General features: G+C 64.3%; 49 protein-coding genes, 1 tRNA gene and 1 pseudogene (1 of these 51 running past the window's edge). 28 read left to right on the forward strand and 23 right to left on the reverse strand.

Features of this window, described 5'->3' with window-relative positions; genetic code table 11:
- The first annotated feature begins 607 nt into the window (after nucleotides 1–607).
- Nucleotides 608–979: a DUF2794 domain-containing protein gene (locus tag Q2941_RS27060; protein WP_027523537.1), complete on the forward strand. Its 372-nt coding sequence runs from the start codon at nucleotides 608–610 to the stop codon at nucleotides 977–979.
- A 149-nt stretch (nucleotides 980–1128) separates the two neighbouring features.
- On the opposite strand, the gene Q2941_RS27065 is transcribed toward Q2941_RS27060, so the two are convergent.
- The 4 genes from Q2941_RS27065 to Q2941_RS27080 form a co-directional block, all read right to left on the reverse strand.
- On the reverse strand, nucleotides 1129–1662 hold the full coding sequence (locus tag Q2941_RS27065) for a GNAT family N-acetyltransferase (RefSeq protein ID WP_458194273.1): 534 nt from the start codon (nucleotides 1660–1662) through the stop codon (nucleotides 1129–1131).
- 224 nt (nucleotides 1663–1886) lie between these two features.
- Nucleotides 1887–2678 (reverse strand): Bax inhibitor-1/YccA family protein, encoded by a 792-nt coding sequence (locus Q2941_RS27070; RefSeq protein WP_027523539.1) that lies wholly within the window; start codon nucleotides 2676–2678, stop codon nucleotides 1887–1889.
- Between the two features lie 271 nt (nucleotides 2679–2949).
- The gene (locus Q2941_RS27075; protein ID WP_254109487.1) at nucleotides 2950–5520 is read right to left on the reverse strand and encodes an ABC transporter permease; all 2571 of its coding nucleotides are present in this window, start codon (nucleotides 5518–5520) and stop codon (nucleotides 2950–2952) included.
- Nucleotides 5517–6239, reverse strand: coding sequence for an ABC transporter ATP-binding protein (locus Q2941_RS27080; RefSeq protein WP_027523541.1), 723 nt, complete (start codon nucleotides 6237–6239; stop codon nucleotides 5517–5519). The genes Q2941_RS27075 and Q2941_RS27080 overlap by 4 nt, the downstream gene beginning before the upstream one ends.
- Nucleotides 6240–6294: 55 nt before the next feature.
- On the opposite strand from Q2941_RS27080, the gene Q2941_RS27085 reads away from it, so the two are divergent.
- The 12 genes from Q2941_RS27085 to Q2941_RS27140 all read left to right on the forward strand — a co-directional run bounded on the left by Q2941_RS27085 (nucleotide 6295) and on the right by Q2941_RS27140 (nucleotide 20262).
- The gene (locus Q2941_RS27085) at nucleotides 6295–6930 is read left to right on the forward strand and encodes an arylesterase (protein WP_254113526.1); all 636 of its coding nucleotides are present in this window, start codon (nucleotides 6295–6297) and stop codon (nucleotides 6928–6930) included.
- A 172-nt stretch (nucleotides 6931–7102) separates the two neighbouring features.
- Nucleotides 7103–7639: an RNA 2',3'-cyclic phosphodiesterase gene (gene thpR / locus Q2941_RS27090; RefSeq protein WP_027523543.1), complete on the forward strand. Its 537-nt coding sequence runs from the start codon at nucleotides 7103–7105 to the stop codon at nucleotides 7637–7639.
- 129 nt (nucleotides 7640–7768) lie between these two features.
- Nucleotides 7769–8956, forward strand: a complete 1188-nt coding sequence (gene zapE, locus Q2941_RS27095) for a cell division protein ZapE (RefSeq protein WP_027523544.1) — start codon at nucleotides 7769–7771, stop codon at nucleotides 8954–8956.
- Between the two features lie 252 nt (nucleotides 8957–9208).
- The gene (gene mdh / locus Q2941_RS27100) at nucleotides 9209–10177 is read left to right on the forward strand and encodes a malate dehydrogenase (protein ID WP_254109485.1); all 969 of its coding nucleotides are present in this window, start codon (nucleotides 9209–9211) and stop codon (nucleotides 10175–10177) included.
- A 197-nt stretch (nucleotides 10178–10374) separates the two neighbouring features.
- Complete coding sequence (gene sucC, locus Q2941_RS27105; protein ID WP_458194256.1) at nucleotides 10375–11571, forward strand: ADP-forming succinate--CoA ligase subunit beta; 1197 nt, start codon at nucleotides 10375–10377, stop codon at nucleotides 11569–11571.
- 3 nt (nucleotides 11572–11574) lie between these two features.
- On the forward strand, nucleotides 11575–12054 hold the full coding sequence (locus Q2941_RS27110) for a DUF1579 family protein (RefSeq protein WP_027523547.1): 480 nt from the start codon (nucleotides 11575–11577) through the stop codon (nucleotides 12052–12054).
- A gap of 24 nt (nucleotides 12055–12078) precedes the next feature.
- Nucleotides 12079–12963 (forward strand): succinate--CoA ligase subunit alpha, encoded by an 885-nt coding sequence (gene sucD, locus Q2941_RS27115; protein WP_458194257.1) that lies wholly within the window; start codon nucleotides 12079–12081, stop codon nucleotides 12961–12963.
- 137 nt (nucleotides 12964–13100) lie between these two features.
- Nucleotides 13101–16058, forward strand: a complete 2958-nt coding sequence (locus Q2941_RS27120) for a 2-oxoglutarate dehydrogenase E1 component (RefSeq protein WP_458194258.1) — start codon at nucleotides 13101–13103, stop codon at nucleotides 16056–16058.
- A 155-nt stretch (nucleotides 16059–16213) separates the two neighbouring features.
- Nucleotides 16214–17443 carry a 2-oxoglutarate dehydrogenase complex dihydrolipoyllysine-residue succinyltransferase gene (gene odhB / locus Q2941_RS27125; RefSeq protein WP_027523550.1) on the forward strand — a complete coding sequence of 410 codons (1230 nt, stop codon included), beginning with the start codon at nucleotides 16214–16216 and terminating at the stop codon, nucleotides 17441–17443.
- A gap of 67 nt (nucleotides 17444–17510) precedes the next feature.
- The gene (locus tag Q2941_RS27130; RefSeq protein ID WP_458194259.1) at nucleotides 17511–18260 is read left to right on the forward strand and encodes an SDR family oxidoreductase; all 750 of its coding nucleotides are present in this window, start codon (nucleotides 17511–17513) and stop codon (nucleotides 18258–18260) included.
- Between the two features lie 37 nt (nucleotides 18261–18297).
- A complete protein-coding gene (lpdA, locus tag Q2941_RS27135; protein WP_027523552.1) occupies nucleotides 18298–19698 on the forward strand; it encodes a dihydrolipoyl dehydrogenase in 1401 nt (466 codons plus the stop codon).
- 33 nt (nucleotides 19699–19731) lie between these two features.
- Nucleotides 19732–20262, forward strand: a complete 531-nt coding sequence (locus tag Q2941_RS27140) for a hypothetical protein (protein ID WP_027523553.1) — start codon at nucleotides 19732–19734, stop codon at nucleotides 20260–20262.
- 248 nt (nucleotides 20263–20510) lie between these two features.
- Here the strand turns inward: Q2941_RS27140 and Q2941_RS27145 are convergent, their stop codons facing one another.
- Both Q2941_RS27145 and Q2941_RS27150 read right to left on the reverse strand, forming a co-directional pair.
- Nucleotides 20511–21104, reverse strand: a complete 594-nt coding sequence (locus Q2941_RS27145) for a DUF4337 domain-containing protein (protein ID WP_027523554.1) — start codon at nucleotides 21102–21104, stop codon at nucleotides 20511–20513.
- An 83-nt stretch (nucleotides 21105–21187) separates the two neighbouring features.
- Nucleotides 21188–22153 carry a tyrosine recombinase XerC gene (locus Q2941_RS27150; protein WP_027523555.1) on the reverse strand — a complete coding sequence of 322 codons (966 nt, stop codon included), beginning with the start codon at nucleotides 22151–22153 and terminating at the stop codon, nucleotides 21188–21190.
- 121 nt (nucleotides 22154–22274) lie between these two features.
- On the opposite strand from Q2941_RS27150, the gene Q2941_RS27155 reads away from it, so the two are divergent.
- Nucleotides 22275–24485: a primosomal protein N' gene (locus Q2941_RS27155; protein ID WP_458194260.1), complete on the forward strand. Its 2211-nt coding sequence runs from the start codon at nucleotides 22275–22277 to the stop codon at nucleotides 24483–24485.
- 233 nt (nucleotides 24486–24718) lie between these two features.
- Here Q2941_RS27155 and Q2941_RS27160 read toward each other — a convergent pair whose 3' ends face one another.
- Entirely contained in the window at nucleotides 24719–25225 is a 507-nt protein-coding gene (locus Q2941_RS27160) for a septal ring lytic transglycosylase RlpA family protein (protein ID WP_027523557.1), read from the reverse strand.
- 646 nt (nucleotides 25226–25871) lie between these two features.
- Here Q2941_RS27160 and Q2941_RS27165 point away from each other — a divergent pair.
- The 6 genes and pseudogenes from Q2941_RS27165 to Q2941_RS27190 all read left to right on the forward strand — a co-directional run bounded on the left by Q2941_RS27165 (nucleotide 25872) and on the right by Q2941_RS27190 (nucleotide 32794).
- Nucleotides 25872–26432 (forward strand): F0F1 ATP synthase subunit delta, encoded by a 561-nt coding sequence (locus Q2941_RS27165; RefSeq protein ID WP_458194261.1) that lies wholly within the window; start codon nucleotides 25872–25874, stop codon nucleotides 26430–26432.
- A complete protein-coding gene (gene atpA, locus Q2941_RS27170; protein WP_027523559.1) occupies nucleotides 26432–27961 on the forward strand; it encodes a F0F1 ATP synthase subunit alpha in 1530 nt (509 codons plus the stop codon). Before Q2941_RS27165 ends, atpA begins: the two co-directional genes overlap by 1 nt.
- 152 nt (nucleotides 27962–28113) lie before the next feature.
- The gene (locus Q2941_RS27175; protein WP_027523560.1) at nucleotides 28114–28989 is read left to right on the forward strand and encodes a F0F1 ATP synthase subunit gamma; all 876 of its coding nucleotides are present in this window, start codon (nucleotides 28114–28116) and stop codon (nucleotides 28987–28989) included.
- 34 nt (nucleotides 28990–29023) lie between these two features.
- Nucleotides 29024–30466, forward strand: coding sequence for a F0F1 ATP synthase subunit beta (gene atpD, locus Q2941_RS27180; RefSeq protein WP_027523561.1), 1443 nt, complete (start codon nucleotides 29024–29026; stop codon nucleotides 30464–30466).
- 87 nt (nucleotides 30467–30553) lie between these two features.
- Nucleotides 30554–30961 (forward strand): F0F1 ATP synthase subunit epsilon, encoded by a 408-nt coding sequence (locus Q2941_RS27185; protein WP_027523562.1) that lies wholly within the window; start codon nucleotides 30554–30556, stop codon nucleotides 30959–30961.
- Nucleotides 30962–31109: 148 nt separating this feature from the next.
- A pseudogene (locus Q2941_RS27190) lies at nucleotides 31110–32794 on the forward strand (adenylate/guanylate cyclase domain-containing protein).
- 180 nt (nucleotides 32795–32974) lie between these two features.
- Here the strand turns inward: Q2941_RS27190 and Q2941_RS27195 are convergent.
- The 10 genes from Q2941_RS27195 to proB all read right to left on the reverse strand — a co-directional run bounded on the left by Q2941_RS27195 (nucleotide 32975) and on the right by proB (nucleotide 42963).
- The gene (locus Q2941_RS27195; protein WP_027523564.1) at nucleotides 32975–33475 is read right to left on the reverse strand and encodes an RNA pyrophosphohydrolase; all 501 of its coding nucleotides are present in this window, start codon (nucleotides 33473–33475) and stop codon (nucleotides 32975–32977) included.
- A 196-nt stretch (nucleotides 33476–33671) separates the two neighbouring features.
- Nucleotides 33672–34178 (reverse strand): RNA pyrophosphohydrolase, encoded by a 507-nt coding sequence (locus Q2941_RS27200; RefSeq protein ID WP_458194262.1) that lies wholly within the window; start codon nucleotides 34176–34178, stop codon nucleotides 33672–33674.
- Nucleotides 34179–34249: 71 nt separating this feature from the next.
- The gene (locus Q2941_RS27205; RefSeq protein ID WP_458194263.1) at nucleotides 34250–35461 is read right to left on the reverse strand and encodes a divergent polysaccharide deacetylase family protein; all 1212 of its coding nucleotides are present in this window, start codon (nucleotides 35459–35461) and stop codon (nucleotides 34250–34252) included.
- Between the two features lie 145 nt (nucleotides 35462–35606).
- On the reverse strand, nucleotides 35607–36962 hold the full coding sequence (locus tag Q2941_RS27210; RefSeq protein ID WP_027523567.1) for a S41 family peptidase: 1356 nt from the start codon (nucleotides 36960–36962) through the stop codon (nucleotides 35607–35609).
- Nucleotides 36959–38278 carry a murein hydrolase activator EnvC family protein gene (locus Q2941_RS27215; RefSeq protein WP_027523568.1) on the reverse strand — a complete coding sequence of 440 codons (1320 nt, stop codon included), beginning with the start codon at nucleotides 38276–38278 and terminating at the stop codon, nucleotides 36959–36961. The genes Q2941_RS27210 and Q2941_RS27215 overlap by 4 nt, the downstream gene beginning before the upstream one ends.
- Before the next feature lie 32 nt (nucleotides 38279–38310).
- Nucleotides 38311–38793 carry a 23S rRNA (pseudouridine(1915)-N(3))-methyltransferase RlmH gene (rlmH, locus tag Q2941_RS27220; protein WP_027523569.1) on the reverse strand — a complete coding sequence of 161 codons (483 nt, stop codon included), beginning with the start codon at nucleotides 38791–38793 and terminating at the stop codon, nucleotides 38311–38313.
- A 124-nt stretch (nucleotides 38794–38917) separates the two neighbouring features.
- Complete coding sequence (gene rsfS / locus Q2941_RS27225; RefSeq protein ID WP_027523570.1) at nucleotides 38918–39274, reverse strand: ribosome silencing factor; 357 nt, start codon at nucleotides 39272–39274, stop codon at nucleotides 38918–38920.
- A 210-nt stretch (nucleotides 39275–39484) separates the two neighbouring features.
- Nucleotides 39485–40129 (reverse strand): nicotinate-nucleotide adenylyltransferase, encoded by a 645-nt coding sequence (locus Q2941_RS27230; protein ID WP_027523571.1) that lies wholly within the window; start codon nucleotides 40127–40129, stop codon nucleotides 39485–39487.
- A 16-nt stretch (nucleotides 40130–40145) separates the two neighbouring features.
- On the reverse strand, nucleotides 40146–41441 hold the full coding sequence (locus Q2941_RS27235) for a glutamate-5-semialdehyde dehydrogenase (RefSeq protein ID WP_027523572.1): 1296 nt from the start codon (nucleotides 41439–41441) through the stop codon (nucleotides 40146–40148).
- Between the two features lie 400 nt (nucleotides 41442–41841).
- The gene (proB, locus tag Q2941_RS27240; protein ID WP_027523573.1) at nucleotides 41842–42963 is read right to left on the reverse strand and encodes a glutamate 5-kinase; all 1122 of its coding nucleotides are present in this window, start codon (nucleotides 42961–42963) and stop codon (nucleotides 41842–41844) included.
- Nucleotides 42964–43161: 198 nt separating this feature from the next.
- Here proB and Q2941_RS27245 point away from each other — a divergent pair, with 198 nt between their 5' ends.
- Nucleotides 43162–44127: a Bug family tripartite tricarboxylate transporter substrate binding protein gene (locus Q2941_RS27245; RefSeq protein ID WP_027523574.1), complete on the forward strand. Its 966-nt coding sequence runs from the start codon at nucleotides 43162–43164 to the stop codon at nucleotides 44125–44127.
- A 51-nt stretch (nucleotides 44128–44178) separates the two neighbouring features.
- On the opposite strand, the gene Q2941_RS27250 is transcribed toward Q2941_RS27245, so the two are convergent.
- From Q2941_RS27250 to Q2941_RS27260, 3 genes are all read right to left on the reverse strand, one after another.
- Nucleotides 44179–45810 carry an alkaline phosphatase family protein gene (locus Q2941_RS27250; protein WP_458194264.1) on the reverse strand — a complete coding sequence of 544 codons (1632 nt, stop codon included), beginning with the start codon at nucleotides 45808–45810 and terminating at the stop codon, nucleotides 44179–44181.
- Between the two features lie 70 nt (nucleotides 45811–45880).
- Entirely contained in the window at nucleotides 45881–46933 is a 1053-nt protein-coding gene (gene obgE / locus Q2941_RS27255; RefSeq protein WP_458194265.1) for a GTPase ObgE, read from the reverse strand.
- A 100-nt stretch (nucleotides 46934–47033) separates the two neighbouring features.
- Nucleotides 47034–47513 (reverse strand): MaoC family dehydratase, encoded by a 480-nt coding sequence (locus Q2941_RS27260; protein ID WP_254109467.1) that lies wholly within the window; start codon nucleotides 47511–47513, stop codon nucleotides 47034–47036.
- A 255-nt stretch (nucleotides 47514–47768) separates the two neighbouring features.
- Between Q2941_RS27260 and Q2941_RS27265 the strand changes: the two genes are divergently transcribed.
- The gene (locus tag Q2941_RS27265) at nucleotides 47769–48683 is read left to right on the forward strand and encodes a DMT family transporter (RefSeq protein WP_027523577.1); all 915 of its coding nucleotides are present in this window, start codon (nucleotides 47769–47771) and stop codon (nucleotides 48681–48683) included.
- Between the two features lie 72 nt (nucleotides 48684–48755).
- On the opposite strand, the gene Q2941_RS27270 is transcribed toward Q2941_RS27265, so the two are convergent.
- The 3 genes from Q2941_RS27270 to rplU form a co-directional block, all read right to left on the reverse strand.
- Entirely contained in the window at nucleotides 48756–49349 is a 594-nt protein-coding gene (locus Q2941_RS27270; RefSeq protein WP_027523578.1) for a GNAT family N-acetyltransferase, read from the reverse strand.
- 139 nt (nucleotides 49350–49488) lie between these two features.
- Nucleotides 49489–49758, reverse strand: coding sequence for a 50S ribosomal protein L27 (rpmA, locus tag Q2941_RS27275; protein WP_458194266.1), 270 nt, complete (start codon nucleotides 49756–49758; stop codon nucleotides 49489–49491).
- A 103-nt stretch (nucleotides 49759–49861) separates the two neighbouring features.
- Complete coding sequence (rplU, locus tag Q2941_RS27280; protein ID WP_027523580.1) at nucleotides 49862–50236, reverse strand: 50S ribosomal protein L21; 375 nt, start codon at nucleotides 50234–50236, stop codon at nucleotides 49862–49864.
- A 338-nt stretch (nucleotides 50237–50574) separates the two neighbouring features.
- Here rplU and Q2941_RS27285 point away from each other — a divergent pair, with 338 nt between their 5' ends.
- The 6 genes from Q2941_RS27285 to Q2941_RS27310 all read left to right on the forward strand — a co-directional run.
- Nucleotides 50575–51726 (forward strand): ROK family protein, encoded by a 1152-nt coding sequence (locus tag Q2941_RS27285; protein ID WP_254109465.1) that lies wholly within the window; start codon nucleotides 50575–50577, stop codon nucleotides 51724–51726.
- Nucleotides 51727–52328: 602 nt separating this feature from the next.
- Nucleotides 52329–52418 (forward strand) — tRNA-Ser (locus Q2941_RS27290).
- A gap of 128 nt (nucleotides 52419–52546) precedes the next feature.
- The gene (locus Q2941_RS27295; RefSeq protein ID WP_458194267.1) at nucleotides 52547–53806 is read left to right on the forward strand and encodes a tyrosine-type recombinase/integrase; all 1260 of its coding nucleotides are present in this window, start codon (nucleotides 52547–52549) and stop codon (nucleotides 53804–53806) included.
- 146 nt (nucleotides 53807–53952) lie between these two features.
- Nucleotides 53953–54243 carry a helix-turn-helix domain-containing protein gene (locus Q2941_RS27300; RefSeq protein WP_458194268.1) on the forward strand — a complete coding sequence of 97 codons (291 nt, stop codon included), beginning with the start codon at nucleotides 53953–53955 and terminating at the stop codon, nucleotides 54241–54243.
- A gap of 55 nt (nucleotides 54244–54298) precedes the next feature.
- The gene (locus Q2941_RS27305) at nucleotides 54299–55696 is read left to right on the forward strand and encodes an AAA family ATPase (protein WP_458194269.1); all 1398 of its coding nucleotides are present in this window, start codon (nucleotides 54299–54301) and stop codon (nucleotides 55694–55696) included.
- Nucleotides 55697–56533: 837 nt separating this feature from the next.
- Nucleotides 56534–57671 carry the 5' portion of a DUF3363 domain-containing protein gene (locus Q2941_RS27310; RefSeq protein WP_458194270.1) on the forward strand. Its footprint extends 662 nt past the window's final position, so 1138 of the gene's 1800 nt are visible here — the first part of the coding sequence; its start codon is at nucleotides 56534–56536; its stop codon lies off the right edge, out of view.

Genomic DNA, 57671 nt, shown 5'->3' on the forward strand with positions numbered 1-57671 from the left:
GGCGTACACGTCGCTGCATTGATTGCTGACTAAAGTCTCTCGTCCCTACCACGTATCCGCTCTTGATCCTCATGGTGAGGAGGCGCGTAGCGCCGTCTCGAACCATGTAGGCCCACGCTGAGGCAACTCGGCCTCGATCCTTCGAGACGCTTGCTGCGTAAGCTCCTCAGGATGAGGGGAGAAAATCTTTGGCGAGGAGAGAAAGTGCGTCGGCAGAAATGCCCCCACACAACAAAAAAGGACCAACTCGCGTTGGTCCTCCTTCGTGCGAACAGGCCCGATCCCGACGACCCCGGGGGGCTGGGGGCTGAGGAATCCGGAACCGAAAGGACCGGGCCAACGCACACGAATCTTTTCGCAGTGCAGGGCGGCAGGCGCTAGGCGGAAAAGCGGCGAGACTATGATTCCTGCTAACGATCCCGTGACGGTATGTCGCGAGGGAGTTCCACAGCCAGGAGGTGTGTTTGCGGTGCGATGTGCAGCCGGGCGGTTGGGGCGCCCCTTGCGGCCGACAGCGGTTGGCGCAATCATGCAACTGTCATGATCCGCGGACGGGAACGGTTTCGCGACCGCCGGTCATGCGTCAACGCGACAGGAGGCGCTGCCCATGGGTCTGATGTCGGAGGATACCGATCCGAGCGAGCAGCGCGCAGTGGCGCGTAGCGCCGCTGCGAGTTCCCAACCGAGCCGGGTGACGTTCAACCGGCTCGAATTGCATCGCATCCTCAACCTCTATGGCCGCATGGTCGCCGACGGCGAGTGGCGGGACTATGCCATCGACTTCCTGAAAGACCGCGCCGTATTCTCGGTCTATCGCCGCGCCTCCGAAGTGCCGCTTTACCGTATCGAGAAAGATCCGCGGCTCGCGCGCAAGCAGGGCATGTACAGCGTGATCTCGGCGACCGGCCTGATCCTGCGCCGCGGCCATGAGCTCGAGCGCGTGCTGCTGGTGATCGATCGGAAGCTGGCGGTGGTGTAGCCGCACAAACGGTGCCGTAGGGTGGGCAAAGGCGCACCGCGCCGTGCCCACCATCTTTCCGGGATTGAAATAGAAGTGGTGGGCACGCTTCCGCTTTGCCCACCCTACGACAGCTGAAGCCCCTCGGCGTTGAATGCTTGCTACGACGGCTATCTATCCGTCGGCACCGTGCGCCCGCCTTCACCGAGGTCGCGCTGCATCATCACCGTATCCAGCCAGCGGCCGAACTTCAGGCCGACATTGGGGTGCGTGCCGATCATGTTGAAGCCGGCGCTGGTGTGCACGCCGATCGAGCCGGCATTGGCGGAGTCGCCGATCACGGCGATCATCTGGCGGAAGCCGCGCGCCTCGCATTCGACGATCAGCCGCTGCAACAGCGCCGAGCCGATGCCGCGGCGATGGAACGACGGCTCGAGATAGATCGAGTTCTCGACCGTGAAGCGATAGGCCGGCCGCGGCCGGTAGGCGCCGGCATAGGCGTAGCCGGCAATGCGGCCATCGAGCACGGCGACGAAATAGGGGTAGCCGCCATCCGTCAGCGCCGTGTAGCGGCGCGTCATCTCGGCGAGGTCGGGCGGTTCGAGTTCGAAGGTCGCCGTGCCGCGGCGCACGGCGTGCTCGTAGATGGCGGTAATGGCGGGAAGGTCGGCCTCGGTTGTGGGCCTGATTTCAGGTGCGGACATGGGGGCGAGATTAGAAGCTTCGTCCGGCGGCGGAAAGAGGCATTGGCGCTTCCACATAGTCATTGCGAGCGCAGCGAAGCAATCCAGAAGTGCATCCATGGAGGGACTCTGGATTGCTTCGTCGCTGCGCTCCTCGCAATGACGGTGCTTGTGGGAACGCCAACCTCACAAACAAAAACCCCGGCCTTGCGGCCGGGGCTCGTGTCATTCTCTCGGATCAGAACCTAGTCGCGCTGGCCGAGCAGCTGCAGCAGCAGCGTGAACAGGTTGATGAAGTTCAAATACAGCGACAGCGCACCGGTGATCGCCGCGCGTTCGGCAATGTCACCGCCGGCCGAGGCGTAGCCGTAGATGTAGTCGTTCTTCAGCCGCTGGGTATCCCAGGCGGTGAGGCCAGCGAACACCAGCACGCCGCCCACCGACACGATGAACTGCAGCGCCGAGCTCGCCAGGAACAGATTGACGAGGCTTGCGATGATGATGCCGATCAGGCCCATGAACAGGAACGATCCCATCCCGGTCATGTCACGCTTGGTGGTGTAGCCGTAGAGGCTCAGCGCGCCGAAGGTGGCCGCGGTGATGAAGAAGACCCGAACGATCGAGGTGTGCGTGAACACCAGGAAGATCGAGGACAGCGAGATGCCCATCAGCGCCGAGAACACCCAGAACAGGATCTGGGCGGTCGAGGGGGCCAGGCGGTTGATGCCGGCCGAGATCACGAACACCATGGCGAGCGGCGCCAGGATGAACAGCCATTTCAGCGGGCTCACGAACATCGCGTAGCCGAACGGCGTCAGGAACTGGCTGCCGATCTTGGCGGCGGCCCCCGAGGGGTCGCTGGTCACGGCCGCCATGTAGACACCGAGTGCGGCGAGGCCGGTGATGGCCAGGCCGATGCTCATGTAATTGTAGATGCGCAGCATGTATGCGCGCAGGCCGGCATCGACCGTCGCGGCGTCGACACGCCCGGCGGCCCTGCCGAAAGGAGAAGCGTAGTTGCGGTCTAGGTCCGACATGGTCGAATTCCCATTGGTTGGCCGGCCGGCACAAGGGCTGATGCCGCCCGGGTCGTCAAAATTCTATCCCGGATACCCTTGCCTGCCGACATTAATTTTGGCTAACAATCGGGGATCCGGACCCACTCGACATGTGGGAAACTAACACATTTGCTGCAAGCGTCCACGCGCGGCCGAATGTCGCCATGGACGCGCAATCTGACGCGCGGGCGTGGTTAACCCGGAAAATCCGGGAGATTGGGGTTGCCGCGCCGCCGCCCGCTTCAATTTGTCACAAATTCCGCAACACGGTGGCGGGCTTTTGGTTCAACGCCAGCAGCGTGCCGGCGAGCCCAAGCCCGACCGTGACGACGAGCGCGGAGACGACCACGCCGGCCGCGCTGCCGGCCTGCCAGACGAAGCTCAGCGTCATCAGCCGGGTCACGATCATCCAGGCCGCGATGCTGCCGGCGATGACGCCGAACACGGCGGTGGCGAGCCCGATCAGGAGATATTCGAGCGCATAGGCGCCGAGCAGCCGCAGCCGCGTGGCGCCCAACGTCTTCAGGATCACGGCGTCATAGACCCGGTGGCGATGGCCGGCGGCGAGTGCGCCGCCCAGCACAAGGATCGCGGAGATCAACGTCACCGCGCTGGCGCCGCGGATCGCGAGCGTGAGATTGGTGACGACCGAGCCGACCGTCTCCATGACCTCGCGGACCCGCACGCTCGTCACCATCGGATAGGCATCGGCGACCTCTTTGATGATCTTGCCGTCGCCGGCCGCATCGCCGCCCTGTTCGGTCAGCGTCGCGATGTGGGTATGCGGCGCGCCCTTGAAGGCATTGGGCGAGAACACCAGAACGAAATTGATGCCGAGCCCCTGCCAGTCGATGTTGCGCAAATTGCTGATTTTCGCCGGGATATCGCGGCCGAGCACGTTGACGACGACTTCGTCGCCGAGCTTGAGCCCGAGCCCGTCGGCGATTTTCTTCTCCATCGAGACCAGCGGTGGGCCGGAATAATCGGCGCTCCACCATTCGCCCTCGACCACCTTGGAGCCCTTCGGCAGCTCGCTGGTATAGGTCAGGCCGCGGTCGCTTTGCAGCACCCATTCGGCGTCGGTCGCGGGCTTCAGGTCCTCGGCCTTGACGCCGCGCGCGGCGACGATGCGGCCGCGCAGCATCGGCACGTCCTCAACTTTCGCCCCCGGCGCGATCTGGCGCAGATAGCCGTCGAACTGCTCGGCCTGCACGCTCGGGATGTCGATGAAGTAGAACGATGGCGCCCGGTCCGGCAGCGCCGCGAGAAACTGCCGGCGCAGATTGCCGTCGATCTGGGTGATGGTGACGAGGACGGCGAGTCCCAGCCCCAGCGACAGCACCACGGACGGCGTCAGCGCGCCGGGACGGTGGATGTTGGCGATCGCAAGCCGCAGCATCGGCAGCCGCGTGCGCGGCAATCGCCGCGCGATCGTCATCAAGAGCCCCGCAATGCCGCGCAGCACCGCAAACACCACGATGGACGAGAGCACGAACACCGTGGCGATGCGCTTGTCGAACGATAGCCCGATCACGACCGCGACGAGTAGCGCGACCACCACGGCCATGAAGGCGAGATAGCGCCAGCGCGGCCGGTGCCATTCGGCGCTGATCGTGTCGCGAAACAGCGCGGCCACCGGTACGTCATGGACGCGCCCGAGCGGCCACAGGCCAAAGGCGAGTGCGGTGAGCAGGCCATAGATGAAGGAGAGCGCCAGCTCGTCGGCATGCACGGCCGGGATCACCGGCAGCGGTAACAGCTTTCCGAACAGGCCGACGATGGCGAAGGGGAGGGCTGCGCCAAGCGCGAGCCCGATCACCGAGCCGATCCCGGCGAGCAGGATGACCTGCGCGAGATAGATGCCGAACACGTCGCGTCCGGTGGCGCCGACGGCCTTGAACGCCGCGATGACCTCGAGCCGGCGGTCGATATGGCTCTTCACGGCATTGGCGACGCCAACGCCTCCGACCAAAAGCGCGGCGAGGCCGACCAGCGTCAGGAACTGGGTAAAGCGGCTGATATTGCGCTCGAGCTGAGGCGATGCATTGGAGCGGCTGCGGATCTCCCAGCCGGCCTGCGGTGCCGCGTTGCGGGCGTCGCTGATGAATGCCTCGGTCGCGCGCTCGCTGTTGGCGCTGTCAGGCAGCTTGACGCGATAGACCCAGCGCACCAGGCTGCCCGGCTGGATCAGGCCGGTGGCGCGCAAGGCTTCCTCGCTGATCAGGAAACGGGGGCCGAAGCCGATGCCGCCGGCAAGCTTGTCGGGCTCGGCCTCGACCGCGCTGCGGATCTGGAAGGTCGCGTTACCGATGGTGACGCGGTCGCCGATCCTGAGGGAAAGCCGCGCCAGCAGCGTCGGATCCGCGGCGGCACCGAACGCGCCGTCGCGCTCCGCGAGAAGATCGGACAGTGGCAATTGCGGCGTCAGCGTCAACTGGCCGAGCATCGGGTAATTGCCGTCGACCGCCTTCATCTCGACCAGCGCGAGCTTGCCGTCGGCCGCGCGCGCCATGCCGCGCAGCGTCGCGGCGATCGACACCGTGCCGCGCGAACGCAGGAAAGCGATCTCCTCAGGCTTTGCCTCGCGCTGGAACAGCACGAACGAGGCGTCGCCGCCGAGCAGCGTGCGGCCTTCACGCGCCAGGCCCTCGCTGAGGCTGGCCGCGACCGAGCCGACACCGGCAATCGCCATCACGCCGAGCGCGATGCAGGCGATGAAGACGTAGAAGCCGCGCAGGCCTCCGCGCAGTTCGCGCAACGCATAGCGCAGCGACAGCGCGGCCGCGCCGTGTCGCGCGAACGGTTCAGTGGCGACGCTCATGGCTGGGAATACTGCGTATCGATGCGCCCGGAGCGCAGGCGGATCACGCGGTCGCAGCGATGCGCAAGCGAGGAATCATGGGTCACCAGCACCAGCGTCATGCCGCGCTCGGCATGCTTGCCGAAGATGAGATCGACGATCTGCTTTCCCGTCGCTTCGTCGAGATTGCCGGTGGGCTCGTCGGCGACCAGGATCGCAGGGTCCGGCGCCAGCGCACGGGCGAGCGCGACACGCTGCTGCTCGCCGCCCGAGAGTTGCGAGGGATAGTGATGCAGGCGATCGCCGAGCCCGACCGATTGCAGCTCTTGCGCGGCGCGCTTGGCCGCATCCGGATTGCCGGCGAGCTCGAGCGGCACCGCGACGTTCTCCAGCGCCGTCATGGTCGGGATCAAGTGAAAGGACTGGAAGACGATGCCGACCTCGCGGCCGCGGAAGCGGGCGAGTGCGTCCTCGTCGAGGGCATTGAAAGGCGTGCCGCTCACCACCACCTCTCCGCTATCAGGACGCTCCAACCCCGCCATCACCATCAGCAGCGTGGATTTGCCCGACCCTGACGGGCCGATCAGGCCGATAGCTTCACTACGGCCGACCCGAAGGCTGATATCCTTGAGAATGTGAACGCGTGCCGCGCCCGTGCCCAGTGAGAGATTGACGTTGGAAATGGAGATGGTGTCCGGCGTCGTGCCGGCCAGCGAAGAGGATTCGATGCGACTGTCCATGGTCCGGTCATATGGCAACTCCGCGCACCCGGTCGAGAGGCGTTACGGATTCTTCATGCACATAGCCGTGTTGATGGTCGCCTTGATGACAGGGATTGCCGGCGCCGGCGCGCAGGCCAAGCCGCCGGTCAAGCTGGTCGTGCTCGGCGATTCCTTGAGCGCCGGCCTCGGCCTTCAGGGCCAGGACGCATTTCCCATGAAGCTCCAAAAAGCCTTGCAGGACAAAGGTATAGCCGTCGACATGATCAATGCCGGGGTGTCCGGCGACACCTCTTCCGGTGGCCGGGACCGGCTCGACTGGTCGGTGCCGGAGGGAACCGAGGGCGTGATCGTCGAGCTCGGCGCCAACGATGCGCTGCGCGGGCTCGACCCCGACGTCACGCGCGCCGCGCTCAGCGACATCGTGGCGCGCCTGAAGGCGCGCGGCGTTGCGGTGATGCTGTGCGGCATGCTGGCGCCGCCGAACTACGGCGGCGACTATGCCGCGCGCTTCAATTCGATTTATCCGGATCTGGCGAAAAAATTCGACGTGCCGCTCTATCCGTTCTTCCTCGATGGCGTTGCGGCCGACGCCAAGCTCAACCAGGCCGACGGCATTCATCCCACCGCTGCGGGCGTCGACATCATCGTCAAGAACATGATGCCTGCCGTGGAGGCATTCCTTGGCACGATAAGCGGGCAACGACGTTGAAAAGCGGGCAATACTAACCCTAATACCCAGGGTTTTCCCGGAGTGGTCCGCGCTACGCTTCGCAGAGTCACATAACTGCGATAGGAATCAGGTTACCGGTGATTCGTCGCCGGCTCTAATTTGGACATGGGCCTTTTCAAGGCGCATGTCCAAGCATCGGGAGTGCTCAACGATGCCACGCTTGTTTACTGGTCTGGAAATTCCGGCCGAGGTCGGTCAGACACTTTCCAACTTGCGGGGCGGCCTTCCCGGCGCCCGCTGGATCGATCCCGAAAATTATCACGTCACCTTGCGCTTCATCGGCGATATCGACGGCGCCTCCGCCAACGAGATCGCCTCGCTGCTGTTTCGCGTCAACCGCAAACCGTTCGAGGTGAAGGTGCAGGGGCTCACGAGCTTCGGCGGCCGCAAGCCGCGCGCAGTCGTCGCCGCCATCGAGCCGAGCCGGCCCTTGATCGAATTGCAGGCCGAGCTCGAGCGGATGATGCAGCGCATCGGCCTCGATCCGGAAGGGCGCAAGTTCATTCCGCATGTCACGCTGGCGCGGCTGCACGATGCCTCGGACCAGGACGTCGCCGATTATCTCTCGCTGCGCGGTTACTTCCCGAGCAAGGTGTTCACGGCCGAACGTTTTGTCCTGTTCTCCTCGCGCGCATCAACCGGTGGCGGACCCTACGTCGTCGAGGATTCCTACGATCTCTGTGCGTAGGTTGGTTCTCGGGCCTCGGACGCAGCGCAGCGCTTGCGCGCTGCAGCGCGTCCGGGACACGAAATCCGCATACCCCTTTTCCTAATTCTCGGCTTGCATTTTCGGCCGGTCTCTGGCGGTAAGGGGGCCATGCTCTCCACCCCCAATTCATCGTTCCGAAGCGAATACCAGGCGCTGGTCTCGTCCGGCGCGATCGAGCCGGATGCGGCCCAGGCCGAGGTCGCGGAGGCCTATGCGGCGCTGGACCAGCGGCTTGCGAGCTACAAGCCGCAGCGCAAGCAGGGGCTGCTCGGCCGATTGTTCGGTGGCGGCGACAAGGACGATGCGCCGCGCGGGCTCTACATCCACGGCGAGGTCGGGCGCGGCAAGACCATGCTGATGGACCTGTTCTTTCAGCACTCTTCCGTCGCGCACAAGCAGCGCGCGCATTTCCATGAATTCATGGCCGAGGTGCACGAACGTATCTACGGCTATCGCCAGAACATCGCGCGCGGCGAAATCGCCGACGGCGATGTCATCGCGCTGACGGCGAACGCGATCTTCGATGAGGGCTGGCTGCTCTGCTTCGACGAATTCCACGTCACCGACATCGCGGATGCGATGATCCTGGGCCGCCTGTTCGCGAAACTGTTCGAACTCGGCACGGTGGTGGTGGCGACGTCGAACGTCGCGCCCGACGATCTCTACAAGGGCGGACTCAATCGCGCGCTGTTCCTTCCCTTCATCGCGCAGATCAACGATCACATGGACGTGCTGCGGCTCGATGCGCGCACCGATTTCCGGCTGGAAAAACTTCAGGGCGTGAAGATGTGGCTGGTGCCGGCCGATGCCGACGCCGATGCCGCGCTCGATCGCGCTTGGGCGAAGATGACCGGTCACGCCAAATGCAAGTCGCGCGATATTTCGATCAAGGGCCGCATCCTGCACGTGCCGTGCTCGGCGCACGGCGTGGCGCGGTTCTCGTTCGCAGATCTCTGCGAGAAGCCGCTCGGCGCATCCGACTACTTGCGGCTCGCGCACGACTATCACACCATCCTGGTCGACCATATTCCAGTGATGGAGTTCGCTGAGCGTAACGCCGCCAAGCGCTTCATCACGCTGATCGACACACTCTATGACAATGCTGTGAAGCTGATGGCTTCGGCCGAAGCCAATCCGGTGTCGCTGTACCTGGCGAACGAAGGCAACGAGGCCAACGAGTTCAAGCGCACGTCCTCGCGCCTGATCGAGATGAGCTCGGAATCCTACCTGGCGCAGCCGCACGGCCGCAAGGATTCCACCGCCAGTGGCTCCACCAAGGGCCTGGTGGAGACTTAAGTCCTATCTCCCAACACCGTCATTTCCGGGACGCGCGTCAGCGCGAACCCGAAAATCCTGCGCCACAACTTCGAGATTCCGGGTTCGCCCGCGCAATGGCGCCGGCGCCCCGGAATGACAGCGTTATCGTTACGCGCCCCAATTCTCGGCAAGCCCGACAATTGGGCATTGGGCGACTTGAACGGGGGAAGCGAAAGGGATAACCACCCGTCTCAGTTTTCCCCTCCTTACGTGTCTAAAGGACAGGTTCACATGGCGCGCGACAAGATTGCTTTGATTGGCTCCGGTCAGATCGGCGGAACGTTGGCTCATCTCATCGGCCTGAAAGAACTCGGCGACGTGGTGATGTTCGACATCGCCGAGGGCGTGCCGCAGGGCAAGGCGCTCGACATCGCGCAGTCCTCGCCGGTCGACGGTTTTGACGCGCGCTATTCCGGCGCGAACTCCTACGAGGCGCTCGACAACGCCAAGGTCTGCATCGTCACCGCCGGCGTGCCGCGCAAACCCGGCATGAGCCGCGACGACCTCCTCTCCATCAACCTCAAGGTCATGGAGCAGGTCGGTGCCGGCATCAAGAAATACGCCCCCGACGCCTTCGTCATCTGCATCACCAACCCGCTCGACGCGATGGTCTGGGCGCTGCAGAAGGCGAGCGGCCTGCCGCACAAGAAGGTCGTCGGCATGGCCGGCGTGCTGGATTCGGCGCGCTTCCGCTACTTCCTGGCCGATGAGTTCAACGTCTCGGTCGAGGACGTCACCGCCTTCGTGCTCGGCGGCCACGGCGACACCATGGTGCCGCTGGTGAAGTACTCCACCGTCGCCGGCATCCCGCTGCCCGACCTCGTCAAGATGGGCTGGACCTCGCAGGCGCGCCTCGACGAGATCGTCGACCGCACCCGCAACGGCGGCGCCGAGATCGTCAACCTGCTGAAGACCGGCTCGGCCTTCTATGCGCCGGCGGCGTCCGCGATCGCGATGGCCGAGAGCTATCTGAAGGACAAGAAGCGCGTGCTGCCTTGCGCTGCGTACCTGAACGGCGAATACGGCGTGAAGGACATGTATGTCGGCGTGCCCGTCGTTATCGGCTCGAAGGGCGTCGAGCGCGTGGTCGAGATCGAGCTCGCCGGCAAGGACCGCGAGGCTTTCGACAAGTCGGTCGGCGCGGTGTCCGGCCTGGTCGACGCCTGCAAGAAGATCGCGCCCGACCTTCTGGGCCGCTGATCGGGAAAAATCTCGCCGAGGATCGGACCCGATCCTCGGCGCTTTCATGTCCGGGACCCCGGTCGGGCGGGTTTCCGGGGCCGGCAGTCCAGATTCCAAAAGATTCCGGGTTGCAGTTGTTCTGGTATATGGTATGCCAGACCGAAATTAGAGGTGAACCCCCGAGGTCACCACGCGCGGGTTCAGGGAGCGACCAGATGAATATCCATGAGTACCAGGCCAAGGCGCTTTTGAATGAGTTCGGCGTGCCGATCTCCAAGGGCGTTCCGGTCCTGAAGGCGGCCGACGCGGAAGCGGCGGCAAAGGCTCTCCCGGGCCCGGTCTGGGTGGTGAAGAGCCAGATCCATGCCGGCGGCCGCGGCAAGGGCAAGTTCAAGGAAGCCAGTGCCGGCGACAAGGGCGGCGTCCGCATCGCCAAGTCGGCCACTGAAGTTGCCGAATTCGCCAAGCAGATGCTCGGCGCCACGCTCGTGACCGTGCAGACGGGACCTGCCGGCAAGCAGGTCAACCGCCTCTACATCGAGGACGGCTCCGACATCGACAAGGAGTTCTATCTCTCGATCCTGGTCGACCGCGAGACCTCGCGCGTGTCGTTCGTGGTGTCGACCGAAGGCGGCGTCAACATCGAGGACGTCGCGCACAACACGCCCGAGAAGATCGTCACCTTCTCGGTTGATCCGGCGACCGGCATCATGGGCCATCACGGCCGTACCGTCGCCAAGGCGCTGAACCTGTCCGGCGATCTCGCCAAGCAGGCCGAAAAGCTCACCGCGCAGCTCTTTGCCGCCTTCGTCGCCAAGGACATGTCGATGCTGGAGATCAACCCGCTGGTCGTGACCAAGCAGGGCCAGCTCCGCGTGCTCGACGCCAAGGTCTCCTTCGACGACAACGCGCTGTTCCGTCACCCCGAAGTGCTCGCGCTGCGCGACGAGACCGAAGAGGACGCCAAGGAGATCGAGGCCTCGAAATACGATCTCAACTACGTCACCCTCGACGGCAATATCGGCTGCATGGTCAACGGCGCCGGCCTTGCCATGGCGACCATGGACATCATCAAGCTCTACGGCATGGCGCCGGCCAACTTCCTCGACGTCGGCGGCAGCGCCAGCAAGGAAAAGGTCGCCGCCGCTTTCAAGATCATCACCGCCGACCCGAACGTGAAGGGCATTCTGGTCAACATCTTCGGTGGTATCATGAAGTGTGACGTGATCGCCGAGGGTGTCACGGCTGCAGTGCGCGAAGTCGGCCTCAGCGTCCCGCTGGTGGTCCGCCTCGAAGGCACCAATGTCGAGCTCGGCAAGAAGATCATCCGTGAATCAGGCCTGAACGTCGTGCCGGCCGATAATCTCGATGACGCCGCGCAGAAGATCGTGAAGGCCGTCAAGGGAGGCTAGGCCATGCCCCAGGACCATCTCGCTCAATCATCTCCGCTGCTGGAGCACGCGCGTCTCGCCGCGTTCGCCGGTGAATGGAATGGCGAGGAGATGGTCTACCCGTCGCGCTGGAATCCCGGCGGGCCGGCGACTTCGCGCACGGTGGCGCGCATGGATCTCAACGGCTTCTATCTGATCCAGGACGTGGTCCAGATGCGCGACGGCAAGGAGATATTCGCCACCCACGGCATCTTCACGTACGACCGCGACGACCGGACCTACAAATTGTTCTGGTACGACTCGCTCGGCTACACGCCGCCCTCGCCCGCCTCCGGCGGCTGGGTCGGCAAGACCCTGACGCTGGTGCGCGGCTCGCTGCGCGGCAATGCGCGCCACATCTACGAGATCATCGACGACAATTCCTATTCGTTGAAGATCCAGTTCTCGCCGGACGCGGAAGGCTGGGCCGACGTGCTCACCGGCGTCTATCGTCGCATCCACTAAAGTTAGTTCGCGAAAGCAGACCTCATGTCCATCCTGATTGACAAGAACACCAAGGTCATCTGCCAGGGCTTTACCGGCAAGAACGGCACGTTCCATTCCGAGGCCGCGATTGCCTACGGCACCAAGATGGTCGGCGGCACCTCGCCGGGCAAAGGCGGCGCGACGCATCTGGGCCTGCCGGTGTTCGACACCGTGCGCGAGGCGCGTGAGAAGACCGGCGCCGACGCGTCGGTGATCTACGTGCCGCCCCCGGGCGCGGCGGACGCGATCTGCGAAGCGATCGATGCCGAAGTTCCGCTGATCGTCTGCATCACCGAGGGCATTCCGGTCATCGACATGGTCCGCGTCAAGCGCTCCCTGGCCGGCTCCAAGTCGCGCCTGATCGGGCCGAACTGCCCGGGCGTCATGACCGCCGGCGAGTGCAAGATCGGCATCATGCCCGCCAACATCTTCAAGACCGGCAGCGTCGGCATCGTCTCCCGCTCCGGCACCCTGACCTATGAAGCCGTGTTCCAGACCTCCCAGGAAGGGCTCGGCCAGACCACCGCGGTCGGCATCGGCGGCGACCCGGTCAAGGGAACCGAGTTCATCGACGTCCTGGAGATGCTGCTGGCCGACCCCAAGACCGAGTCGATCATCATGATCGGGGAGATCGGCGGTTCCGCCGAGGAGGACGCCGCCCAGTTCCTCAAGGACGAGGCCAAGCGCGGTCGCAAGAAGCCGATGGTCGGTTTCATCGCCGGTGTCACCGCACCTCCAGGCCGCCGCATGGGTCATGCCGGCGCGATCATCTCGGGCGGCAAGGGCGACGCCGGTTCCAAGACCGAAGCGATGAAATCGGCCGGTATTGTCGTCTCTCCGTCGCCCGCACGGCTCGGACATACCCTTGCCGAAAAGTTGAAAGGCTAATTCAGTTCTTGGTGCTTTTCCGGGCGCAAGTTCGCAACAGATAGGGTAAACGGTGCCTGATACGCCGATCCGCTGCCGGAGGATCGGGGTCAGCGCCGTTTTCATTTGCGCGAACCGAAATCGCTGGGAAATCAAGAATGTCTCGCCAGGACGCGAACGCAGCCTTTGCCCTCTCATCCTTTTTGCAGGGCACCAACGCCACCTACATCGACGAAATCTACGCCCGTTACGAGAAAGACCCCTCCTCGGTTGACGCCGAGTGGCAGGAGTTCTTCCAGAGCCTGAAGGACCAGCCGGCCGACGTCCGCAAGAACGCGGAAGGGCCGTCCTGGGCCCGGGATAACTGGCCGGTCACGCCCCAGGACGAGCTCACCTCGGCGCTCGACGGCAACTGGGCCCAGGTCGAGAAGGCGGTCGGCACCAAGATCGCCGCCAAGGCGCAGGCCAAGGGCGCCGATCTCTCCTCCGCCGACGTGCTCCAGGCCACCCGCGATTCGGTGCGCGCCCTGATGCTGATCCGCGCCTACCGCATGCGCGGCCATTTCCACGCCAAGCTCGATCCGCTCGGCATCGAGGCGCCGCGCAACCGCGAGGAGCTCGACCCCCGCACCTACGGCTTCAGCGAGGCCGACTTTGACCGCAAGATCTTCCTCGATCACGTGCTCGGCCTCGAATACGGCAACCTGCGCGAGATCGTGGCGATCTGCGAGCGCACCTACTGCCAGACGCTCGGCGTCGAGTTCATGCACATCAGCAACGCGGCGCAGAAGGCCTGGATCCAGGAGCGCATCGAAGGTCCTGACAAGGAGATCTCCTTCACCCCAGAAGGCCGCCGTGCCATCCTGACGAAGCTGGTCGAAGCCGAGGGCTTCGAAAAATTCTGCGACACCAAGTTCACCGGCACCAAGCGCTTCGGCCTCGACGGCGGTGAATCGCTGATCCCCGCGCTGGAGCAAATCATCAAGCGCGGCGGCAATCTCGGCGTGAAGGAAATCGTCGTGGGCATGCCGCATCGCGGCCGCCTCAACGTGCTGACCCAGGTGATGGGCAAGGCGCACCGCGCGCTGTTCCACGAATTCAAGGGTGGCTCGGCCAACCCCGACGCGGTCGAAGGCTCGGGCGACGTCAAATATCACCTCGGCGCCTCGTCGGATCGCGAGTTCGACAGCAACCGCATCCATCTGTCGCTGACCGCGAACCCCTCGCATCTGGAGATCGTCGATCCGGTGGTGCTCGGCAAGGTCCGCGCCAAGCAGGACCAGCATGGCGACCCACCGGACATGCGCATCTCGGTGCTGCCGCTCCTGATGCATGGCGACGCCGCCTTCGCCGGCCAGGGCGTGGTCGCGGAATGCTTCAGCCTTTCCGACCTGAAGGGCTACCGCACCGGCGGCTCGCTGCATTTCATCGTCAACAACCAGATCGGCTTCACCACCTATCCGCGCTATTCGCGCTCCTCGCCCTATCCGTCTGATGTGGCGAAGATGATCGACGCGCCGATCTTCCACGTCAACGGCGACGATCCGGAGGCCGTGGTGTTCGCCGCCAAGGTCGCGATCGAGTTCCGGCAGAAGTTCCACAAGCCGGTCGTCATCGACATGTGGTGCTATCGCCGCTTCGGCCACAATGAGGGCGACGAGCCGGCATTCACCCAACCGGTGATGTACAAGCGCATCGCGGCACATCCGTCGGCGCTGACGCTCTACGCCAAGCGCCTGATCGCCGAGGGCGTGGTCACCGAAGGCGAGGTCGACAAGCTGAAGGCCGACTGGCGCGCGCGGCTCGATGCCGAGTTCGAGGCCGGCACCAGCTACAAGCCGAACAAGGCCGACTGGCTCGACGGCAAATGGGCCGGCTTCAAGATCGCCGACCAGGAAGAGGACGCCCGCCGCGGCGTCACCGGCGTCGATACCTCCATCCTCAAGGACATCGGCCGCAAGATCACCAAGGTGCCCGACGGTTTCCGCGTTCACCGCACCATCCAGCGCTTCCTCGACAACCGCGCCAAGGCGATCGACAACGGCGTCGGCATCGACTGGGCGACCGGCGAGGCGTTGGCGTTCTGCTCGCTGCTGGAGGAAGGTCGTTATGTCCGCCTGTCCGGCCAGGACTGCGAGCGCGGCACCTTCTCGCAGCGCCATTCGGTGCTGATCGACCAGGAAGACGAGAGCCGCTACACGCCGTTCAACCATCTCGGCGTTGAGCAGGGACACTACGAGGTCATCAACTCGCTGCTCTCGGAAGAGGCGGTGCTCGGCTTCGAATACGGCTACTCGCTGGCCGAGCCGAATGCGCTGGCGCTGTGGGAGGCACAGTTCGGCGACTTCGCCAACGGCGCGCAGGTGCTGTTCGACCAGTTCATCTCCTCGGGCGAGCGCAAATGGCTGCGCATGTCCGGCCTCGTCTGCCTGTTGCCGCATGGCTACGAGGGACAGGGACCGGAGCACTCCTCGGCGCGCCTCGAGCGCTACTTGCAGATGTGCGCCGAAGACAACATGCAGGTGGTCTATCCGACCACGCCGGCGAACTACTTCCACGTGCTGCGCCGCCAGCTCCATCGCGAGATCCGCAAGCCGCTGATCCTGATGACGCCGAAGTCGCTGCTGCGGCACAAGCGTGCGGTGTCGCGGCTCGACGAGCTCGCCAAGGGCACGACGTTCCACCGCATCCTCTATGATGACGCCCAGATGCTGCCGAGCGAGGCCACCAAGCTGGTGCCGGACGAGAAGATCCGCCGCATCGTGCTGTGCTCGGGCAAGGTCTATTACGACCTCTACGAGGAGCGCGAGAAGCGCGGCATCGACGACATCTACCTGATGCGCGTCGAGCAGCTCTATCCGGTGCCGCTGAAAGCGCTGGTCGCGGAGCTCGCGCGCTTCAAGAAGGCCGAGGTGATCTGGTGCCAGGAGGAGCCGCGCAACATGGGTGCGTGGCACTTCATCGAGCCCTATCTCGAATGGGTGCTCAACCAGGTGAACGGCGTAAGCCGGCGTCCGCGTTATGTCGGCCGCGCCGCCTCCGCCGCAACCGCGACCGGCCTGATGTCCAAGCACCAGGCGCAGCTCAAGGCGTTCCTGGACGAGGCTCTGAGCTAGATTTTTTGAACTGCGTCATGCCCCGCTTCAAGCGGGGCATCCAGTCCGCCGCGTCGTCCGTACGTGCGAGCGTCGCGGCAGGCTGGATCGTTTGTTTACGCTGGCGATGACAACCGAATTCATGACCGCACAAGCGATCTTTTAGGGAAAAGACCATGACTGAAATTCGTGTGCCGACGCTCGGCGAATCCGTCACCGAGGCCACCATCGGCCGCTGGTTCAAGAAGGCCGGCGATCCCGTCGCCGTCGACGAGCCCTTGGTGGAGCTCGAGACCGACAAGGTCACCATCGAAGTGCCGGCGCCCTCGGCCGGCACGCTCAGCGAGATCATCGCCGCTGACGGTGCGACGGTTGCAGTCGGCGCGCTGCTCGGACAGATCACGGATGGCGCCGGCGCCGCCAAGCCGGCTGCCGCTCCCGCCAGGCCTGCCGCCGCGCCGGCTTCGGCTCCTGCACCCGCCGCGCCCAAGGCGGCGCCCGCCGATGCGCCGCTCGCCCCGTCGGTGCGAAAGCTCTCGGCCGAGACCGGCATCGATGCCTCGACCGTTCCGGGCTCCGGCAAGGACGGCCGCGTCACCAAGGGCGACATGCTCGCCGCGATCGAGCGCGCCGCCTCCGCGCCGACCCCGGTCAACCAGCCGGCCGCGGCCGTGCAGGTGCGCAGCCCCTCGCCGGCCGACGATGCCGCGCGCGAGGAGCGCGTCAAGATGACCCGCCTGCGCCAGACCATCGCGCGGCGTCTCAAGGATGTACAGAACACGGCTGCGATGCTGACGACCTTCAACGAGGTCGACATGACCAACGTCATGGCGCTGCGCGCGCACTACAAGGACGTGTTCGAGAAGAAGCACGGCTCCAAGCTCGGCTTCATGGGCTTCTTCACCAAGGCGGTCGTGCAGGCGCTGAAGGACATCCCGGCGGTCAACGCCGAGATCGACGGCACCGACCTGATCTACAAGAACTACTACCACATCGGCGTCGCCGTCGGCACCGACAAGGGACTTGTCGTGCCCGTCGTCCGCGACTGCGATCAGAAGTCGATCGCCGACATCGAGAAGGGCATCGCCGATTTCGGCCGCCGTGCGCGCGACGGCCAGCTCAAGATCGAGGAGATGCAGGGCGGCACCTTCACCATCACCAATGGTGGCATCTACGGCTCGCTGATGTCGACGCCGATCCTGAACGCGCCACAGTCCGGCATCCTCGGCATGCACAAGATCCAGGAGCGGCCGATGGTGATCGGCGGCAAGGTCGAGGTCCGCCCGATGATGTATCTGGCGCTGTCCTACGATCACCGCGTGATCGACGGCAAGGAAGCCGTGACGTTCCTGGTCCGTGTCAAGGAGAGCCTGGAAGATCCGGCGCGGCTGGTCCTGGACCTCTGATACCCAAAGTCTTGAAAGCGCCGTCGCCTGCACGGGCGACGGCGTGCGCGAAAAGATGGAGGCGAGCATGACGGACAAGGTTGCGATCATCACCGGCGGCAGCCGCGGCATCGGCCGCGCCACCGCGCTCGCAGCGGCGGCGCGCGGTTTTCGCGTGGTCGTGGGCTATGCCAGCAACAAGAAGGCCGCCGACGAGGTCGTCGCCGCGATCGAAGCCAGGAACGGCAAGGCCATCGCGGTGAAGTGCGACGTCGCCGAGGAAAGCGATATCTTCGCGCTGTTCAAAGCGGCCGACAAGTTCGGTACCCTCGGCGCGCTCGTCAACAATGGCGGCATTGTCGGCAAGAGCGGCGTGCGCGTCGACGAGATGTCGGCCGAACGCATCCAGCGCGTCATGGCGGTCAACGTCACCGGCTCCATCCTCTGCGCACGCGAGGCGGTGAAGCGGATGTCGACCAAGCATGGCGGCAAGGGCGGCGTGATCGTCAATCTGTCGTCCGTCGCCGCCAAGCTCGGCTCGCCCAACACTTATGTCGACTATGCCGCCTCCAAGGGCGCGATCGATTCCTTTACCATCGGCCTCGGCTACGAGGTCGCCGGCGAAGGCATTCGCGTCGCGGGCATCCGCCCGGGCCTGATCGACACCGAAATCCACGCCGCCGGCGGCGAGCCCGATCGCGCCCATCGTCTGGCCCATTTGGTGCCGATGAAGCGCGTCGGCACCGCCGAGGAAATCGCCAATGCCATCGTCTGGCTGATGTCGGACGATGCCTCCTACGTCACCTCAGCCATTCTCGATGTGTCCGGCGGACGCTGACACATCCTTTCACGCTAAACCTACGGGACTTCCTCTCATGGCTACCTACGATCTCGTCGTCATCGGCACCGGACCGGGCGGTTATGTCTGCGCGGTGCGCGCAAGCCAGCTCGGCATGAAAGTCGCCGTGGTGGAAAAGAACGCCAGCCTCGGCGGCACCTGCCTCAATGTCGGCTGCATGCCCTCGAAGGCGCTGCTGCACGCCTCCGAAATGTTCGAGGAAGCCGCGCACTCCTTCGCCAAGATGGGCGTCTCGATCTCGGCGCCGAAACTCGATCTGCCCGCGATGATGAACTTCAAGCAGCAGGGCATCGATGGCAACGTCAAGGGCGTCGAGTTCCTGATGAAGAAGAACAAGATCGACGTGCTCAAGGGCAGCGGCAAGATTCTGGGCACCGGCAAGGTCGAGGTCTCCGCGGACGGCAAGTCGCAAGTCATCGAGACCAAGAACATCGTGATCGCCACCGGCTCGGACATCGCACGGCTGAAGGGCATCGAGATCGACGAGAAGCGCATCGTGTCGTCGACCGGCGCGCTCTCGCTGGAGAAGGCGCCGGGCAGGTTGCTGGTCATCGGTGCCGGCGTGATCGGGCTTGAGCTTGGCTCGGTGTGGCGCAGGCTCGGGTCCGAGGTCATGGTCGTTGAATTCCTCGATCGCATCCTGCCGGGCATGGACGGCGAAGTCGCACGGCAATTTCAACGCATCCTGGAAAAGCAGGGATTCGCGTTCAAGCTGGGCTCGAAGGTCACCGGTGTCGAATCGAACGGCAAGGCACTGCTCGCGAAGATCGAGCCGGCCGCCGGCGGTGCGGCTGAGACCATCGAGGCTGACGTCGTGCTGGTCTGCATCGGCCGCGTGCCCTACACCGATGGTCTCGGGCTGAAGGAGGCCGGCGTTGCGCTGGACAATCGCGGCCGTGTACAGATCGATGCCCACTTCGCGACCACCCTGAAGGGCGTCTATGCCATCGGCGATGTCGTCGCTGGCCCAATGCTCGCGCACAAGGCGGAGGACGAGGGCGTCGCGGTGGCGGAAATTCTCGCCGGCCAGGCCGGTCACGTGAACTACGACGTAATCCCAGGTGTGGTGTATACCACGCCGGAAGTGTCCTCCGTCGGCAAGACCGAGGAAGAGCTGAAGCAGGCGGGCGTGGCCTACACAGTCGGGAAGTTTCCCTTTACCGCCAACGGCCGCTCCAAGGTCAACCAGACCACTGACGGCTTTGTGAAAATTCTCGCAGATGCGAAGACCGATCGCGTGCTTGGCGTGCACATTGTCGGCCGTGAAGCCGGCGAAATGATCCACGAGGCGTGTGTGCTGATGGAGTTTGGGGGCAGCGCGGAAGATCTCGCCCGCACCTGCCATGCGCATCCGACCCGCTCGGAGGCCGTCAAGGAGGCCGCGCTTGCAGTCGGCAAGCGGGCCATCCATATGTAGGCGACGCGCCGAGCCGAATCGGGCGGGAAACACATGCTGCGCCGCCTTCTTCAACCGGTCTGGGTCCTGCTGGCGATCATCTTTTTGATCGAAGCCTGGCTGTGGGACCATCTCGAGCCGATCGTGGCGCGTGTCGTTGCCGCGATCCCGCTCGCGCAGTTCAAGCAATGGCTGACCGAACGCGTCGATGCGCTGTCGCCGGCGATGACGCTGATCGTCTTCGTCGTGCCGATCATCCCGCTGTTTCCGCTCAAGCTGGTCGGGCTCTGGCTGCTCACCCACGAATACTGGATGAGCGCGGTGTTCACGATCCTGTTCGCCAAACTGCTCGGCGTCGGCGTCACCGCCTTCGTGTTCGACGTGACGCGCGACAAGCTGCTGGAGATGGCGTGGTTCGAGCGGCTCTATGATTTCGTGATGATGATCCGCGCCAAATCGACGGCGCTGGTCGAGCCGATCAAGCTGCGCATCAAGAATGCCCTTACCGGCAATGGCGAGGGATGGTCCTCTCGGGCACTCCGTCTGATCCAGCGCTTCCGCAAGAGCGTGCACGAGGCACGCTGATTGTTTTCCAGCAATGAACGTTGCGTAGCCCGGATGAGCGAAGCGAAATCCGGGGGCTTGTCGTTGCGGCTTCCCGGATATCGCTTCGCTCATCCGGCTACGAGCCCTTCGAATCCGCGCTTACACCCCATTCCGTCATTGCGAGCGCAGCGAAGCAATCCAGACCGTCTCCGCGGAAAGAGTCTGGATTGCTTCGTCGCTCCGCTCCTCGCAATGACGTTGGGGGCGAGAGGCAGGCAAGCCGCGCGCTACCCGTGCAGATGCAGCAGATGCGGCCACCACAGGCCGAGTGCGGTCATCACCATGCCGGCGAGCGTCAGGAGGCCGCCGACATAGGCGAGCGCAATGATGCCGGTGATGATGGTGGCCGAAGCCAGCACGATGCCGATCTGGAAGGCGGCCGAGGCCAGCTCGAAGTGATGGTATTTTGCGGTCGCCTCGTCGCGCTCGTGCTCGGCATGTTTTGCTTTTTCGGCGAGCTGTTCGGTGCCCTCGCCGGTCTCCGGCTCGGAACGATAACGCGCCGCGGTCTTCTGCCAGTCCTCGATCTGCTTCTGGATGGCCGCCTTGATGGCGTCGTCGGCGGCCGAGCCTAGCGTGAGCTTGCCCTGCTCGGCTGCGGTCTGCACCACGGTGCGGCGGACGCTCTTGGCCTGGAAGAACGCCCAGAGATTGGCGGCCTCGACGTTCTTGCTGATCGCCTCGGTCTGCGCACCCTTGCCGAGCGTCTCCGAGATCGCAAGGAACAGCGCCAGCACCGCGATCAGAAGGGCGATCTTCTTGTTCTCGCCGGATGCGTGCTCGGCATGCTCCGCGTGCTCCATGCTTTCGTGTGCGCTCATAATATCCCTCCTGCCTCGGTTCCCCACGATTGACCGAACCGCGGGCGCCGCGCAAGAGGCAAGCAAGTTGTGACGTCAGTGTGTCAGCGTCGCGGATGCGCGCTGGCGTAGACTTCGAGCAGCCGTTCGGAATCGATGCCGGTATAGACCTGCGTGGTCGACAGCGAGGAATGGCCGAGCAATTCCTGGATCGCGCGCAGGTCGCCGCCGCGCGACAGAAGATGCGTGGCAAAGGAATGCCGCAGCGCGTGCGGCGTGGCGCTGTCGGGCAGGCCAAGTGCGCCGCGCAGCCGCTCCATCGCGAGCTGGATGATGCGCGGGCTCAAGGGACCGCCGCGCGCGCCGACGAAGACCGGGCCTTCGGCCAGCAACGGATGCGGGCACATCGCGACATATTCGGCGACCAGTGCCAGCACGTTTTGCAGCACCGGCACCATGCGCGTCTTATTGCCCTTGCCGGTGACGACGAGCACGTCGCCTTCACCGGGGCGCGGCACGTCGCGCCGCTTTAGTCCCAAGGCTTCCGAGATGCGCAGGCCCGAGCCGTAGAGCAGGGCCATCACGGCGGCGTCGCGCACCAGGATCCAGGTCTCGCGCTCTTCGCCGGCGCGCTCGTCGGCGTCGGCGAGGCGCTTGGCGGATGCCATCGGCAGCGGCTTTGGCAGGCTCTTGGCCACCTTTGGGGCGCGAATGGCAGAGAGCGCGCCGACCTTGCCCTTGCCCTCGCGCTCAAGGAAGCGGCCGAACGAGCGCAGGCCCGCAAGTGCGCGCATCAAGGAGCGGCCGGCGACGTCGTCGGCGCGGCGCATCGCCATGAAGGCTCTGATGTCGCTGGCCTCGAGCGCGGCGAAGCGCTTGAGCGTCACGCGCTCGCCCCAATGGGTGCAGAGGAAATCCAGGCACTGCCTAAGGTCGCGGGCATAGGCTTCCAGCGTCTTCGGCGACAGCCGCCGCTCGGCGCCGAGATGCGACAGCCAGCGCATCATCTCCTGCGCGATCGACGGATCGGCGCTGGCGAGCTCGATTGGTGGGGCGGCCGCTTTGCTCATGCGCTGTGGACGTGGTGATTCCGCACAGTATATCGCATCACACTCGTTTATCGTTCGCTAAGGCCGCCGCGCGCGGCTAGCCTTGAGGCCCCGGGTTCCGATTCTCCGTCCAAGACTATTCATGGATCATTCGTCGCGCAGCCACACTGCCCCCGCCATTTCGACCCGCATGGTCGACGTGCTGGTGCCGGTCGCGCTCGACCAGACCTATTCCTACCGCGTGCCGCGCGGCATGGAATTGAAGGCGGGCGATCTCCTCAGTGTGCCGCTCGGCCCGCGCGAGGTGCTGGCGGTGGTGTGGGCAGAGAACGCCAATCCGGATCCTCGCCTGCACAACCGTCTAAAGGACGTCAGCGAGAAACTCGACGTCCCGCCGCTGAAGGGCGAGCTGCGCGCGCTGGTCGATTGGGTCGCCAACTACACGCTCGGCCCGCGCGGCATGGTTTTGCGCATGTGCCTGCGCATGGGCGAGAACCTCGGGCCCGAGCGGATGCGCGCCGGCGTGCGGCTGGTCGGCGATCCGCCAAGGCGGCTGACGCCGGCGCGGCGGCGGGTGATCGAGGTGCTGTCGGATCGCCTGCTGCACGGCAAGTCCGATGTCGTGAAGGAGGCGGGCGTCTCAGCCGGGGTGATCGATGGCCTCGTCGACGAAGGCACGTTGACGGTCGAGCCGTTGCCGCCGCCGCCACCACCGCCGGCGCCCGACCCCGCCTACGGCCAGCCGGAATTCACGCATCTGCAACGCACTGCGGTCGATGCGATGCGCGCGCTTGCGGCCAACGGCACCTTTCATGTCGCCCTGCTCGACGGCGTCACCGGCTCGGGCAAGACCGAGGTTTATTTCGAGGCGGTCGCCGAGACCATCCGCCGCGGCAAGCAGTCGCTGATCCTGATGCCGGAGATCGCGCTCACCGGCCAGTTCCTCGACCGCTTCGCGCAACGTTTTGGCGTGCGGCCGCTGGAATGGCATTCGGAGCTCACCCCGCGCACCCGCGCGCGCAACTGGGCGGCGATCTCGGAAGGGAGCGCGCCGGTCGTGGTCGGCGCCCGCTCGGCGCTGTTTCTGCCCTACGCCGATCTCGGCCTCATCGTCGTCGATGAAGAGCACGACCAGGCCTACAAGCAGGATGACGGCGTGCATTATCACGCCCGCGACATGGCGGTGGTGCGGGCGCATATCGCAAAAATTCCGATCGTGCTGGCCTCTGCGACGCCGTCGGTCGAATCAGAGGTCAATGCGCGCAAGGGGCGCTATCAGCGCATCGCGCTGCCCTCGCGCTTCGGCGGCCAGCACATGCCGCATATCGAGGCGATCGACCTGCGCCGCGAGCAGCCGGCGCGCGGCCGCTTCATCTCGCCGCGACTTGCGGGCGAAATCCGGACCGCGATCGAGCGGCGCGAGCAGGCGCTGTTGTTCCTCAATCGCCGCGGCTACGCGCCGCTGACATTGTGTCGCGCCTGCGGCCATCGCTTCGCCTGCACCATCTGCGATGCCTGGTTGGTCGATCACAGGTTCCGCCAGCGGCTGGTCTGCCATCACTGTGGTTTCTCGATGCCGCGGCCGAACGTCTGCCCGCATTGCGCGGCGGAGGAGTCGCTGGTCGCGGTCGGGCCCGGCGTCGAGCGTTTGCAGGAGGAGGCGGCCGCGCTGTTTCCGCAAGCCCGCGCCATGGTGCTGTCGAGCGATCTCATCACCTCGATCGAGACGATGCGCTCGGAGTTGAATGACATTGCCGAGGGCCGCGTCGATATCATCATCGGCACCCAGCTCGTCGCCAAGGGTCACAATTTTCCGCGGCTCAATCTGGTCGGTGTGGTCGATGCGGACCTCGGCCTTTCCAACGGCGATCCGCGCGCTGCCGAGCGCACCTGGCAGCTGCTCAACCAGGTGATCGGCCGTGCCGGCCGCGAGCAGGGCCGCGGTGTCGGCTATCTCCAGACCCATCAGCCCGAGCATCCCGTGATGAAGGCGCTGATCGCCTGCGATCGCGAAGCCTTCTACAACAGCGAGATCGATCTGCGTGAGCGCACGCTCTATCCGCCGTTCGGGCGGCTTGCGGGCCTCATTATTTCCGCCGGCGATCGCCCGAGTGCGGAAGGATTTGCGCGCCGGCTCGTTGCGGTGGCGCCGCGCGACGAGCGCGTGAAGGTGCTCGGACCGGCGGAAGCGCCGCTCGCCGTGATCAAGGGCCGTTATCGTTTCCGCATCCTGGTGAAGTCCGCGCGCGGCTTCGATCTCTCGGACTATTTGCGCAACTGGCTCGCCGTGGCGCCGAAGCCGAAGGGCAATCTCAAGCTCGAGACCGACGTCGATCCGCAGAGCTTTTTGTAGAGAGCGCGACAAGTCTATCCACGTCATTGCGAGCGAGGCGAAGCAATCCAGACTCCCTCCGCGAGGGGCAGTCTGGATTGCTTCGTCGCTGCGCTCCTCGCAATGACGAGAGCACGAAAAAGCCCGCCGTCCCCCAAGACGGCGGGCTTGTTTCGAGCGCAGCAAATCTCACAAGGTCCGTTGCGGACGATGAAACTGCCGGGCTCGTTATGAGATGCGCGTCGAACGACGCGTCAGGAGACGACCTCGGCGGTCACGCGGCCGACGCCGGCGCCGGTCAGGCCGATGGCGCGGGCAGCGCCGGTGGAGAGGTCGAGGACACGGCCGCGAACGAACGGGCCACGATCATTGATGGTGACGATGACGCTCTGGCCGCCATGGGTCACGCGCAGCTTGGTGCCGAACGGCAGCGAACGATGCGCCGCGGTCATGGCGTTCTGGTTGAAGCGTGCGCCCGACGCCGTGCGGCTGCCGGACTCATTGCCGTAATAGGAGGCCATGCCGGAGAAGCTGTGGCCGGAACCCGAGGAGGGCGTCACGGAGGCGTTGGCGTTCATCCAGGAACCCGCAATCGACGTGTCGCTGGTGCTGGCCTCGTGATGATGATGATGCCGGTAATGGTGATGCCGGGATTTGGCGGAAGCTTCGGTGGCAGTTCCACCGATGACGAGAGTGGCAGCGACGAAAGCGATCGCCGTCTGCGGCCGGGTTGCAAACCCCAATGTCTTCAATGACAACATTTATTTGTCCCTACGCTAGTATTGCCACATGTGTGGCTAGTGGAGCCCCCATCGGTTTGTGAGCAAGTGCGCGTTTCACGCTGCAATGCGGCATGAATTGGGCAGTAATTTCGTCATGTGTCCGACTGAGACATCTTGTTATCCGATCCGATATTTGTCGGATGTTTTGTTATCTCTCGCGTTAACGATTCTTTAACCAAACGAATACTCGCTAATACTGTAAAACCAAGTCATCGGCCGGCGCGTTGAGAATTTGATAAGTAATTGACCAAGTGAAGCGGCGGTGGTCGGGCTCACGTCTCTGCGAGCTGTGTTCATGGCCGCTATGCGCTGAAAGCAGGAACGAATTCCTGTCGGGCCGACCGGTCGACACTTTTTGGGTGGTGCCGGAAAGTGGCGCGGTGCCGCGTGGCCCGCAGTGCCCATGACCGCAGCAGGGACGGAGAGCCGCAGCCTTTAATTTGGCGTCATGTTGCACCTGCGCGCCTGCTATGTTAGCAAAGCGCCGATTTTAACGAGCCCGGCACTTCCCTGTGTCGGTCGAAAATCGAAGTCCCGCTTGAATTCCAAGGGCTTGGATCGCTAGGCGCCGCTTCGTGGCGACGGTTTTTCCCTTGCGAGTTTGACAGCTATAAAGAGCGCGTCTGTGGCTGCAGAAGATACGTCCGTTTCAGGTGTGTCCGGCCGTTATGCAACGGCCTTGTTTGAACTGGCCCGCGACCAGAATGTGGTCGATGCGGTCAAAGCCGATCTCGACCGGTTCGGCACCATGCTCAGCGACAGCGCGGATCTGAAGCGCCTCGTCCGTAGCCCGGTGTTCTCGGCAGATAGCCAGTCCAAGGCGCTGTCAGCGGTGCTGGACAAGGCCGGCATATCAGGCATTTCCGCCAATTTCCTCAAGGTGCTGACGGCCAACCGCCGCCTGTTCGCGGTGGCCGATGTCATCCGCGCCTACGGCGCGCTGGTTGCCAAATATAAAGGCGAGGCCTCTGCCAACGTGACCGTCGCGGAGCAGCTCTCGGACAAGAATCTCGACGCTCTCAAGGCCGCCCTCAAGTCGGTGACCGGCAAGGACGTCGCGCTCAACGTGAAAGTCGATCCCTCGATCATCGGCGGCCTCGTCGTCAAGCTTGGCAGCCGCATGATCGATAGTTCGCTTCGCACCAAACTCAATTCGATCAAGCACGCGATGAAAGAGGCAGGCTGATGGACATCCGCGCCGCGGAAATTTCCGCGATCCTCAAGGACCAGATCAAGAATTTCGGCCAGGAAGCTGAAGTCTCCGAAGTCGGACAGGTGCTGTCCGTCGGCGACGGTATCGCCCGCGTCTACGGTCTGGACAACGTCCAGGCCGGTGAGATGGTCGAGTTCGAGAACGGCACCCGCGGCATGGCGCTGAACCTCGAAACCGACAACGTCGGTATCGTTATTTTCGGCGCCGACCGCGAGATCAAGGAAGGCCAGACCGTCAAGCGCACCCGCGCCATCGTGGACGCGCCGGTCGGCAAGGGCCTGCTCGGCCGCGTCGTCGACGCGCTCGGCAACCCCATCGACGGCAAGGGTCCGATCCAGGCCGACAAGCGCATGCGCGTCGACGTCAAGGCGCCCGGCATCATTCCGCGCAAGTCGGTGAGCGAGCCAATGGCGACCGGCCTCAAGGCGATCGATGCCCTGATCCCGATCGGCCGCGGCCAGCGCGAGCTGATCATCGGCGACCGCCAGACCGGCAAGACCGCGATCGCGCTCGACACCATCCTGAACCAGAAGCCGCTCAACGCGCAGCCCGACGAGAACATCAAGCTCTACTGCGTCTACGTCGCGATCGGCCAGAAGCGTTCGACCGTCGCCCAGTTCGTGAAGGTGCTGGAAGAGCAGGGCGCGCTGGAATATTCGATCATCGTCGCTGCGACCGCCTCCGATCCGGCGCCGATGCAGTACATCGCTCCGTTCACCGGCTGCACCATGGGCGAGTACTTCCGCGACAACGGCATGCACGCCGTCATCATCTATGACGACTTGTCCAAGCAGGCCGTCGCCTACCGCCAGATGTCGCTGCTGCTGCGCCGCCCGCCGGGCCGCGAAGCCTATCCGGGCGACGTGTTCTACCTGCACTCCCGCCTGCTCGAGCGCGCGGCGAAGCTCAACAAGGACCAGGGCTCGGGCTCGCTGACGGCGCTGCCGGTCATCGAAACCCAGGCCAACGACGTGTCGGCCTACATCCCGACCAACGTCATCTCGATCACCGACGGCCAGATCTTCCTGGAAACCGACCTGTTCTTCCAGGGCATCCGTCCCGCGGTGAACGTCGGTCTGTCGGTGTCGCGCGTGGGTTCGTCTGCCCAGACCAAGGCTACCAAGAAGGTCGCCGGCAAGATCAAGGGCGAGCTCGCGCAGTACCGCGAAATGGCGGCGTTCGCGCAGTTCGGCTCCGACCTCGACGCCTCGACCCAGCGCCTGCTCAACCGCGGCTCGCGCCTGACCGAGCTTCTGAAGCAGCCGCAGTTCTCGCCGCTGAAGATGGAAGAGCAGGTCTGCGTGATCTGGGCCGGCACCAACGGCTATCTCGACCCGCTGCCGCTCAACAAGGTGCGCGCGTTCGAGGACGGTCTGCTCTCGCTCCTGCGTGGCAAGAATGTCGAGATCCTCAATGCGATCCGCGACAGCCGCGACCTCTCGGACGACACGGCGGCCAAGCTGAAGGGCGTGGTCGAAGGCTTCGCCAAGAGCTTCGCTTAATAGTAGCTTTGCTTGATGGCGCGGCCGGGCATCCCGGCCACGCGTTTCGCTTGAAGCAACAATGAAGAGCGCGTGCCCGGCACACGGCCGGGCATGACGATAGGGACAGGCTAGCGGTCAAGTCGCAGACTGACCGTCGGGGTGAACGAAGAATGGCGTCTCTCAAAGACATGCGGGTCCGCATCGCCTCCACCAAGGCGACGCAGAAGATCACCAAGGCCATGCAGATGGTGGCGGCGTCGAAGCTGCGCCGCGCCCAGACTGCCGCCGAAGCGGCGCGTCCCTATGCGGACAAGATGTCTGCCGTGATCGCCAATATCGCCAGCGCCGCGGCGGGCTCGCCCGGCGCGCCTGCGCTGCTCGCGGGCACCGGCAAGGATCAGGTCCACCTGCTCCTGGTCTGCACCGGCGAGCGCGGCCTCTCCGGTGCGTTCAACTCCTCGATCGTGCGTCTGGCGCGCGAGCGCGCGTTGGCCCTCCAGAACGAGGGCAAGGAAGTCAAATTCTTCTGCGTCGGCCGCAAGGGCTATGAGCAGCTCCGCCGCCTGTTCGACAAGCAGATCGTCGAGCACCTGGATCTTCGCTCTGTCCGCCAACTCGGCTTCGTCAACGCCGAGGATATCGCAAAGAAGGTGCTGGCTCGCTTCGATGCCGGCGAGTTCGACGTCTGCACGCTGTTCTACTCGCAATTCAAGTCGGTGATCGCACAGATCCCGACTGCCCAGCAGGTGATCCCGCTGGTCGTCGAGGAGTCCGCCGCCGGCGCGACAACGACGTCCTACGAATACGAGCCGGAAGAGGACGAGATCCTCACCCGCCTCCTGCCGCGCAATCTCGCGGTGCAGATCTTCCGCGCGCTGCTCGAGAACAACGCTTCGTTCTACGGCGCGCAGATGTCGGCGATGGATAACGCCACTCGCAACGCCGGCGAAATGATCCGCAAGCAGACGCTGGTCTACAACCGCACGCGTCAGGCTCAGATCACCAAGGAACTCATCGAAATCATCTCCGGCGCAGAAGCAGTCTGACCGGAAGCGAAATTCGGATCGAAGGAGACAGTAAATGGCTACAGCAGCCACCCAGATCGGTCGCGTCACCCAGGTCATGGGCGCCGTCGTCGACGTGCAGTTCGAAGGCCACCTGCCGGCCATTCTCAACTCGCTGGAGACCAAGAACGGCAACAACCGCCTGGTGCTCGAAGTCGCGCAGCACCTCGGTGAATCGACCGTCCGCACGATCGCGATGGACGCCACCGAAGGTCTGGTGCGCGGCCAGGAAGTGACCGACACAGGTCAGCCTATCTCGGTTCCGGTGGGTGACGGCACGCTGGGCCGCATCATGAACGTCATCGGCGAGCCGATCGACGAGGCTGGTCCCATCAAGGCCGAGGGCATCCGCGCGATCCACCAGGAAGCGCCGACCTATACCGACCAGTCCACCGAAGCTGAAATTCTCGTCACCGGCATCAAGGTCGTCGATCTTCTTGCTCCGTACGCGAAGGGCGGCAAGATCGGCCTGTTCGGCGGCGCCGGCGTCGGCAAGACCGTGCTGATTCAGGAGCTGATCAACAACGTCGCCAAGGCGCACGGCGGTTACTCCGTGTTCGCCGGCGTCGGCGAGCGTACCCGTGAGGGCAACGACCTCTATCACGAGTTCATCGAGTCCAAGGTCAATGCCGATCCGCACAATCCGGATCCGAGCGTGAAATCGAAGTGCGCTCTCGTGTTCGGCCAGATGAACGAGCCGCCGGGTGCGCGTGCCCGCGTCGGCCTCACCGGTCTGACCGTCGCCGAGCACTTCCGCGACCAGGGCCAGGACGTGCTGTTCTTCGTCGACAACATCTTCCGCTTCACGCAGGCCGGCTCGGAAGTGTCGGCGCTGCTCGGCCGTATTCCTTCGGCGGTGGGTTATCAGCCGACGCTCGCCACCGACATGGGCGCGCTGCAGGAGCGCATCACCACCACGCAGAAGGGCTCGATCACCTCGGTGCAGGCCATCTACGTTCCGGCCGACGACTTGACCGATCCGGCGCCCGCGACCTCGTTCGCGCACTTGGACGCCACCACCGTGCTGTCGCGCGCGATCTCGGAAAAGGGCATCTACCCGGCGGTGGACCCGCTCGACTCGACCTCGCGCATGCTCTCGCCGCTCGTCGTCGGTGAGGAGCACTATCAGACCGCGCGTCTCGTCCAGCAGGTGCTCCAGCGCTACAAGTCGCTGCAGGACATCATCGCCATTCTCGGCATGGACGAGCTCTCGGAAGAGGACAAGCTGACGGTGGCACGCGCCCGCAAGATCGAGCGCTTCCTGTCGCAGCCGTTCCACGTCGCCGAAGTCTTCACCGGCTCGCCCGGCAAGTTCGTCGAGCTCGCGGACACCATCAAGGGCTTCCGCGGCCTCTGCGAAGGCAAGTACGACCACCTCCCGGAAGCCGCCTTCTACATGGTCGGCACCATCGAAGAGGCGGTCGAGAAGGGCAAGAAGCTGGCTGCCGAGGCGGCCTAAGCAGCGAATAGCGAATAGGGAGTAGCGAATAGCCGCTCCCTTAATCGCCACTCGCCATTCGCTACTCACCATTCGCAGGTTTCCTTCATGGCCACCTTCCACTTCGATCTCGTCTCTCCCGAAAAGCTCGCCTTCTCCGGCGAGGTCGATCAGGTCGACATTCCCGGTTGGGAAGGTGATTTCGGCGTGCTCGCCGGACATGCTCCCGTCGTGGCTGCGGTGCGGCCGGGCATCCTGACCATCTTCGCCGGCGGCCAGAAGCAGAAGGTCATCGTGACCGGTGGTTTGGCCGAAGTCTCCGATAACCGCCTGACGATCCTCGCCGACGTCGCCACCTCGATCGACGAGCTCGACCGGGCGCAGTTCGCCGATACCATCACGCAGATGCAGGAAAAGCTCTCCGAGAAGGAAGGCGGCGAGCTCGATCTCGCGATCGCGCGGCTCGATCACTACAAGAGCATCCAGCACGAGCTCAATACGACGGCTATGCACTAAGCCCCGGGGCACCGCTCCGGGGCTCGCACAAAAAAATTCCTGAATGAATTCAGCGCTCGTCACGGAAGTGAGGCGCTGAAACCTTATTGCACCGCGTCTTGGATAACGGCATTCTGCCGCAGCAAATGGAGTTCCAGGGCTGGTGCAGATGAAACGCAAGATCGCGGCGATCTTCGCAGCCGATATTGCCGGATATTCCAGGCTGGTCGCGGAAGACGAAGAGGAGACACTGCGGCGTCTCGCCTCTTATCGGTCCGTCGTCGACGATTTCATTGCGAAGGCCGGCGGACGGATCTTCAACACCGCCGGCGATGCCGTGCTCGCGGAATTTCCGAGCGCGGTGGATGCGGTGCGCTGTGCGATTGACATCCAGGAATCCCTGCGGACCCGCAACATGGCCTATCCGCCGAGCCGGCAGATGTCGTTCCGCATCGGCATCACCATCGGCGACGTGGTCGAGCGCGACGGCGATCTGTTGGGCGACGGCGTCAACATCGCCGCGCGCCTCGAGGGGCTTGCCGAAGTCGGCGGCATCTGCGTCTCGCGCGCGGTGCACGAGCAGGTCGCCAACAAGCTCTCGGTGCAGTTCGCCGACATCGGCGCGCAGGAGGTCAAGAACATCCCGACCCCCGTGCACGCCTACATGGTCGCGATGCGCCGCGAGGACGGAAGTTACTCGACACCGCAGGTCAAGAAGCCAGGCGCGAAGCCCGCGCCGGCGCCGAACTGGATGTGGCCGCTGGTGGTCGCGGTCGTCTCCATCGTCGCGATCGGCGTTGCGGGCTTTCTCTATTTCACCAAGCTCGAGCAGACATCGACGGCGGTTGCGACGTCGAGCCCGCCGCCGGCCGCAACCGCAGCCGCCGTGCCGAGCGCGCCTGCGACGCCGGCTACAACGGCACCAAGCCCGGCGGCAAAAGCACCCGCGAGCACGCCGACTGCAACTCCGACGACAAACCCGACTGCGACCGCAGCAGCCTCACCCACACCGGGCCCGTCGTCGCCGGCCGCCGCAGCCAAATTTCCGGCCGACCAGGTGCCGTTCGTTGGCGAGCGCGCTCGCGCTTACCTCACAAATGAATATTCCGCGGCAGGCGACTCCAAGGCGTTCGCGCTCAACATTGGCGGCTTCGTTGGCTACGCATTGAATCAGCCGAACGAGGACGCTGCGCGCAGTGCGGCGCTCGATCAATGCCAGAAGCGCGCCGATACCGCGCAGTCGCCGCGCCGCTGCGAGATCTACGCCGTCGGCAACAACATCATCTACGCTCATGGCCGGCCGCCGATGCCGCCGCAGCCTTGGTCCGAGTGGACCCCATGACCCAGCGGCCGTTTGCCTCGAAAGACGTTCCAATGGTGAGGGATCAGGCGAAGGCCCGGCTGGAGAGCTTCGTGCCGGCCGCAAAGTCCCGTGCGGTCGCGCTCGGGCCCGGTGGGCAATATTTCATGGTGGTCGGCACCGCAACCATCGACGAAGCGGCGCGACGCGCTCTGGAATCCTGCGGCGCGTTTGCCGGGGGCGCCTGCATGATCGTGGCCGTCGACGACAATTTCACTGTGCCGATTCCCTCGACGCTGCGCGTGACCGGCTTCTTTCATGCCGCCAGCAATCCATCGATCATTGCCGATGCGCGTGACGACGTCGTCCGCAACCTCGGCGAGGCCATGGGCTGGAATGCGGTTGCCGTGGGGACCGCGGGGCGCCCGGGACTGGGGCTGAAGGCTGCCGACGAGCAGACCGCCGTCAACGGCGCACTCGCCGAATGCGCCAAGCGCGACAGCGATTGCCACGTCATCGCCATCGGCCCGTTCACGGTGGGACCGATCAATTGAGGCGGGCTCGGTTCACCTCTCCCCCAGCGGAGAGAGGTGGCCTCTGGTGCCGCACCGGTTCGGCGCTACCGAGATCGCGTCCTGCCGCTGATTTTGTCCGTCGAGTCAGTGACTTCTCAAAATCCACAGCGCATCGCGCCGGCAGTTGCCGGCTACTTTGCATGGGGCTGTTTTCGACTCTTAGGTTCCGAACGGCGCGAACTGCTGCGCCACCGCGCGATAGACCTCGCGGCGGAATGGCACCACCAGATCGGCGACACGGTCGAGACGCTCCCAGCGCCAGGCATCGAACTCAGCGGGCTGGTCGTTGCGCGGCGTCAGCGGATCGATCTCCTCGTCACGCCCCGTGAAGCGCAGCGCGAACCATTTTTGGCGCTGGCCGCGGAATTTCGCCAGGCGATGCGTTTGCGGTCCGTCATAGGGAGGAAATTCATAGGTGAACCAGTCGGTCTCGCCGAGATACTCGGCACTCTTGACGCTGGTCTCTTCCCAGAGCTCGCGCATGGCGGCATCGCGCAGGTCCTCGCCTTCGTCGACGCCGCCCTGCGGCATCTGCCAGTCCAGTCCCGGCAGGATGATCTCGGGGCCGTCACCCCGGAAGCGATGGCCAATCAGCACCAGGCCGCCGGCATTGAACAGCGCGATCCCGACATTGGGACGATAGGGCTTTTGATCGGGCACCAACTTCTCTCTTCGTCATTCCGGGGCGCGCGAAGCGCGAGCCCGGAATCCTTAACCACAGGCCGTTACCGGTTGAAAGGTCGTGGTTGATATCTGCCGCACCAACTACCGCCTCTGGTTGTGGATCCCCGCCCCAGTGCGCAATTGCGCACAAGGCGGGGATGATCCCGGAGAGGGCGGCGGCGACTCCGCTCTGTCAGCTCTCCGCGAGCGCGGCAAATTCCTGCACCACGCGATCATAGACCGGGCGCTTGAAGGGAATGATCAGGGAGGACAGATTCTTCATCGGCTCCCAGCGCCAGGTGACGAACTCCGCCTTGTGACCGCCGCCGCCGGGGTTGGCGACGTTGATCTCGCTGTCCTTGCCGGTGAAGCGCATGGCGTACCATTTCTGGCGCTGGCCGCGGTAACGGCCTTTCCAGGCGCGGCCCGCGACAGTGCGCGGAATGTCGTAGGTGAGCCAGTCGGCGACCTCGCCGAGCCGTTCCACCGAGCGCACGCTGGTCTCCTCGTAAAGCTCCCGCATGGCGGCTTCCCAGGTATCCTCGCCGGGATCGACGCCGCCTTGCGGCATCTGCCAGACATGGGTCTCGTCGACATGCTCGATGCCGCCGGCGCGGCGCCCGATGAAGACCAGTCCGTCCTGGTTGAGCAGCATCACCCCGACGCAGGTCCGGTAGGGCAGGTCCTCGTAACGCGTCATTCCGCCAAACCTTTCGCCACTCCTGGCCGACCTCTTCGGCCCCATGGGACCTGCCGTACCAATCCGTTGATTCAGCTGGATTTTGATTTCAACATCGCGGTTGTCAATGGCACCAGCAGGACACCGCGGTCGGGCAGCGTCTTGATCCAGGTACCTAACCGCTCGATCGAGACGGGCAGGGCGGAGGCGGTGCCGATGGCGACGCCGCGCTCGCGGGCGATGGATTCGAGCTTGTTGAGGGCGCGGTCGATTTCGGCGCCGGTCGGTACCGCATCGATCGCGATATCGCCCTTGCCGAACGGCATGGCCTGGCTTGCGGCGGCCTGGGGCGCGACGCTGCGCGGCGAGGAACCGTCGTCGAAGAAGCCGAGCCCGCGCTTGGCGGCCTCACGCACGATCGGCTGCATCGCCGCGTCGGTGGCGATGAAGCGGGCGCCCATGAAATTGGCGAGCCCCGCATAGCCCTGCATCCGGCTCAAATGCCAGTACAGCCGGTCCATGTTCTGGTCGGTGCTCAACGAAGTGAGCAGGGTCTGCGGGCCCGGATCATTGTCGGGGAAGTCGTAGGGCTCCATCGGGATCTGGAGGAAGATCTCGTGGTGCTGGGCGCGGGCGCGCTCGGCGAGCTTGCCGGGATCGGCGCCATAGGGTGTGAAGGCCAGCGTCACCGCGCCCGGCAGTTTCATGATCGCATCGGCGGTCTTGGCGGCACCGACGCCGAGCCCGCCGATGACGATCGCGACAACGGGCGTCTTTGCCGCCTTGGCGCGGTCGGCTTCCGCCGCATAGACCGTGAATGGCTTCAGGTCCGCGGCTGCGACCGGGATCATGCCATAGCGCGACTTCTCGAGCAGCCACTGGTCGACCCCGGACATGATGGCGGGCGCGGCGGCTGCCGGATCGATTTTGTCGGCAGCCTCGCCGCCGCTGCCGATCATGACGTCATGGCGGGCACCGCTGGAGCCGTCGATGATGGTGACGGTTTTCTGGTCGCCGGGCGCGGCCTGCTTTGGCGCCGCCTTGGTCTCATGGCCCGAATTTTCGGGCGCCGCGGTTGCCGGCTTGTCCTCGGCGGCCTTCCGCTCGCGGATGGCAACGCGCGTGATCGGCTCGCCGCCGAGCGGGTCCTTGTTGAAGATGGCAAAGCCGGCAAAGGTCGCGAGGAACAGGAGAAGCAGGACGGCGATCACCTGCAATCCCGTGAACGGCAACCGCAGCCGGCGTTTCCGCCGCGGCGTGTCCCGTCCGAGCGGAGCACTCAGATCATCGGCCGTTTCAGTCATGCGCGATCCCGAATCACTCGGCAATGACGATAACACGACGTGGTCAAGCGGCGGCAGGCCGTGGGTCTACCGGGGTAAAGCTTCCCAGCAAAAAAGGGCGGCTCCGTGAGCCGCCCTTTTGAAACGTCTAGGTTGCCGCGTGACGTCAGTTCGCCGCTTTGGGCTTGTCGGCCGCTGCCTTGTTGTCTCCCGGCGCTGGCGCCGCTGAGGCGCTGTTCTTGATGCCGTGCAGGAGATCGTCGGCCATCTTGAGCGCCTTGTCGTCCTTGGCATCCGGCGGAACGTAGGACTGCGAGCCGGTCTTCTCGTCGCCATCGTTCTTGAGGTGCCCGCGCAGCGAGGCCTCGCCCTTGGTGTCGGTACGAGACTTCAACTCGTCCGGCACGTCCTGGAGCACTTCGATGTCGGGCACGATGCCCTTGGCCTGGATCGACTTGCCCGACGGCGTGTAGTAGCGCGCCGTGGTCAGCCGCAGCGCGCCATTGCCGCTGCCGAGCGGAATGATGGTCTGCACCGAGCCCTTGCCGAACGAGCGCGTGCCGACGATGGTCGCGCGCTTGTGGTCCTGCAATGCACCGGCGACGATTTCCGAGGCCGAAGCCGAGCCGCCGTTGACCAGCACGATCACCGGCTTGCCCTTGGTCAGGTCGCCCGGATGGGCGGAGCGGCGCTGGGTCTCCTCGGCATTGCGGCCGCGGGTCGACACGATCTCGCCGCGCTCCAGGAAGGAGTCCGACACTGTGACTGCTTCTTCAAGAAGGCCGCCGGGATTGTTGCGGAGGTCGATGACGTAGCCCTTCAGCTTGTCGCCGATCTGGTTCGAGAGATTGGCGATCTCCTTCTTCAGGCCTTCGGTGGTCTGCTCGTTGAAGGTGGTGATGCGGATATAGGCGATGTCGTCGGCTTCGACGCGGGCGCGCACCGAGCGGACGCGGATGTTGTCGCGCACCAGGGTGACGTCGATCGGATTGTCGACGCCCTTGCGGATGATCTTGAGCTTGATCTTGGTGTTGACGGGGCCGCGCATCTTCTCGACCGCCTGGTTCAGGGTCAGGCCCTGCACCGCCTCGTCGTCGAGATTGGTGATGATGTCGTTGGCCATGACACCGGCGCGCGAGGCCGGGGTGTCGTCGATCGGCGAGACCACCTTGATCAGGCCGTCCTCCATGGTGACCTCGATGCCGAGGCCGCCGAACTCGCCGCGGGTCTGCACCTGCATGTCACGGAAGCTCTTGGCGTCCATGTAGCTTGAGTGCGGATCGAGGCCGGAGAGCATGCCGGAGATCGCCGATTCGATCAGCTTGGTGTCGTCGGGCTTCTCGACATAGTCGGAGCGCACGCGCTCGAACACGTCGCCGAAAAGGTTGAGCTGGCGATACGTGTCCGCGGTCGCGGCGCGCGCGCTCGAACCCATGAACACCGCGCGCGGCTGGGTCACGAACAGCGTCAGCGCCGCGCCGGTGGCCGCGCTGAGGAGGATAACTGAAGTCTTGCGCATCATCCGCGAACCTTCTCGCCTTCATTTGCGGCCCACCATGGGCCTGGATCGATTGGAGTGCCGTCTTTGCGGAACTCGACATAGAGCACGGGTTGACTCGCATTGGTGGCGAAAATGGAGGCGACTTGGGATGTCGACCCCATGATCGCGACCGGCTCCCCCGTGAGCACAAACTGTCCGATGTTTACCGAAATGCGCTCCATCCCGGCGATCAGGACATGATACCCGCCCCCCGCGTTAAGGATCAAGAGTTGTCCATAGCTGCGGAAGGGCCCGGAATAGACCACCCAGCCGTCACACGGTGTCGTGACCTGGGAGCCGGGCCGACTTGCCAAGGAAATGCCCTTTTGGACGCCGCCGACGCCGTCGGAACCGCCAAAATCCCTGATCTTGGTACCGTTGACGGGCAGCGGCAGCAGACCCTTGGCCGAGGCGAAGGCGATTGCCGGGCTGGTCCGGGAACGGTCCTTGAAGGCGGCCGGCCCCGGCTTGGCGTTGGCGGCCGCCTTCGCCTCGGCCTGCTTTGCGGCCTCGGCTGCCTTGGCGGCGCTTTGCAGGTCCTGCTCCATCTTGGCGATCAGGCCCTGGAGGTCGCCCACCTGCCTGGAGAGCGCGATCGCGCGCGCATTTTCGGCGTCGAGGTCCTTTTCCCGCGAGGCCTGCTGGCGCTGCCGCTCGTCGACGAGGGCTGCAAGCCGCGTCTGGTCGTTGCGGACCTTGTCGCGGTCGGCGGCGAGCTGGTCGCGCTCGGTTGCGATGTTCTTGCGCAGGGCCACGAGCTCGGCGAGCTCACTTGCGATCTTTTCCGCGCGACCACGCAGTTCCGGAACCAGGGCGCCGAGCAGCATGGCCGTGCGCAACGATTGCAGCGCGTCCTCGGGCCGCACCAAAAGCGCGGGCGGCGTCCGCCGGCCGGCGCGCTGGAGCGCGGCCAGGACCTCGACGATGTCGGCACGCCGCGAATTGAGCGAATTGCGCATCTCCTGCTCGCGCCCGCTCAGCGCGGTCAGCCGTGATTCGGCCTCGCCGATTTTGGTTTCGACGCCGCGCACGTTGGCGGCGGTGTCGATCAGTTGCTGGTTGAGCTGGGTGCGGTCCTGGCCGAGCGAGGCGATCTCGGCCTTCAGCTTGGCCTGCGCCTCCTCGCCGCTCTTTTGCCGCTGCCGCGCGGCTTCGAGCTCCTGCTCGCGCTGCTTGATCGCATCCGCCGAGATCGCGGCGGTCTGCGGCGCAGGCGATGCCGTCTGCGCGGCCGCCGGCGCAAGATGGCTGCCGGCAAAGCCCGCGATCAGCAACAGGTTGAGAAACTGAGCCCGCATCGCGTCGGAAAAGGTGCTCGTTGTGGCGCGAATCACGCGCGATGATAGGGATGGCCGGCCAGGATGGTTGCGGCCCGATAAAGCTGTTCCAGAAGCATGACGCGAACCATCTGGTGCGGCCAGGTCGCCGCGCCGAACGCGATCACGAGCTTGGCCTTACGGCGCAATTCGGGCGAAAGTCCGTCAGCCCCGCCGATGATGAATATTGTATGCGCGCTACCTTGGTCGCGCCAGCGGCCGAGATTCCGTGCAAATACGGTCGAATCGAGATTTTGCCCGCGCTCGTCGAGCGCCACGATCACTGACTTGTCGGGAATGTGCGAACCGATTGCCGCGGCCTCTTCGGCCATGCGGGTCGCAGTGTCGCGCGCGCGGCTTTCCGGAATTTCATGGACGGTCAGCTCGCGAAACCCGAGCTTGCGGCCGACCTCGTCGAACCGCTCGAAATAACGATCGGCAAGCTCCCGTTCGGGGCCCTGCTTCAGCCGGCCAACCGCAATGACAGCAACACGCATGACGTCTTTAGAACCGCGTCTTTAGAACCGCGTCTTGAGAGCCGCGTGTTCAACCCGCGCACACCACGCGCGCGCACGACGCTAGCATGCGCGTCAGCCGATTCGAAATCGGCCTCTTCAGCCTCTAGATCGCCTTCGCCGCCCCAGGGCCCTGCGTGTACAATCTCTCGAGATTGTAGAACTCACGGACCTCGGGTCTGAACACGTGCACGATCACATCGCCGGAATCGATCAGCACCCAGTCGCAATTGGGCAAGCCCTCGACATGGATGTTCTTGATGCCGGTTTCCTTGAGGCTCTTCGTGACGTTTTCCGCGATCGCGCCAACGTGCCGGTTGGCCCGGCCCGTGGTGACGATCATGTAGTCGGAGTACGCCGATTTGCCGCGAAGGTCGATGGTGACCGTCTCTTCCGCCTTCATATCCTCGAGGCGGGAGAGGATCAGGCTCAGCGTCTTGTCGGCGTCGGGTTGCGCCTTCAAGGCCGCAGCTTGGGTCGATGTTTTACGCGTAGGCTTAGCAACCTTGGGTAAAACAGACTTGGACAATACAGATGTGGTCAGGGACCATTCCTTTCACTGTATCGCGAACGCCGAATCCGACGCTCACTGGCTACACTACATCATGTGGGGTTAAGGGTTTCAATATGCCAGAGCGTGTTCCCCCCCCAACGAGCTGCCTCACGCAATGCCTCATTTGGCCGCCTTCCAGCTCCCGTCCGGGTTCCGCAAGGTTGTCGAGGACAGGCTGAGCTTCAGCCCGGTGAGGAAGACCCATGCCGGCGCCGGCCGATCCGCAAGACGCGCTGCCTCATTCTCCGGCAACCGGTAACGGGCGAGTGCCCGGGCGGCGGGCGAGGCGAGGGCGCGAAAGCTTTGCGGCGGGCGGTCGATGACCGCCATCGGCACCTGGGCCGCGATGCGCTGCCAGTCCTGCCAGCGATGGAATTGCGCGAGGTTGTCGGCGCCCATGATCCAGACAAAGCGCAGGCCGCTTGCGCGGCGGCGCAAGAAGTTGATCGTGTCGATAGTGTAGCGCGTGCGGATGACGGATTCGAGACAGCTCACCTCGATGCGCGGATCGCCCGCGACCGCGCGCGCAGCCTTCATGCGCTCGCCGAGCGCCTGCAGCGCGCCGTTTTCCTTCAGCGGATTGCCCGGCGTCACCAGCCACCACACGCGATCGAGTTGCAATCGCGTGAGTGCGAAGCGGCTGATCGCGCGATGCGCGTGATGCGGCGGATTGAAGGAGCCGCCGAGCAGCCCGATGCGCATGCCATCGGTATAAGGCGGCAACGCTTGCGCCACGAAGCGCGGCACGACGAAATTGTTGCTCAATGCCCGCCCTGCGAGGTCACGGCCGCGTCTGTCCAGTGCCGTGGACGCGGTACTTGAAGCTCGTGAGCTGCTCGGCGCCGACCGGGCCGCGCGCATGGAATCGGCCGGTGGCGATGCCGATCTCGGCGCCAAAGCCGAACTCGCCGCCATCGGCGAATTGCGTCGAGGCGTTGTGCAGGACGATCGCGGAGTCCACTTCGCTCAGGAATTTTTTCGCGGCAGCTTCGTCCTTGCTGACGATGGCGTCGGTGTGGTGCGAGCCGTGGCGCTGGATATGCGCGATCGCGCCGTCGACGCCGTCCACGACCTTCGCCGCGATGATCGCGTCGAGATATTCGGTGTCCCAGTCGTCCTCGCTCGCAGCTTTGACGCGCGCATCAGTCGCCTGCACGGCATCGTCGCCGCGCACCTCGCAGCCGGCGTCGATCAGCAGGCCGATGAGCGGCTTCAGGCTCTTCGCCGCTCCCGCGCGATCGACCAGCAACGTCTCCGCCGCGCCGCAGACGCCGGTGCGGCGCATCTTGGCATTGAGCACGATCGATTTCGCCATCTCGAGATCGGCGCTGCCATCGACATAGACGTGGTTGACGCCTTCGAGATGCGCGAACACAGGCACGCGCGCCTCCGCCTCGACGCGCGCGACGAGGCTCTTTCCCCCGCGCGGCACGATCACGTCGATGGCGCCGTTCAGGCCCGCAAGCATCATGCCGACCGCGGCGCGGTCGCGCGTCGGCACCAGCGTGATCGCAGCTTCAGGCAGGCCGGCCTCACGCAGGCCCTGCACCAGGCATTCGTGGATCGCGCGGCAGGAGCGGAAACTGTCGGAGCCGCCGCGCAGGATCACGGCGTTGCCGGATTTCAGGCACAGCACGCCGGCATCGGCTGCGACATTGGGCCGGCTCTCGAAGATCACGCCGACGACGCCGAGCGGCACGCGAACGCGCTCGATGATCATGCCGTTCGGCCGCTGCCAGCTCTCGGTGACGACGCCGACGGGATCGGCAATGCCGCGCACGATGGCGATGCCCTCGGCCATCGCCTCGACGCGCGCAGGCGTCAGCGTGAGACGGTCGATGAAGGCGCCCGTGGCGTCGCTGCTGCTGCGGGCCTCGGCCACGTCCTCGGCATTGGCCGCGAGAATGGCCGCCGCGTTGTTACGGATCGCACGCTCCATGGCTTCCAGCGCCCGGTTCTTCTGCTCCGCCGGCGCCAGCGCCAGCACGCGCGCCGCAGCGCGGGCCCGGGCGGCGAGATCGGTCATCAGCGCCTGGAGATCGGCAGTGCCGTCGAGGGCTTTGAGGGGGGCGGCCATGGGAATTCAACCTTCTGCTAAGGCGGTGTCCTAGCACGGAAATCCCGCATTTGCGAAGGGCGGGGAGGGAATGGCTGATCTCTCCCGGGGCGCGGCAGCTGGGTCATTGGCCCAGTGAGGTAGATCCGAAAACCGAGGTAGGTCCGGCGATAGTCGTCAGTTTAGCTTCCGGATCGGAACGGGACAGATTGGCTCACCAGGTGCCAGCCACTCGAACACATACTCGCACGGTTCGGCGTCGCCTTCGGCATAGATCTCATGCTTAAGGGTCCACCCCAGACGAACGTATTGCTGTGCCATCTGCGCTGAATGAGCTTTTGCGAGTCTTGGCTGGGACATGCCGCTCTTGGCTCGTTGGGAGCCTCCCCGGTGGGAAAAAGCAATGAGGCCGCTTCGGCCCTTACCCGCCCACCACCAGATCATCGCGGTGGATCATCTCCGACCTCCCGCTGATGCCGAGGATGGCCATCACGTCGGGCGAGGAGCGACCCTTGATCCGCTCGGCATCGTCGGCATCATAGGCGATCAGGCCGCGGCCGATCTCGCGCATATCGGGGCCGCGCACGATCACGGCATCGCCGCGGGCGAACTGGCCCTCGACCTTGATCACGCCCGCCGGCAGCAGGCTGGCGCCGGCGCGAAGCGCGGCGACGGCGCCGGCGTCGATGGTCAGCGTGCCCTTCGGCTCCAGCGAGCCCGCGATCCAGCGCTTTCGCGAGGTCACGGGATTGGCCGGCGTCAGGAACCAGGTGCAGCGGCCGCCGTCGGCGATCGCCTGCAAGGGGTGCTCGATCTTGCCCGACGCAATCAGCATATGCGTGCCGCCGGTGGTCGCGATCTTCGCGGCCTCGACCTTGGTGCGCATGCCGCCGCGCGACAGTTCGGACTCGGCATCGCCTGCCACGGCCTCGATCTCCGAGGAGATGCTGTCGACCACCGGAATCAGCTTTGCGTTCGGATTGTTCTTCGGCGGCGCGTCGTAGAGACCGTCGATGTCCGACAACAGCACGAGCAGGTCGGCGCTCGCCATGGTCGCGACGCGCGCGGCGAGGCGGTCGTTGTCGCCATAGCGGATTTCGGTGGTCGCCACCGTGTCGTTCTCGTTGATGACGGGGATCGCGCGCCACTCCAGGAGCTTGCCGATGGTCGAGCGCGCGTTGAGATAGCGGCGGCGCTCCTCGGTGTCCTGCAGTGTCACCAGGATCTGCCCGGCGCCGATGCCGTGGGCCCCGAGCACCTCCGACCAGATCCGCGCCAGCGCGATCTGGCCGACGGCGGCCGCGGCCTGGCTCTCTTCCAGCTTAAGCGGGCCGCGCGGCAGCTTGAGCCGGCTGCGGCCGAGTGCGATCGAACCCGAGGAGACGATCAGGACGTCGCGTCCCTCGCAATGCAGCTTTGCGAGGTCGGCCGCAAGCGCCGCGAGCCAGGATGCGCGCACTTCGCCGGCATCGGAATCGACCAGCAGCGCCGAGCCGACCTTGACGACGATGCGGCGGAATTGACTGAGTTCGGGGTTGGCCATGGGCGCTTGGGGACGAATTTGCTCTGCATTGTAAGGCGGCGGAGCGAAAGGCGGCGCCGGTGAGGCCTGCTTTTGCAGCAGGACGATGGCCGGCGCAAGGCGGGGCTGCGGGTAACGGGGCTGCCGGTAAACAGCGTTAACGGCCTTGTCTGCCGCCGCGGCACCTGTCTAATGCGGCCGAATAGAGGGAGGGCACGTATGGATCGCCGCGACTTCATCGCCGGATGCCTCGGGCTGCCGCTGCTGTCGCAGGCGGGCCGGGCGCACGGCCAGGCCGGGCTGACCAAGATCATCTTCCCGTTCGCGGCGGGCGCCGGCGGCGACACGCTGTGTCGGCTGATCGCGCAGGAGATGGCGCCGGCGCTGCAGAAGACCATCGTCGTCGAGAACCGCACCGGCGGTGACGGCCTGATCGGCATCAAGGCGGTGAAGGGCGCCAATCCCGACGGCAGCATGGTGCTGGTGACGACGGGGCCCACCATGTACCTGCTGCCGATGGTGGAGACGACGCCGACCTTCGATGCGGCAAAGGATTTCATGCCGGTGTCGCTGCTGGCGCGCTTCGAGTTCGCGGTCGTGATTGGACCTGCGATCGCAGCCAGGAATTTCGGCGAGTTCGTCGCCTGGCTGAAGGCGAATCCGGACAAGGCGACGTTCGGCGTGCCCAGCAATGGCACCATCCCGCATTTCATGGGCTCCAGGCTGGAGAAGGATCTCGGCATTCCCTTGAGCCGTGTGCCCTATCGCGGCAGCGCGCCGATCCTCAACGACCTCGTCGGCGGCCACGTGCCGTTCGGCATCACGACGCTGGCCGACGCGCTTCCGCAGCATCGTGCCAAGGGCGTGACCATCATCGCCGTCTCGAGCGCAGAGCGTTCGCCGTTCGCGCCGGATGTTCCGACGCTGAAGGAGAGCGGCATCGATCTCGTCGCGGACGCCTGGTACGGCATGTGGCTTCCCGCCGGCAGCCCGCCAGAATTTGCGGCTAAGCTCAGTGCCGCCGCAGTTGCAGCGCTCGCAAAACCCGAGGTGAAGGAGAAGCTCACCGCGATCGGACTCATTCCGGTCGGCAGCACGGCGGAGGGGCTCACGCAGGAGCTCGCCGCCAACACCGCGTTCTGGCAGCCGATCGTGAAGGCGACAGGATACAAGATCGAGAATTGAGAGGTGCTGCCTCTTCTCCCTCTCCCCGTTCTTACGGGGAGAGGGAAGTAGTCACAGCTTCGCGCGCTGGGCGATGCCGTCGCGGATCGCGGTGAGTTCGGCTTCGTCCCAGATGCCGATCAGGAACCCGCCCTTCACCTGGAGCTGATTGTCGGCATAGGCCGCGATCTTCTCGGGGGGCGTGGTGATGTGACCGCTTGGATGCAGCGCCCAGTCGAACAGCTCGGCCTGAAGCCTTGCGATGATGCCGGCACATTCGGGATCGTCGCCGCGATCGACAAATTCGTCCGGATCGGTCTCGAGGTCGTACAGCATCGGGCGGAAGCCGGAGGCGTGGATGTATTTCCAGCGGCCGTCGAACACCATGAACAGGCGGCAGCGCTCGATCGGCTGGTTCAGCTTCAGCCGCACGTCCTGCATGGCGTAGTCGTATTCAGAGAACGCGACCTTGCGCCATTGCGGCTTCTCGCCGCGCAGCAGTGGCAAAAGCGAATGGCCCTCGAGGATGTGGCTGGGCACCGCGCCGCCGAAATAATCGACGAAGGTCGGTGCGAGATCGATGCCCTCGACGAGCGCATCGCATATCGTGCCACGCGTGGCGTCGGCTTCCTTCGAGGGATCGATCACGATCAGCGGGATCTTCGCCGACTGCTCGTGGAACAGGTCCTTCTCGCCCATCCAGTGATCGCCGAGATAATCGCCGTGATCTGACGTGAACACGATCATGGTGGTTTCCAGGAGGCCGCGCGCCTCCAGGAATTTCATCAGCACGCCCATCTGGTCGTCGATCTGCGTGATCAGGCCCATATAGGTCGGGATCACCTTCTCGCGGGCATCGTCGCGCGCCATGTTGCGGGAGTAGCGCATGTCCATGTAGGCGCCGAACACCGGATGCGGGTTCTGCCGCTCGCGCTCGGAGCGGATCGCCGCCAGCATGTCCGAGGTCTTGTACATGCTGGCGTAGGGTTCTGGCGCGATATAGGGCCAATGCGGCTTGATGTAGGACAGATGCAGGCACCACGGCCGTCCGTCGCCCTCCGCCTCGGTGATGAAGTCCATCGCACGGCGCGTCATGTAAGGCGTCTCGGAATGCTCGTCCGGCACGCGCGCGGCCTTGTCGGCATGCACCAGCAGCCAGCCGTTCTGCAACGACCCGTCGTCCGCCGCGCCGGAATTGGCCCAATGCTCCCAGGGATTGGTCGCCTCAAATCCTTGCTTTCGCAGATACTCGTCGTATCTCGGACGCGGCCGGCCGGTCGGATGCAAGCCGTCGTCGCGCTCATAGGGCTCGAAGCCGCATTCGGCGACGTGCACGCCGATGATCGATTCCGGCGGAATGCCGAGCATCTTCATGCCTTCGAGGTCGGGCGCCATATGGGTCTTGCCGACCAGCACGTTGCGCACGCCGATCTTGCCCAGGTGATCGCCGAGCGTCGGCTCGCCGACGCGCAGCGGCCAGCCGTTCCAGTGCGAGCCGTGCGAGCGCATGTAGCGCCCGGTGTAGAACGACATCCGCGAGGGACCGCAGATCGGCGATTGTACATAGGCCTTGGAGAACAGCACGCCGCGCTTGGCCATGGCGTCGATGTTCGGCGTCTTCAGCGTCGGATGTCCGGTGCAGCCGAGATAGTCATAGCGAAGCTGGTCGCACATGATCCAGAGAACGTTTTTCGCACGCGACATGCTTCGCCCCTGCATATTCTTGATTGCTTGATGCTGCGCTATCGCGCCGGCGAAGACAAGCAGGCCGGACTCAACGCTCGACGTCGACCGACCAAGGCTCCGCTTCGGCCGCGCTCTTGGCCTTGCTGGAGACCGGGCTCTCGCCGATCACATCCGCAAGCGCGCGCAGCGCTTCCTTGACGCCCTGGCCGGTGGCGCCGGAGAGCAGCAACGGCGTCTTCTTGGCGGCGCGCTTCAGGCGATCCTTCTGCTTCTTCAGTTCATCCGGCTCGACCGCGTCGATCTTGTTCAGCGCGACGATCTCGATCTTGTCGGTCAGCAGCCCGCCATAGGCATCAAGCTCCGTGCGCACCGTCTTGTAGGCCTTGCCCGCGTGCTCGCAGGTCGCGTCGACGAGATGCAGCAGCACGCGGCAGCGCTCGACATGGCCGAGGAAGCGGTCGCCGAGGCCTGCGCCTTCATGCGCGCCTTCGATCAGACCCGGAATATCCGCCAGCACGAACTCGCGGCCGTCGGCATTCACGACGCCGAGCTGCGGATGCAGCGTGGTGAAGGGATAGTCGGCGATCTTCGGCTTTGCCGCGCTGACCTTGGAGAGAAACGTCGACTTGCCGGCATTGGGGAGCCCGACCAGGCCGGCATCCGCGATCAGCTTCAGCCGCAACCAGATCCAGCGCTCCTCGCCGGGCTGGCCGGGATTGGCGTTGCGCGGCGCGCGATTGGTCGACGATTTGAAATGCGCATTGCCGAAGCCGCCATTGCCGCCCTCGGCGAGCACGAATTTTTCGCCGACCTTTGTGAAGTCGTGGATCAGCGTCTCGCGGTCCTCGTCGAAGATCTGCGTGCCCACCGGGACCTTCAGCACGATCGCCTTGCCGTTGGCGCCGTGGCGGTCGGAGCCCATGCCGTTCTCGCCCTTCTGGGCCTTGAAGTGCTGCTGATAGCGGTAGTCGATCAGCGTGTTGAGCCCGTCGGCGACCTCGATGACGACATTGCCGCCGCGGCCGCCATTGCCGCCGGAGGGGCCGCCGAATTCGATGAACTTCTCGCGGCGGAACGCCACGCAGCCGTTCCCGCCGTCACCGGAGCGGATATAGACCTTTGCTTCGTCGAGGAATTTCATGGGTCATAGGTAGGGCAGGGAAGCCAGCGCGGCAACCCGAACTTGTCCGGGAAGGAGCCGAAATTTAAGCGATTTTCGACCCTTGCTTAACCAGTTGACGTCACGCCGGGCGCAGCCGGATCAGGAATTTCTGCGTCCCCTCCAGCACCAGCTCCTTGCGCTGGTTGAACACGGTACTCGTCAGCGTCACGACGCCAGTCGAGCGTCCCGGCACCAGCTCGGTGACCTCGAGCGCGGGATAGATGGTGTCGTCGGCGTAGACGGGCTTGAGGAACCGGCTCGACTGCTCGAGGAAGCCGACGAGGGACTCCTCGACCATGAAGGGAAACAGGCCTGCGCCGGGCGCGGTGTGGATCAGCGTCTGGAAGCCGTGGGCGAGCAGGTTCGGCATGCCGCGGGCGCGGCAATATTCGACGTCATAGTGCACCGGATGGGTGTCGCCGCTCGCGGTCTGGAATGCGGCGAACACCGCCGAGGTCTGCGTGCGGCTCGGCAGCACGAAGCGTTCGCCGAGGACGAAATCCTCAAACCAGCGTTGCGCGGGGATCATGCGGTGCCGGGTCGGATCGAACGCGGTCATGACTGGTGCTCTCTTGCCGGAGATATCAATCGCTACCGCGATGCGAAGAGTGCGACAATACGTTCAATTCGTCTTGACCGGGCTTGTCTGGGCTCTCCATGCCTTTAAAACGGCCACAACTGACCTGTTCGCCAGCTCCTGGCGCGCTCTCCCCGTCATTGCGAGCGCAGCGAAGCAATCCAGACTGTCGCCGCGGAAGGATTCTGGATTGCTTCGCTGCGCTCGCAATGACGAGTTCCAAAAGCAAACTCTTCAATGCCTCTCTTCAAGAAACTCTCCGCCTATGACGAACGCTCGGCGCGGCTGGCCGGCATCGCGCTGATGGTGTTGTCGATCTTCCTGTTCTCGTTCGGCGATGCCATGGGCAAGTTCATCGTCGCGACCTATTCGGTGGGGCAACTGCTGTTTCTGCGCGCCTGCGCGGCCTTGCTCGTGCTGGCGCCGTCGATCTGGCGGCAGCGTCACGAATTCACGCATCTGGAGCGGCCGTGGCTGCAGCTCTTCCGCGTGGTGCTCTCGACGCTGGAGGTGGCGGCCTTCTTCCTGGCGACGGTCTACCTGCCGCTCGCCGACGTCATCACCTATTATCTGGCAGGTCCCATCTTCGTCACCGCGCTGTCGGCGATCTTCTTGGGGGAGCAGGTCGGCTGGCGGCGCTGGACCGCGATCCTGATCGGCTTCTGCGGCGTCCTGATCGCGCTCCGCCCATCGGCGCAGACGGTGAGCCTGCCGGCGCTGATCGCGCTCGGCGGCAGCCTGTCGTTTGCGACGCTGATGCTGGTCACGCGGTCCTTGCGCGAGACGCCCGACATCGTGATGGCCTCCTCGCAGTTCGGCGGCACGTTCCTGCTCGGGCTCGCACTTTCAGTGTTTCACTGGGTGCCGCCGAGCACGGGCAGCCTCGTGCTGTTTGTGCTCGCCGGCTGCACCTCGGTCGCCGCGCTGCTGTGCGTCAACCGCTCGCTCAAACTCGCGCCCGCGAGCGTGGTGGTGCCCTATCAATATTCGATGATCGTCTGGGCCGTGATCTTCGGCTTCGTCGTGTTCGGCGACGTCCCCTCGATCGCCACCATCATCGGCGCCGCCATCATCATCGGCGCCGGCTTCTACATATACTTGCGCGAACGGGATTTGGGGCGGCAGGACACGCAGGTGAATCCACCTGTGTGAGATAGAGACGCAGAAAAATGTCGTCTCGGCCTTCGCCGGGACGACATTGATGATTGAGGAAGCGCCTGCGCCTTACCTCACCCGCCTCGCGCTGCTCCAGCTCTTCAGCGAGGACCACACGCCGCGCGACAGGCGGAAGCAGTCGACGGGCGTCGAGCATCCCAGCGCGTAGAAGCGGTGCAGCTGGACGCCGCTCCACTGGAAGCCGCACTTCTCCAGCACGTTGCGCGAGGCCGGATTGGTGACGCGCGCGCCGGCGTAGAGATGGCCTTCCCCGAACTCCTCGAAGAAGAAGTCGATCGCCCCGCGCGCAGCCTCGGTGGCAAAGCCTTTTCCCCAATGCTCGACGCCGAGCCAGTAGCCGAGTTCGGCATTGTCAGGCGTCGAGCAGTCGATCCCGATCATGCCGACGGGCGCATTGTCGTGCTCGATCAGGAACACGGTCTCGTTGCCGAGCTCTGCGGTGGCGCGGATGAATTCCACGGCGTCGTCGTGCGAATAGGGATGCGGCAGGCGACGTGTGTTCTCGGCGATGCGGCGGTCGTTGGCGAGGCGCGCGATCGCCTTGACGTCGGCGAGCGTCGGCTTGCGCAAGGTCAACCGCTCGGTGGCGACGACATCAGGCCTCGCCTCGCGCAAGGTGGTGCTCGAAAAATCCTGCAACATGTCCGGCTCCGTCAAAGACTTTAGGTCAAAACGAAAAGGGGAGGCCGGTTTCCCGCCTCCCCTGGAGCCTTCGATCTTTTGATCTTGAGGACTCCGCCGGTTTGGTCAGGACCGGCGGACTCCAATTTGATCCACCGTATTATTCAGCCGCCTCTGCGATCGGAAGCACCGATACGAATGTGCGGCCGTTGGCTTTAGCCTGGAACGCAACGCGGCCTTCAACCTTGGCGAACAAAGTGTGGTCAGTGCCCATGCCGACATTAACGCCGGGATGCCACGTGGTGCCGCGCTGACGCGCAATGATGTTGCCGGGAATCACATGCTCCCCGCCGAACACCTTGATGCCGAGGCGCTTGCCCTTCGAATCGCGTCCGTTGCGCGATGAACCGCCTGCTTTTTTGTGAGCCATGGCTCGTCTCCGAAATCCTGCGTATCTCTAGATCAATTCCTTGACGGAATCATTTCACATTTTCTCACGCATCAATTCGTGAATTGGCGTGATCAAAGTCTCGCTATTCAGCGGCCTCCTTTGCCACCTTCTCCTTCTTCGGACGCGGCCCCTTGGTGGGCTTGGCGTTGCCGGTCAGGATCTCGGTGACGCGGAGCACGGTGATCTCGTCGCGATAGCCACGCTTGCGACGCGAATTCTTGCGGCGGCGCTTCTTGAACGCGATGACCTTCGGCCCGCGCTTGTGCTGGAGCACCTCGGCCGCCACGGACGCGCCCGCAACCGTCGGGGCACCCAGGACCGGCGCGTCACCGCCGACCAGCAAAACTTCACTCAGCTGCACGATCGTGCCGACTTCGCCGGCGATCTTGCCAATTTCCAGGACATCATCCGGTACGACGCGGTACTGCCGGCCGCCGGTTTTGATGACTGCGAACATCGTTCTCTTCCTTCGTGTTCAATCCCGGCCTTTCGGACTTTCGTCCGGGCCGGCTTTTTGTCAGTCGCTATGGGTTTTCAGCACTCTGCGCGGGTGGGGTATGCCCCTCAAAATCCACGCAAAAACAAGCGGCGCGAGAAACGCCCCGCGCCGGCTGGGGGACTTATAGCGGCCGAAGCGCTTGAGTCAAGGAAAACCGGGCTCAAAAAGCCCCAAATTTGAAGGATTTGGCCGGTTCTTGCCGCCGGGCCGGGGTACCTTCGGATAGTTGGCCGCACCTGCAACCATTGAGTTCCGCCGCAGTTGTCATCCCGAATTTCAAAGCGGGCAAGGGCTCCATGGCAGACGAGCTGGTTTTGACGACGGGAATCGCGCAGCACGGCGCTGCCCGCCTGCCGTCGGTGGACGTCGACAGCTTCAACGCCGAGCTGAAGGACGAGGACGGCTTTCTCGGCGACCGCGCCAGCAAAAGCGCATTCCGGGCCATCCTGGATCATTGGCGCAAGCCGCTGCGCAAGACCGGCGAGGACCCGTTCGGCGACGAGCCGTCGGACCGGATCAGCAAAAAGACGCTGGACGAGATGCTGGTTGGCGACGACACCGAGGCCTCCGCCGTGGTGCACAGCGCGATCGAGGATTTTGCCCAGGAGCTCGCCTACGTCACCCGCCGCTTCCTCAAGACCAAAGCGTGGGCGAAGACCGAGCGCATCGTGGTCGGCGGCGGTTTCCGCGACAGCCGCCTTGGTGAGCTCGCGATCGCCCGCGCCGACATCATCCTGAAGGCCGAGGGTTTTAAGGGCGACATGCTGCCGATCCGCTTCCACCCGGACGAGGCGGCCCTGATCGGCGCGCTGCATCTGGCGCCGTCCTGGATTTTCGAGGCCCATGACAGCATCCTCGCGGTCGATATCGGCGGCACCAATATCCGCTGCGGCGTGGTCGAGACGCGCTGGAAGAAGGCGAAGGATCTCTCCAAGGCCTGCGTCTGGAAGTCCGACCTGTGGCGCCACGCCGACGATGAGCCGACGCGTGAAGGCGCGGTGAAGCGGCTCACCAAGATGCTGAAGGAGCTCATCGCGGAGGCCGACACCGAGGGGTTGAGGCTCGCGCCCTTCATCGGCATCGCCTGTCCCGGCGTGATCAAGGAGGACGGCTCCATCGAGAAAGGCGCGCAAAATCTCCCCGGCAATTGGGAGAGCAGCAAGTTCAACCTGCCGGCGAGCCTGGTCGAGGGCATTCCGGCGATCGGCGAGCACGACACCGCGATCCTGATGCACAACGACGGTGTGGTGCAGGGGCTTTCCGAGGTGCCGTTCATGCAGGACGTCGAGCGCTGGGGCGTGCTCACCATCGGCACCGGGCTCGGCAATGCGCGCTTCACCAACCGGCGCAAGGAGGCTGGTAACGGCAAGGACCGTGACTCTGCGGATAACGGGAAGAAGAAGACCAAGGAAAACAACAGGGAAAGCAGGCAGAACGACAAGGAGTAACCTTGACTGGTTAGGTTAAGGCGCGGATTGCGTTGCAGCACGCTGCGCGGTCGTTACGGTCCGTCCGTCGCCTCACGCCGGCCGGCGAAGCCGCCCTTCTCGGCCTGCATTGCAATGAGCGGCAAGGGACCGCCAGTGTTTACCGCGTCTGGCGGTCCCACCCGTGGGGCTCTGCGGCGCCTGCCCGTTTCTTCTCAGCTCATGTGATTCGCGTCCGCGAGGGCTCGACTGCGCGCTCTGCCGGTTCGGGAATTTTTGGCACAATCTGCACTTTGCACCCGTTCTGTCCGGTCTAATATTACCGTATGGGGAACGATCTGGTGTTTCGAATCACGGTTATTGTCCTGGGAACGCTGCCTGTCGTGCTGACGGCTTTCGCGCTGCTCGGCGCTCCGTTCGCAGACTGAGCGCCCGAACCCGGCGCCGGTGCAGGACCGTGCAAATCGGCGCGAAACAGGCTCTCGGGCCGGTTTCAGCCGGTGTTAGCCTGCGCGCACCTTCCACGAAGCGCTGGATTTTCGTCGCGCCCGCCTTGTCTGGCTCGCCATCCTCGCCTAGAACACGCCCCGACCGCACGGGGCTACCCCGATTTGGCGCCTTCAGGAGAGGTGGCAGAGTGGTTGAATGCACCGCACTCGAAATGCGGCATAGGTGCAAGCCTATCGGGGGTTCGAATCCCTCCCTCTCCGCCACTACACTGTTCTCCTCAGTATCCGATTGTTCGAAACGACAGCAAAAACAACGACTAGCGTGACGAACGCTGTTGCGGCCAGTTCCGCGATGGTACCCGTAGTCACCGCGCAAGTCGTAGTTTTTGATCGTGGGTTCGGAGGACGGATTTCGCGAGGGGGACCACATGGCTGGCAAGCTCAAGCCGCTCGACGTTGAACGCGAAACTCGACCCGGCAAATACCCTGACGGGGACGGTCTCTATCTCATCGTGAAGGGTGCGACGTCGAAGAACTGGATCTATCGATACTGTAAAGGCGGCAAGGAGCGATGGCTCGGCCTGGGCTCGCTGAAGGATGTGTCGCTAAAGGATGCGCGGTTAGCTCGCGACGCAGCGCGTCTTCGCGTCAAAGGCGATCGCAGCACACCCGGCGTCGACATCGTGCAGGAGAAGCGCGCGGCGCGCGAGGAAGCAAAAACCGTAGAGATCAAGACCTCTCTTCCGATCTTCGAGGAATGTGCCGAAAACTATATCCGCGAACACTGGGCCATCTGGAGCAAGAAGCACCGCAATCAATGGCCATCGTCGCTGAAACGATATGCTTATCCGACAATCGGGAAACTGACGATCCCAGAAATCAAGCCCAGCCACTTGTATGAATTGCTGAGGCCGATCTGGGTCGAAAAACGCGAGACGGCGAACCGCGTCCGCGGGCGGATTGAGACAATCATCGCGAAGAACGTCGACGTCGACGACAAGGATTTTCGAAACCCCGCCGAGCTCACTAAGCAACTGCGCGAGAAACTTCCAAAGCGGCCCAAACGTGTCGTCCGGCATCATCCAGCGCTGCCCTATGCCGAAGCACTGCAGTTCATGGCGGACCTATCGACGGCTGCCGGCACTGCCGCAGCGATGCTGCGCTTTCTGATCTTCACGGCGTGCCGCACGAACGAAGTGGTGGACGCCCGCTGGACTGAGATCGATCGGCCATTGTCGGCTTGGCGAATTCCCGGCGAGCGCATGAAGATGAAACAAGACCACGTCGTGCCACTGCCGGATCCTGCCATGGTCATTTTGGAGAAAATGCGCGACGGCGCTCAAGGCGGGTTGATCTTTCCAAATCCCGACGGCGGATCGTTTTCTGAAAACGCAATGCTCGCTGTGCTCGACCGATTGGGCTACGGCCACGTCACAGTGCACGGTTTCAGATCGACGTTCGCGACCTGGGCCGAGGAGTGCACGGACTACCCGGACGGGGTGCGCGAGGCAGCACTGGCGCACAAGTACAAGTCGGAGACCACGGCAGCCTACCAGCGTGGACAAAAGCTCGAGAAGCGACGCGCCCTTATGAAGGATTGGGCGCAATTCTTGGCAGGATCAAACGTGATTGGCTTTCGCGAAGTTGGTTGACCTATTCGCATCGCATCGGGAGGCTGCGAGCTCATTAGACTGCGGGCTTAAGCTGCCAATGTGCGCCCGAGCGTCGAATTTTACGATGGAGCCGCCGATAATGCGCACGGTAGAACGAACGCTTTGCGGAGAAATCGTTCTCCGGCATGCTCAAGAATCTCTGGAAACAGCAGGATGTTTCGCACATGTCCCCTAATTCCATCGCGCTGGAAGCGCCGCTCGTAGCATCGCCGAACCAGACGATGAGGGCGATCCAGGTCTCCCGCAAAAAGCTCTACGAGCTCATCAACAACGGCGAACTGGAAAGTTACACGGAAGGCAAGTCACGCCGGATCACGATCAAATCGATCAACGGATACATCGAGCGCCGACTAGCAACGGAAGCGATTCGCCGCGGCCGAACTGCTTCCGCTAGAAACCATCAATCACGTCCCTAAGCGCGCCGCCACCTGGCTGCTCCAAGCCGGTCGGCCATGCTCTGGACTTGATCGGATGAACTTTGATGCAGGCATCTCAACGCCGATAAGGGATGCGCAAAAAGCGCTCTCGCTCGCCGCTCGCATCGTGGCGACAGCACCAAATACACCGTCTGCGCGACTCCATGCTCTGCAAAAAATGGCCGATCACCTGCGCGAGTATGTGCGGAGCGGCTGGCTCAATCCGGCGACCGTTTCGGACAAGATTTTCGAAGTCGCTGCGCTACATGGGCTGGTCGGCGAACCCGGCAGCGACCAAGAAGCAGCCATTATGCAAATCGCGATGTCGGCAAATCTGCCGGTTGAGCTGCGTTCGACCGGGCGCCACGACGGCAAGTCCGACGATGCCGGCATGCCGACTACGCCGTCGCTGGAAACCAAGACGCCAGCAGTCTGGAAGGGGACTGAGCCGCTCAAGCAGCGCTGGCTGGCGGCCGCGCGTATTCCATGCGGCGATCTCACGCTCTATTCAGGCAATGGTGGTGCAGGCAAGACCGAAACAGCGGTGCAGCTGCTGGTCTCGGTGACCGCAGGGCTCGGCGACTGGCTGGGTTGCGTTGTCGAGACGGGCCCGGCCCTGTTCCTCAGCTGCGAAGAACCTGAGGCGAATATTCGTGATCGGATCGAACGTATCTGCAAGCATCGGTGCATCGATCCGCATGCGATCGGGGATCTGCATCTGCATTTTCCTGACCTTGAGGCGACCTGGCTCGTGACGGCGGACCGGTTCGGCAAAGTCATGAAGACCGCGCTTCTACAGCAGATCGAACTCTGGATTAGCGTACGCCGGCCGATCCTGATCGTCATCGATTCGATCGCCGCGGTGTTCGATGGTGAGGCGATCGCTCGGCGGCAGGTCCGCAGCTTTCTTGCGATGTTGCGGAAGGTCGCGCGCGATAATGAGGCAGCGATCGTGCTGCTCGACCACCCGTCGGTGCGTGGCATGGCCGACGGTTCCGGAACCGCCAATTCTGTCGATTGGCGTAACTCTGTCCGCGCGATGCTCCATCTTTCAGATGCAGACAAGAACGATCCGGATATCCGAGAACTCGAGGTCAAGAAGTCGAACTACGGGCGCTCCGGCGAGAAGATCAAGCTGCGCTGGAACGGCCTAACGTTCGTTACGAAAACATCAGCCGACAGCTCTCCCTACCGGGCGGCAGCCGAGCGCGACGTCGACGAGCTTTTCCTCAAACTGCTCGACAAGCGCATTGCCCAGGGCCGGCCCGTCCGCCCGAGCACTGGTCGCGGAAGTGCGCCATTTGAGTTAGCCGGCGACCCCGAGGCAAACGGGGTATCGTCAGACGCTTTTCGCGCTGCCATGGAGCGCTTGTTCACAGCCGGAAAAATCGTGAGTGTGGAAACGGGACCCGCTTCGAAGCGCCGGAAGCACATCGAGAGAGCGCCCCGATAAGTTTCCATCGCCCGTTCGATCGGTCTTCCATCGCTTCCAACGCCCATTCGAACGCCTCTGCTAACGGCCCTTCCATCGCCTGCCATCGCCCCTTCCATCGGCGGTGCTCCATCCCCCCACACCCCTGCAGCGATGGAACGCGCTGCTCCGCTGGTGCTGCGCTGGCGTTCAGGGTTTCCGTACAATTGGGTCGGGCAGGAAGTGAGCACGGGATAGCCAACCGTGGAGGGCGAGATAAAGCGAACTGGCGTTCGCTGGCTCCCTCCGGTCGCAAAGGGTTGTCTGCACATTGGATCTTGCAAGTTTTGGCGACGTCAAAACGGCACGTAGCAACGTGTGCAGGCGCCGCCCTTCGAACTTTCCCGATGAATTTCAATCTTTCGAGCGATGGCGCTCGCAATGTGCTCCGAAGAGGAGCCACGCTGTTTGTTCGCTATCGTGCGTGATGATGCGATTTGATGCGATCAGTGTTCGGCAGCTCTTGTGTCGGCCCTTTCCGATGTCAATCGTCGCGCCATGGCACGCGATGACAGTGAGAATTTCCGGATCAGACCTGGCCGGTCCCGCAACGGAGGAGCGCGCATCAATCCGCGGACGCAACCGTTTCTCAAGCAGGTCCAGGTCGCAGTCCGCAAAGCGGGTGGTGATCCTCGGCGGATAGGCTCGAGAGCGCGATCGGGCGGCGGCCGGGAAGGAGGAAGGTCGGGCCGGTTCAGCGCGCGCGGCCGGGGCGCGAAGGTCGTTGCGTCGTTTGCTCGGCAGGGCAGGGACGCTGGGTGGCAGAGAGATTCCGCAGGCCGCTTCCGGGCCCGGCGGGTGGTGGTCAAGGCGAGGGTCGTGCGGCTCAATCCGCAGCGGCGTGGCGCGCGGGGTCCGAAGATCCGCGCCACGATGAGCAGGGCCGTCGATGCCCATCTGCGCTACCTCGAGCGGGATGGGGTCACGCGTGACGGCGAGCGGGGCAAGGCCTATTCCGCTTTCGAGAACGAGGCGGACGGCAAGGCCTTTGTGGAGCGTGGCCGGGAGGATCGTCATCAGTTTCGGTTCATCGTCGCCCCGGAGGATGCAACCGAAATGGCTGACCTTCGCGGCTTCACCCGTGACCTCATGCGCCAGATGGAATTGGATCTCGCCACCCACCTCGACTGGATCGCGGTGGACCACCACAACACCGGCCATCCCCACACCCACATCATCGTCCGCGGCGTGCTCGATGATGGCCGCATCCTCAATATTGCTGGCGACTATATCAGCCGTGGCGTCCGCCACCGGGCAAGCGAACTGGTCACCCGGGAACTGGGTCACCAGAGCGAGATCGAGCTTCAGACAAGGCTGCAAAACGAGGTCGAAGCCGAGCGCGTGACGCGGCTCGACAAACTACTCTTGACCGAGCAGCAGGAGCAGGGCGTGATCGATCTGCGACCAGGGGAAGGTGCGACCTTCCTCATACGAGAGAACCGTAACCTCATGATCGGCCGGGTAAGGCACCTGGAGCGCTACGGAGTGGCCACCGAGCTTGAGCCGGGACGATGGGCCCTTTCCGACCGCGCGGAACAAGTCCTGAAAGATCTGGACCACCGCACTGAAGTCATCAACACCGTCCACCGGGCCCTCACGAAGAACGGCCTCGCCGAGGAGCGCGGCGTTGACCAATTCGCCCTTCACGGAGAAGGATCAGGCGAGAAGATCGTCGGCCGAGTCCTGGCCAAGGGCCTGGCCGGAGACGAGATGGGCGAGCGGGTTTACCTGGTCGTCGACGGCATCGATGGCCGCGTCCATCACATGGAGTTCAAGGACGCGAGCCGGATCGAGGAGGTCGGGCGGGACATGATTGTCGACGCGGCCCCAGTCGTGTCCGGTCCAAGACCTGCCGACCGCAACATTGCCAGCAATGTCGAGGAGCGCAACGACATCTACCGGCCGTGCCGGCACCTGGAGCGTATCCGCGATAGCTTTGAGCGGCAGGGCAAGGACC

Source organism: Bradyrhizobium sp. UFLA05-153 (genome assembly GCF_054185185.1).

Coding starts and splice junctions, on each gene's coding strand:
- rlmH (WP_027523569.1), bottom strand. CDS start 38,793: ATGCGTGTTGCTGTCATTGCGGTTGGCCGGCTGAAGCAGGGCCCCGAA.
- Q2941_RS27205 (WP_458194263.1), bottom strand. CDS start 35,461: ATGACTGAAACGGCCGATGATCTGAGTGCTCCGCTCGGACGGGACACG.
- Q2941_RS27265 (WP_027523577.1), top strand. CDS start 47,769: ATGCCTCTCTTCAAGAAACTCTCCGCCTATGACGAACGCTCGGCGCGG.
- Q2941_RS27215 (WP_027523568.1), bottom strand. CDS start 38,278: ATGCGGGCTCAGTTTCTCAACCTGTTGCTGATCGCGGGCTTTGCCGGC.
- Q2941_RS27270 (WP_027523578.1), bottom strand. CDS start 49,349: ATGTTGCAGGATTTTTCGAGCACCACCTTGCGCGAGGCGAGGCCTGAT.
- Q2941_RS27175 (WP_027523560.1), top strand. CDS start 28,114: ATGGCGTCTCTCAAAGACATGCGGGTCCGCATCGCCTCCACCAAGGCG.
- Q2941_RS27235 (WP_027523572.1), bottom strand. CDS start 41,441: ATGGCCGCCCCCCTCAAAGCCCTCGACGGCACTGCCGATCTCCAGGCG.
- Q2941_RS27150 (WP_027523555.1), bottom strand. CDS start 22,153: ATGAGCAAAGCGGCCGCCCCACCAATCGAGCTCGCCAGCGCCGATCCG.
- atpA (WP_027523559.1), top strand. CDS start 26,432: ATGGACATCCGCGCCGCGGAAATTTCCGCGATCCTCAAGGACCAGATC.
- Q2941_RS27080 (WP_027523541.1), bottom strand. CDS start 6,239: ATGGACAGTCGCATCGAATCCTCTTCGCTGGCCGGCACGACGCCGGAC.
- Q2941_RS27185 (WP_027523562.1), top strand. CDS start 30,554: ATGGCCACCTTCCACTTCGATCTCGTCTCTCCCGAAAAGCTCGCCTTC.
- Q2941_RS27085 (WP_254113526.1), top strand. CDS start 6,295: ATGCACATAGCCGTGTTGATGGTCGCCTTGATGACAGGGATTGCCGGC.
- Q2941_RS27110 (WP_027523547.1), top strand. CDS start 11,575: ATGCCCCAGGACCATCTCGCTCAATCATCTCCGCTGCTGGAGCACGCG.
- obgE (WP_458194265.1), bottom strand. CDS start 46,933: ATGAAATTCCTCGACGAAGCAAAGGTCTATATCCGCTCCGGTGACGGC.
- proB (WP_027523573.1), bottom strand. CDS start 42,963: ATGGCCAACCCCGAACTCAGTCAATTCCGCCGCATCGTCGTCAAGGTC.
- thpR (WP_027523543.1), top strand. CDS start 7,103: ATGCCACGCTTGTTTACTGGTCTGGAAATTCCGGCCGAGGTCGGTCAG.
- Q2941_RS27160 (WP_027523557.1), bottom strand. CDS start 25,225: ATGTTGTCATTGAAGACATTGGGGTTTGCAACCCGGCCGCAGACGGCG.
- rplU (WP_027523580.1), bottom strand. CDS start 50,236: ATGTTCGCAGTCATCAAAACCGGCGGCCGGCAGTACCGCGTCGTACCG.
- zapE (WP_027523544.1), top strand. CDS start 7,769: ATGCTCTCCACCCCCAATTCATCGTTCCGAAGCGAATACCAGGCGCTG.
- Q2941_RS27200 (WP_458194262.1), bottom strand. CDS start 34,178: ATGACGCGTTACGAGGACCTGCCCTACCGGACCTGCGTCGGGGTGATG.
- Q2941_RS27070 (WP_027523539.1), bottom strand. CDS start 2,678: ATGTCGGACCTAGACCGCAACTACGCTTCTCCTTTCGGCAGGGCCGCC.
- odhB (WP_027523550.1), top strand. CDS start 16,214: ATGACTGAAATTCGTGTGCCGACGCTCGGCGAATCCGTCACCGAGGCC.
- Q2941_RS27155 (WP_458194260.1), top strand. CDS start 22,275: ATGGATCATTCGTCGCGCAGCCACACTGCCCCCGCCATTTCGACCCGC.
- Q2941_RS27065 (WP_458194273.1), bottom strand. CDS start 1,662: ATGTCCGCACCTGAAATCAGGCCCACAACCGAGGCCGACCTTCCCGCC.
- Q2941_RS27060 (WP_027523537.1), top strand. CDS start 608: ATGGGTCTGATGTCGGAGGATACCGATCCGAGCGAGCAGCGCGCAGTG.
- Q2941_RS27260 (WP_254109467.1), bottom strand. CDS start 47,513: ATGACCGCGTTCGATCCGACCCGGCACCGCATGATCCCCGCGCAACGC.
- Q2941_RS27145 (WP_027523554.1), bottom strand. CDS start 21,104: ATGAGCGCACACGAAAGCATGGAGCACGCGGAGCATGCCGAGCACGCA.
- sucC (WP_458194256.1), top strand. CDS start 10,375: ATGAATATCCATGAGTACCAGGCCAAGGCGCTTTTGAATGAGTTCGGC.
- lpdA (WP_027523552.1), top strand. CDS start 18,298: ATGGCTACCTACGATCTCGTCGTCATCGGCACCGGACCGGGCGGTTAT.
- Q2941_RS27130 (WP_458194259.1), top strand. CDS start 17,511: ATGACGGACAAGGTTGCGATCATCACCGGCGGCAGCCGCGGCATCGGC.
- rpmA (WP_458194266.1), bottom strand. CDS start 49,758: ATGGCTCACAAAAAAGCAGGCGGTTCATCGCGCAACGGACGCGATTCG.
- Q2941_RS27285 (WP_254109465.1), top strand. CDS start 50,575: ATGGCAGACGAGCTGGTTTTGACGACGGGAATCGCGCAGCACGGCGCT.
- atpD (WP_027523561.1), top strand. CDS start 29,024: ATGGCTACAGCAGCCACCCAGATCGGTCGCGTCACCCAGGTCATGGGC.
- Q2941_RS27300 (WP_458194268.1), top strand. CDS start 53,953: ATGCTCAAGAATCTCTGGAAACAGCAGGATGTTTCGCACATGTCCCCT.
- Q2941_RS27245 (WP_027523574.1), top strand. CDS start 43,162: ATGGATCGCCGCGACTTCATCGCCGGATGCCTCGGGCTGCCGCTGCTG.
- Q2941_RS27120 (WP_458194258.1), top strand. CDS start 13,101: ATGTCTCGCCAGGACGCGAACGCAGCCTTTGCCCTCTCATCCTTTTTG.
- Q2941_RS27250 (WP_458194264.1), bottom strand. CDS start 45,810: ATGTCGCGTGCGAAAAACGTTCTCTGGATCATGTGCGACCAGCTTCGC.
- mdh (WP_254109485.1), top strand. CDS start 9,209: ATGGCGCGCGACAAGATTGCTTTGATTGGCTCCGGTCAGATCGGCGGA.
- Q2941_RS27305 (WP_458194269.1), top strand. CDS start 54,299: ATGAACTTTGATGCAGGCATCTCAACGCCGATAAGGGATGCGCAAAAA.
- Q2941_RS27210 (WP_027523567.1), bottom strand. CDS start 36,962: ATGATGCGCAAGACTTCAGTTATCCTCCTCAGCGCGGCCACCGGCGCG.
- Q2941_RS27075 (WP_254109487.1), bottom strand. CDS start 5,520: ATGAGCGTCGCCACTGAACCGTTCGCGCGACACGGCGCGGCCGCGCTG.
- sucD (WP_458194257.1), top strand. CDS start 12,079: ATGTCCATCCTGATTGACAAGAACACCAAGGTCATCTGCCAGGGCTTT.
- Q2941_RS27140 (WP_027523553.1), top strand. CDS start 19,732: ATGCTGCGCCGCCTTCTTCAACCGGTCTGGGTCCTGCTGGCGATCATC.